51 protein-coding genes (2 of these 51 running past the window's edge) are annotated in these 56,583 nt (G+C 71.2%); 18 read left to right on the top strand and 33 right to left on the bottom strand.

What is annotated here, in order from left to right; all coding sequences use genetic code 11:
• Positions 1 to 248, bottom strand: partial view of a proline dehydrogenase family protein gene (locus ACWD3I_RS35730; protein ID WP_365396336.1) — the beginning only. The gene continues 679 nt to the left of window position 1, outside the view; only the first 248 of its 927 coding nucleotides appear in the window; the start codon lies at positions 246 to 248; the stop codon falls past the left edge of the window.
• Between the two features lie 127 nt (positions 249 to 375).
• Between ACWD3I_RS35730 and ACWD3I_RS35725 the strand changes: the two genes are divergently transcribed.
• The 3 genes from ACWD3I_RS35725 to ACWD3I_RS35715 all read left to right on the top strand — a co-directional run bounded on the left by ACWD3I_RS35725 (position 376) and on the right by ACWD3I_RS35715 (position 2,939).
• Positions 376 to 1,572, top strand: a complete 1,197-nt coding sequence (locus tag ACWD3I_RS35725) for a PucR family transcriptional regulator (protein ID WP_365396333.1) — start codon at positions 376 to 378, stop codon at positions 1,570 to 1,572.
• A 78-nt stretch (positions 1,573 to 1,650) separates the two neighbouring features.
• The gene (locus ACWD3I_RS35720; protein ID WP_365396330.1) at positions 1,651 to 2,292 is read left to right on the top strand and encodes a LysE family translocator; all 642 of its coding nucleotides are present in this window, start codon (positions 1,651 to 1,653) and stop codon (positions 2,290 to 2,292) included.
• The gene (locus ACWD3I_RS35715; RefSeq protein WP_365396327.1) at positions 2,289 to 2,939 is read left to right on the top strand and encodes an HAD family hydrolase; all 651 of its coding nucleotides are present in this window, start codon (positions 2,289 to 2,291) and stop codon (positions 2,937 to 2,939) included. The genes ACWD3I_RS35720 and ACWD3I_RS35715 overlap by 4 nt, the downstream gene beginning before the upstream one ends.
• A gap of 1 nt (position 2,940) precedes the next feature.
• On the opposite strand, the gene pdxR is transcribed toward ACWD3I_RS35715, so the two are convergent.
• Entirely contained in the window at positions 2,941 to 4,350 is a 1,410-nt protein-coding gene (gene pdxR, locus ACWD3I_RS35710; protein WP_365396324.1) for a MocR-like pyridoxine biosynthesis transcription factor PdxR, read from the bottom strand.
• A gap of 47 nt (positions 4,351 to 4,397) precedes the next feature.
• Between pdxR and ACWD3I_RS35705 the strand changes: the two genes are divergently transcribed.
• The 5 genes from ACWD3I_RS35705 to ACWD3I_RS35685 all read left to right on the top strand — a co-directional run bounded on the left by ACWD3I_RS35705 (position 4,398) and on the right by ACWD3I_RS35685 (position 10,512).
• A complete protein-coding gene (locus tag ACWD3I_RS35705; protein WP_365396321.1) occupies positions 4,398 to 5,576 on the top strand; it encodes an MFS transporter in 1,179 nt (392 codons plus the stop codon).
• A 66-nt stretch (positions 5,577 to 5,642) separates the two neighbouring features.
• Positions 5,643 to 7,136: an ABC transporter substrate-binding protein gene (locus ACWD3I_RS35700; RefSeq protein ID WP_365396318.1), complete on the top strand. Its 1,494-nt coding sequence runs from the start codon at positions 5,643 to 5,645 to the stop codon at positions 7,134 to 7,136.
• Positions 7,133 to 8,890 carry an ABC transporter permease subunit gene (locus ACWD3I_RS35695; RefSeq protein ID WP_365396315.1) on the top strand — a complete coding sequence of 586 codons (1,758 nt, stop codon included), beginning with the start codon at positions 7,133 to 7,135 and terminating at the stop codon, positions 8,888 to 8,890. The genes ACWD3I_RS35700 and ACWD3I_RS35695 overlap by 4 nt, the downstream gene beginning before the upstream one ends.
• Positions 8,880 to 9,851 (top strand): ABC transporter ATP-binding protein, encoded by a 972-nt coding sequence (locus ACWD3I_RS35690; protein WP_365396312.1) that lies wholly within the window; start codon positions 8,880 to 8,882, stop codon positions 9,849 to 9,851. Before ACWD3I_RS35695 ends, ACWD3I_RS35690 begins: the two co-directional genes overlap by 11 nt.
• Entirely contained in the window at positions 9,838 to 10,512 is a 675-nt protein-coding gene (locus ACWD3I_RS35685; protein ID WP_365396309.1) for a dipeptide/oligopeptide/nickel ABC transporter ATP-binding protein, read from the top strand. Before ACWD3I_RS35690 ends, ACWD3I_RS35685 begins: the two co-directional genes overlap by 14 nt.
• On the opposite strand, the gene ACWD3I_RS35680 is transcribed toward ACWD3I_RS35685, so the two are convergent.
• Complete coding sequence (locus ACWD3I_RS35680) at positions 10,499 to 11,080, bottom strand: TetR/AcrR family transcriptional regulator (protein ID WP_365396306.1); 582 nt, start codon at positions 11,078 to 11,080, stop codon at positions 10,499 to 10,501. The two genes, ACWD3I_RS35685 and ACWD3I_RS35680, sit on opposite strands and share 14 nt — an antisense overlap.
• A gap of 77 nt (positions 11,081 to 11,157) precedes the next feature.
• Between ACWD3I_RS35680 and ACWD3I_RS35675 the strand changes: the two genes are divergently transcribed.
• On the top strand, positions 11,158 to 12,687 hold the full coding sequence (locus ACWD3I_RS35675; RefSeq protein ID WP_365396304.1) for an MFS transporter: 1,530 nt from the start codon (positions 11,158 to 11,160) through the stop codon (positions 12,685 to 12,687).
• A 61-nt stretch (positions 12,688 to 12,748) separates the two neighbouring features.
• Here ACWD3I_RS35675 and serA read toward each other — a convergent pair whose 3' ends face one another.
• From serA to ACWD3I_RS35645, 6 genes are all read right to left on the bottom strand, one after another.
• Entirely contained in the window at positions 12,749 to 14,338 is a 1,590-nt protein-coding gene (gene serA / locus ACWD3I_RS35670; RefSeq protein WP_365396302.1) for a phosphoglycerate dehydrogenase, read from the bottom strand.
• 234 nt (positions 14,339 to 14,572) lie between these two features.
• A complete protein-coding gene (gene ilvC, locus ACWD3I_RS35665) occupies positions 14,573 to 15,571 on the bottom strand; it encodes a ketol-acid reductoisomerase (protein ID WP_365396300.1) in 999 nt (332 codons plus the stop codon).
• A 117-nt stretch (positions 15,572 to 15,688) separates the two neighbouring features.
• Entirely contained in the window at positions 15,689 to 16,213 is a 525-nt protein-coding gene (ilvN, locus tag ACWD3I_RS35660) for an acetolactate synthase small subunit (RefSeq protein WP_266887700.1), read from the bottom strand.
• A gap of 21 nt (positions 16,214 to 16,234) precedes the next feature.
• Positions 16,235 to 18,085 carry an acetolactate synthase large subunit gene (locus tag ACWD3I_RS35655; RefSeq protein WP_365396298.1) on the bottom strand — a complete coding sequence of 617 codons (1,851 nt, stop codon included), beginning with the start codon at positions 18,083 to 18,085 and terminating at the stop codon, positions 16,235 to 16,237.
• A 235-nt stretch (positions 18,086 to 18,320) separates the two neighbouring features.
• Positions 18,321 to 21,314 (bottom strand): putative bifunctional diguanylate cyclase/phosphodiesterase, encoded by a 2,994-nt coding sequence (locus ACWD3I_RS35650; protein ID WP_365396295.1) that lies wholly within the window; start codon positions 21,312 to 21,314, stop codon positions 18,321 to 18,323.
• 393 nt (positions 21,315 to 21,707) lie between these two features.
• Complete coding sequence (locus ACWD3I_RS35645) at positions 21,708 to 22,694, bottom strand: 2-hydroxyacid dehydrogenase (protein WP_365396292.1); 987 nt, start codon at positions 22,692 to 22,694, stop codon at positions 21,708 to 21,710.
• A 77-nt stretch (positions 22,695 to 22,771) separates the two neighbouring features.
• Between ACWD3I_RS35645 and ACWD3I_RS35640 the strand changes: the two genes are divergently transcribed.
• Positions 22,772 to 23,770 carry an aldo/keto reductase gene (locus tag ACWD3I_RS35640; protein WP_365396289.1) on the top strand — a complete coding sequence of 333 codons (999 nt, stop codon included), beginning with the start codon at positions 22,772 to 22,774 and terminating at the stop codon, positions 23,768 to 23,770.
• A gap of 113 nt (positions 23,771 to 23,883) precedes the next feature.
• Positions 23,884 to 25,050, top strand: a complete 1,167-nt coding sequence (locus tag ACWD3I_RS35635; RefSeq protein WP_365396286.1) for a PQQ-dependent sugar dehydrogenase — start codon at positions 23,884 to 23,886, stop codon at positions 25,048 to 25,050.
• An 8-nt stretch (positions 25,051 to 25,058) separates the two neighbouring features.
• Here ACWD3I_RS35635 and ACWD3I_RS35630 read toward each other — a convergent pair whose 3' ends face one another.
• The 7 genes from ACWD3I_RS35630 to ACWD3I_RS35600 all read right to left on the bottom strand — a co-directional run bounded on the left by ACWD3I_RS35630 (position 25,059) and on the right by ACWD3I_RS35600 (position 32,790).
• Positions 25,059 to 25,247, bottom strand: coding sequence for a DUF6191 domain-containing protein (locus ACWD3I_RS35630; protein WP_365396283.1), 189 nt, complete (start codon positions 25,245 to 25,247; stop codon positions 25,059 to 25,061).
• A gap of 89 nt (positions 25,248 to 25,336) precedes the next feature.
• Positions 25,337 to 28,375 carry a helix-turn-helix transcriptional regulator gene (locus tag ACWD3I_RS35625; protein ID WP_365396394.1) on the bottom strand — a complete coding sequence of 1,013 codons (3,039 nt, stop codon included), beginning with the start codon at positions 28,373 to 28,375 and terminating at the stop codon, positions 25,337 to 25,339.
• A gap of 137 nt (positions 28,376 to 28,512) precedes the next feature.
• Complete coding sequence (locus tag ACWD3I_RS35620) at positions 28,513 to 28,698, bottom strand: hypothetical protein (protein WP_365396280.1); 186 nt, start codon at positions 28,696 to 28,698, stop codon at positions 28,513 to 28,515.
• 196 nt (positions 28,699 to 28,894) lie between these two features.
• The gene (locus ACWD3I_RS35615) at positions 28,895 to 29,488 is read right to left on the bottom strand and encodes a hypothetical protein (protein WP_365396277.1); all 594 of its coding nucleotides are present in this window, start codon (positions 29,486 to 29,488) and stop codon (positions 28,895 to 28,897) included.
• Between the two features lie 35 nt (positions 29,489 to 29,523).
• Positions 29,524 to 30,096 (bottom strand): GNAT family N-acetyltransferase, encoded by a 573-nt coding sequence (locus ACWD3I_RS35610; protein ID WP_365396274.1) that lies wholly within the window; start codon positions 30,094 to 30,096, stop codon positions 29,524 to 29,526.
• On the bottom strand, positions 30,074 to 32,302 hold the full coding sequence (locus ACWD3I_RS35605; RefSeq protein WP_365396271.1) for an MMPL family transporter: 2,229 nt from the start codon (positions 32,300 to 32,302) through the stop codon (positions 30,074 to 30,076). Before ACWD3I_RS35605 ends, ACWD3I_RS35610 begins: the two co-directional genes overlap by 23 nt.
• 191 nt (positions 32,303 to 32,493) lie before the next feature.
• Positions 32,494 to 32,790 (bottom strand): hypothetical protein, encoded by a 297-nt coding sequence (locus ACWD3I_RS35600; protein WP_365396268.1) that lies wholly within the window; start codon positions 32,788 to 32,790, stop codon positions 32,494 to 32,496.
• Positions 32,791 to 32,976: 186 nt separating this feature from the next.
• Between ACWD3I_RS35600 and ACWD3I_RS35595 the strand changes: the two genes are divergently transcribed.
• Entirely contained in the window at positions 32,977 to 33,786 is an 810-nt protein-coding gene (locus tag ACWD3I_RS35595; protein ID WP_365396265.1) for a methyltransferase domain-containing protein, read from the top strand.
• Between the two features lie 48 nt (positions 33,787 to 33,834).
• Here ACWD3I_RS35595 and gatB read toward each other — a convergent pair whose 3' ends face one another.
• The 10 genes from gatB to ACWD3I_RS35545 form a co-directional block, all read right to left on the bottom strand.
• On the bottom strand, positions 33,835 to 35,349 hold the full coding sequence (gene gatB, locus ACWD3I_RS35590) for an Asp-tRNA(Asn)/Glu-tRNA(Gln) amidotransferase subunit GatB (protein WP_365396262.1): 1,515 nt from the start codon (positions 35,347 to 35,349) through the stop codon (positions 33,835 to 33,837).
• Between the two features lie 15 nt (positions 35,350 to 35,364).
• Positions 35,365 to 35,604 (bottom strand): hypothetical protein, encoded by a 240-nt coding sequence (locus tag ACWD3I_RS35585; RefSeq protein ID WP_030040520.1) that lies wholly within the window; start codon positions 35,602 to 35,604, stop codon positions 35,365 to 35,367.
• Positions 35,601 to 37,103, bottom strand: a complete 1,503-nt coding sequence (gene gatA / locus ACWD3I_RS35580) for an Asp-tRNA(Asn)/Glu-tRNA(Gln) amidotransferase subunit GatA (protein WP_365396258.1) — start codon at positions 37,101 to 37,103, stop codon at positions 35,601 to 35,603. The genes ACWD3I_RS35585 and gatA overlap by 4 nt, the downstream gene beginning before the upstream one ends.
• A 5-nt stretch (positions 37,104 to 37,108) precedes the next feature.
• Positions 37,109 to 37,405: an Asp-tRNA(Asn)/Glu-tRNA(Gln) amidotransferase subunit GatC gene (gatC, locus tag ACWD3I_RS35575; protein ID WP_007384860.1), complete on the bottom strand. Its 297-nt coding sequence runs from the start codon at positions 37,403 to 37,405 to the stop codon at positions 37,109 to 37,111.
• Positions 37,406 to 37,609: 204 nt separating this feature from the next.
• A complete protein-coding gene (locus ACWD3I_RS35570) occupies positions 37,610 to 39,850 on the bottom strand; it encodes a putative bifunctional diguanylate cyclase/phosphodiesterase (RefSeq protein ID WP_365396254.1) in 2,241 nt (746 codons plus the stop codon).
• A gap of 292 nt (positions 39,851 to 40,142) precedes the next feature.
• Entirely contained in the window at positions 40,143 to 42,335 is a 2,193-nt protein-coding gene (gene ligA, locus ACWD3I_RS35565) for an NAD-dependent DNA ligase LigA (protein WP_365396251.1), read from the bottom strand.
• Positions 42,336 to 42,350: 15 nt separating this feature from the next.
• The gene (locus ACWD3I_RS35560; RefSeq protein ID WP_365396248.1) at positions 42,351 to 43,349 is read right to left on the bottom strand and encodes a methionine synthase; all 999 of its coding nucleotides are present in this window, start codon (positions 43,347 to 43,349) and stop codon (positions 42,351 to 42,353) included.
• A complete protein-coding gene (locus ACWD3I_RS35555; RefSeq protein ID WP_365396245.1) occupies positions 43,346 to 44,035 on the bottom strand; it encodes an SDR family oxidoreductase in 690 nt (229 codons plus the stop codon). The genes ACWD3I_RS35560 and ACWD3I_RS35555 overlap by 4 nt, the downstream gene beginning before the upstream one ends.
• A gap of 26 nt (positions 44,036 to 44,061) precedes the next feature.
• Positions 44,062 to 44,601, bottom strand: coding sequence for an LOG family protein (locus ACWD3I_RS35550; protein ID WP_365396242.1), 540 nt, complete (start codon positions 44,599 to 44,601; stop codon positions 44,062 to 44,064).
• Positions 44,598 to 45,401, bottom strand: a complete 804-nt coding sequence (locus ACWD3I_RS35545) for a class I SAM-dependent methyltransferase (RefSeq protein ID WP_365396239.1) — start codon at positions 45,399 to 45,401, stop codon at positions 44,598 to 44,600. The genes ACWD3I_RS35550 and ACWD3I_RS35545 overlap by 4 nt, the downstream gene beginning before the upstream one ends.
• A gap of 77 nt (positions 45,402 to 45,478) precedes the next feature.
• Here ACWD3I_RS35545 and ACWD3I_RS35540 point away from each other — a divergent pair, with 77 nt between their 5' ends.
• Both ACWD3I_RS35540 and ACWD3I_RS35535 read left to right on the top strand, forming a co-directional pair.
• Positions 45,479 to 45,805, top strand: coding sequence for a DUF427 domain-containing protein (locus ACWD3I_RS35540; protein ID WP_365396236.1), 327 nt, complete (start codon positions 45,479 to 45,481; stop codon positions 45,803 to 45,805).
• Between the two features lie 28 nt (positions 45,806 to 45,833).
• On the top strand, positions 45,834 to 46,616 hold the full coding sequence (locus tag ACWD3I_RS35535; protein ID WP_365396233.1) for an alpha/beta fold hydrolase: 783 nt from the start codon (positions 45,834 to 45,836) through the stop codon (positions 46,614 to 46,616).
• On the opposite strand, the gene mnmA is transcribed toward ACWD3I_RS35535, so the two are convergent.
• On the bottom strand, positions 46,606 to 47,733 hold the full coding sequence (mnmA, locus tag ACWD3I_RS35530; protein ID WP_365396230.1) for a tRNA 2-thiouridine(34) synthase MnmA: 1,128 nt from the start codon (positions 47,731 to 47,733) through the stop codon (positions 46,606 to 46,608). The two genes, ACWD3I_RS35535 and mnmA, sit on opposite strands and share 11 nt — an antisense overlap.
• A gap of 60 nt (positions 47,734 to 47,793) precedes the next feature.
• Between mnmA and ACWD3I_RS35525 the strand changes: the two genes are divergently transcribed.
• The gene (locus tag ACWD3I_RS35525) at positions 47,794 to 48,456 is read left to right on the top strand and encodes an N-acetylmuramoyl-L-alanine amidase (protein ID WP_365396228.1); all 663 of its coding nucleotides are present in this window, start codon (positions 47,794 to 47,796) and stop codon (positions 48,454 to 48,456) included.
• 213 nt (positions 48,457 to 48,669) lie between these two features.
• Positions 48,670 to 50,217: a multicopper oxidase family protein gene (locus tag ACWD3I_RS35520; RefSeq protein ID WP_365396225.1), complete on the top strand. Its 1,548-nt coding sequence runs from the start codon at positions 48,670 to 48,672 to the stop codon at positions 50,215 to 50,217.
• A gap of 258 nt (positions 50,218 to 50,475) precedes the next feature.
• On the opposite strand, the gene ACWD3I_RS35515 is transcribed toward ACWD3I_RS35520, so the two are convergent.
• From ACWD3I_RS35515 to ACWD3I_RS35505, 3 genes are read right to left on the bottom strand one after another with little or no spacing between them, the layout of a single operon-like run.
• On the bottom strand, positions 50,476 to 51,645 hold the full coding sequence (locus tag ACWD3I_RS35515) for a cysteine desulfurase family protein (RefSeq protein WP_365396223.1): 1,170 nt from the start codon (positions 51,643 to 51,645) through the stop codon (positions 50,476 to 50,478).
• A gap of 52 nt (positions 51,646 to 51,697) precedes the next feature.
• Positions 51,698 to 51,976: a DUF4190 domain-containing protein gene (locus ACWD3I_RS35510; protein ID WP_365396220.1), complete on the bottom strand. Its 279-nt coding sequence runs from the start codon at positions 51,974 to 51,976 to the stop codon at positions 51,698 to 51,700.
• A 36-nt stretch (positions 51,977 to 52,012) separates the two neighbouring features.
• Positions 52,013 to 52,177, bottom strand: a complete 165-nt coding sequence (locus tag ACWD3I_RS35505) for a hypothetical protein (protein WP_046261658.1) — start codon at positions 52,175 to 52,177, stop codon at positions 52,013 to 52,015.
• A gap of 143 nt (positions 52,178 to 52,320) precedes the next feature.
• Between ACWD3I_RS35505 and ACWD3I_RS35500 the strand changes: the two genes are divergently transcribed.
• Complete coding sequence (locus ACWD3I_RS35500) at positions 52,321 to 52,947, top strand: TetR family transcriptional regulator (protein WP_365396217.1); 627 nt, start codon at positions 52,321 to 52,323, stop codon at positions 52,945 to 52,947.
• A gap of 76 nt (positions 52,948 to 53,023) precedes the next feature.
• On the opposite strand, the gene ACWD3I_RS35495 is transcribed toward ACWD3I_RS35500, so the two are convergent.
• From ACWD3I_RS35495 to ACWD3I_RS35485, 3 genes are all read right to left on the bottom strand, one after another.
• Positions 53,024 to 53,431 (bottom strand): hypothetical protein, encoded by a 408-nt coding sequence (locus ACWD3I_RS35495; RefSeq protein ID WP_365396214.1) that lies wholly within the window; start codon positions 53,429 to 53,431, stop codon positions 53,024 to 53,026.
• 114 nt (positions 53,432 to 53,545) lie between these two features.
• The gene (locus tag ACWD3I_RS35490; RefSeq protein WP_365396211.1) at positions 53,546 to 54,580 is read right to left on the bottom strand and encodes a helix-turn-helix transcriptional regulator; all 1,035 of its coding nucleotides are present in this window, start codon (positions 54,578 to 54,580) and stop codon (positions 53,546 to 53,548) included.
• A 62-nt stretch (positions 54,581 to 54,642) separates the two neighbouring features.
• Positions 54,643 to 55,497, bottom strand: coding sequence for a thioesterase family protein (locus ACWD3I_RS35485; protein WP_365396208.1), 855 nt, complete (start codon positions 55,495 to 55,497; stop codon positions 54,643 to 54,645).
• Positions 55,498 to 55,633: 136 nt separating this feature from the next.
• Here ACWD3I_RS35485 and ACWD3I_RS35480 point away from each other — a divergent pair, with 136 nt between their 5' ends.
• Positions 55,634 to 56,583, top strand: partial view of an alpha/beta hydrolase gene (locus ACWD3I_RS35480; RefSeq protein WP_365396205.1) — the 5' portion only. Its footprint extends 271 nt past the window's final position; 950 of the gene's 1,221 nt are visible here — the first part of the coding sequence; its start codon is at positions 55,634 to 55,636; the stop codon falls past the right edge of the window.

Genomic DNA, 56,583 nt, shown 5'->3' with positions numbered 1-56,583 from the left:
CGGTCGACGAGCCGGAGGTACGCGTCCCGGGCGGCTTCGGCCTGCTCGGGAGTGGTGATGTCCTCGCCGACGACGTCCATCGTCAGCTCCAGGCCCCGGTCCGTGAGGTCCCTGATGATCGGCACGATCTCGTCGACCGTCTCGCCGGGGATGAAGCGGTCGACGACCTGCTTGGTCACCGGCGCCGCCGAGATCAGGCGTCGCATCCGGTCGCTGCGCGACGCGGCAAGAATCACGGGACCCAGCACGGGGCACCTCCACAAACCAGCAGATAGAACCACCGTGAAACCTAAGGATCCCTCCGATCGTCGGCCATCGACAGCTGTCACGCATCCGTGCCGCAGATCTCAGACAGATGTATGAAGGGCCGGGGTTGTGCGGGAGAATGCCCGAGTGACAGCCGATGCCGCGTCGTCCAGCCGAGCCGGTGACTACCAGGAGCTGGTCGACGAGATCTCCGAGCTTCTCGGGGTGCCCGCGACCCTGGAGAGCCGCGACTTCGAGCTGATCGCCTTCGGGGCGTACGACAGTGAGGGCGACCTCGATCCGTCGGCGCTGGACCCGGTGCGCGCCCGCTCGATCCTGACCCGCCGCTCGACGGCCACGGTCCGGGCCTGGTTCGAGGGCTTCGGCATCACCCGCGCGACCGGTCCCGTCCGTATCCCGCCGACGCCCGAGGCGGGGGTGTACCGCGGGCGGATCTGTCTTCCGGTGCGCCATCGGGGTGTCGTCCTGGGATACGTCTGGCTGCTGGAGTCCGACCCCGGGCCCACCGAGCCCCAGCTGGCCGCCGCCATGGAGGTGACGGTCCGGATCGGCGCGCTGCTCGCGGACGAGGCGCAGCACGGGGCGGACCTCAGCCGGGAGCTGCGGGCGGTGCTGACCGCCGAGCGGGGCTGGCAGGGGGACATGGCGGTGGCGGCGCTGCGTACGGCGCTCGGCCCGCGCGGCGACGGCCCGCACGCGGTGGTGTGTGTCGCGCCGTGGCCGTCCGCCGACCCGGACGACGCGCCGTCCGCGCGTACGGTGCCGCACACGACGGCCCTGTGCACGGTTCCGTGGGGCACGACCGCGCAGAGCCTCGCGATCCTCGTCCGGCTGCGGTCGCCCGAGGTGCGGACGCCGGCGCTCGCGGCGGCGCAGAGGCTGCTGGGGGAAGGCGCCCGGGCGGCCGGCGTGGGCGAGCCCCGGACCGGTCTCGGCGACCTGGCGACGTCCTGGCAGGAGGCCTCGGCGGCGGCCCGGGCGGCCCTCGCGGAGCCGGCGCTCGGCCCGGTCGCGGAGTGGTCGCGCATCGGCCCGTACCGGCTGCTGACCTCGCTCCCCGCGGAGACGGCCCACGACCCCGTCGTACGGCCCCTGCTCTCCCCCGCCCACCGCGAACTCGCGCGCACCGCCGAGATCTACCTCGACTGCGCGGGCCAGGCAGGGCGCACGGCCGCCGAACTGGGCATTCATCGCCAGACCCTGTACTACCGCCTGTCCCGGGTGGAACAGCTGACGGGCCTGGACCTGGACGACGGCGAGGACCGGCTGCTGCTGCACATGGCACTGAAGGGCGCACGACTCTAGAGCTCTTTTGACTCCACCCTGCCCGAATCCGGGCAGAAAGCAGGGGAAGTCGACACCTTCCGCCTCTACAGTGCTCGCATGATCACTGCCTCCGCGCTGGGCTCCTTCGCACTGATCGTGGGCCTGCTGACCCTCACTCCGGGTATCGACACCGCCCTCATACTCCGCACCGCCGTCACGGGGCGCCGCACGCGCGCGTGGGGCGTCGTCCTCGGCATCCAGACCGGCACCCTCGTCTGGGGCGTGCTCGGCGCGCTCGGCGTCACCGCCGTCCTGACCGCGTCCCACCTCGCCTACACGGCCCTGCGCTGGGCGGGTGCCGCGTACCTGGTCTGGATGGGCGCCCGCATGGTGTGGGCGACGCTGCGGCGTCGGGGCGGGGACGCCGGGTCCGCGGAGGAGGCGGACACCGCGGGCGGCTTCTGGAGCGGCTGGCGCAAGGGCGCCCTGACGAACCTGCTCAACCCGAAGGTGGGCGCCTTCTACATGGCGGTCCTGCCGCAGTTCGTCCCGGAGGGCGGCGCGGCGGCGCACCTGGTGGCCGGCGCCCTGCTGGCGGGCGTGCACATCGCGCTCGGGGTGATCTGGTCGGGCGTCCTGATCCTCTTCGCCCGCACCCTGCGCGACACGCTCCGCCGCCCGTCCGCCCGCCGCGTCCTGGACCGCGTCACCGGCACGATCATCGCCGCCTTCGGTGCCCGCCTCGCCTTCGGGGAGTGACCTTGCCCCTGCTGCTGATCGACCTCGACAACACGCTGGTCCACCGCGACGCCGCGTTCCGTGAGGCGGCGTCGGGGTTCCTGGACGAGCACGCGCTGCCCGAGACCGAGCTCGACTGGCTGACGACCCTCGACGGCAGTGGCTACACACCACGGCAGGACGTGGCCCGGGCCATGATCGAGCGCTACGGCCTTCCCGAGGGCCCGGTCCGGCGGCTCCTGGACGACGGCGTCGCCGAACGTGTCACCCTGACCGACGCCACGCGCAGCGCCCTCGTCGAGGCCCGCGCGACCGGCTGGACGTGCGCGATCGTCACCAACGGCCGCGTGGCCCAGCAGGAGAGGAAGATCCGCGGCACCGGCCTGGACCGGCTGGTCCACGCATGGGTGATCTCCGAGGCGGTCGGCCACAAGAAGCCGGCACCGGAGATCTTCGAGGCGGCGGCCGCCGCGGCCGGAGCCTCGCTGGACGGCGCCTGGGTGATCGGCGACTCGCCGCACGCCGACGTCCGGGGCGCGATCGGCATCGACGCGCGCAGTGTGTGGGTGTCGGGAGGCCGGTCGTGGGGCGAGGCGGGGTACCGGCCCACCCGTGTCGCACCGGACGCCGCCGCCGCGATCCGAGTCGGCATCCGCAAGGAGCGGTGACTCAGCCACCGCCCAGAAGATCCGCCACCGCCGCCACCCCCTCCGCGATCGCACGCTCCGTCACATTGCCGAACCCCAGGACGAGTTGAGGTGGCTCCGCGTCCTCCGACGCGCGGCACGCGCTCATGCCGTACAGACCGACCCCGCGGGTGCGGGCCGCGCCGACGAGCGCGTGTTCGTCCGCGGTCGCGGGCAGATGGGCCACCGCGTGGAACCCCGCCGCCAGTCCGGACAGCCGCACCGCCGGGGCGTGCGCGGTCAGGGTGTCGACCAGGGCGGTACGGCGGGTGGCGTACGTCGTGCGCATGCGGCGCAGATGGCGGTCGTAGCGGCCGGACTCGATCAGGCGGGCGAGGGCGAGTTGGTCGAGGGTGGGTGAGCCGCGATCGGTGACGCGTTTGAGGCCGGTGACCAGGTCGACCAGGGCCGGCGGGCACAGCAGCCACCCCAGCCGCAGGGCGGGGGCCAGCGACTTGCTGACCGTGCCGATGGAGATCACCCGGTCCGCCGCCAACCCCTGGAGCGCACCGACCGGTTCGCGGTCGTAGCGGAACTCGGCGTCGTAGTCGTCCTCGATGACGTACCCGTCCTGGCGCACGGCCCAGTCGATCAGCGCATGGCGGCGGTCGGGCGCCAGCACGACTCCCGTCGGCCACTGGTGGGCCGGGGTGACGATCACGGCCCGGGCGCCGGTGGCCGCCAACTCCCGTACGTCCAGGCCCTCTTCGTCGACCGGTACCGGTACGGTCGTCAGCCCCGCCGCCTCGGCGGCCGCCCGCGCGGTGGCCGGGCCGCCCGGGTCCTCGTACGCCACGACCCGCACACCCCTGCGGGCGAGGGCGCCCAGGGCGAGGCTCAGCCCCTGCGCGTAGCCCGAGCAGACGACGGTCCGGGCGGGGTCGGCGGCGGCGCCGCGCACCCGGCGCAGATATCCGGCGACGACCTCGCGCAGGGCCGAACTCCCGCGCGGATCCCCGTAGTCGAGGTCGGCGGTGGGCATGTGCCGGGCCGCTTCCCTGGTGGCCCGGAGCCAGTCGGCGAGCGGGAAGGAGGTCAGGTCCGGCACCCCGTGGCGGAAGTCGGCGATCAGCCGGGGGCGGGGGTCGGGCGGGGGTGCCGGGGCGGGCTCCGACGGCTGGGCGCAGGCCGCCACGCGGGTGGCCGAGCCGACGCGGGTCACGAGGTAGCCCTCGGCCTGGAGTTGGGCGTAGCAGTCCTGGACGAGACCACGGGACAGACCGAGCTCGCGCGCGAGTTCCCGGGAGGACGGGAGGCGTTCGCCGGCCTGGAGCCGCCCGGTGCGGATCGCGTCCCGCAGCTGCCCCTCCACCTGCGCGGAAAGCCGCTGCGCGCTGTCCCGGTCGACGGTCAGAAGCAGCTCTGGCGACAGACCGGCCCACTGCACTGGCATGGAATTGGAGCTTAGCGGAGGGCCGGTGCGAACCTACCGTCGACGGTATGACGACTTCGGCCAAGCACCCTGCGCGGACCACCGGTTCGCGTCCGCCCCTGCTCACCCGGCCTCTGCTGCTCCGCTTCGTGAGCCTGATCGGGGCGACCGTCAGCTTCTTCCTGCTGCTGTCGGTCGTACCCGCCTACGCGGCCGAGTCGGGCGGCGGGGGTGCGGCGGGCCTCGCCACCGGTGCCCTGATGCTCTCCACGGTCCTCGGTGAACTGGTCACTCCCCGGCTGGTCGCACGTTTCGGATACCGGGTGGTCCTGATTGCCGGTCTGTTCCTGCTCGGCGCCCCGGCCCTGGTGCTGACGGCCTCCCGGGACATCGTGTGGATCGTGGCCGTGTGTCTGGTGCGCGGACTGGGCTTCGCGCTCACCATCGTCGCGGGCGGCGCCCTGACCGCGACGCTGATCCCTGCCGAGCGCCGGGGCGAGGGCCTCGCCGTGGTGGGCGTGGTGTCCGGTGTGCCGTCGCTGGTCGCGCTGCCGCTCGGGCTGTGGCTGGCGGAGCACGCGGGACACGGGACCGTCGCGGCCGTCGGCGGCGGTGCCGCACTCGCCGCGATCGTCTCGGTGTTCGGCCTGCCGGACCGTGGCGCGAGCGCCGAGCGGCCGGTCGGTGTGGTCCGCGGGCTGCGCACCGGCGCCCTGCTGCGCCCCGTCCTCGTCTTCGGCGCCACCGCGACGGCCGCCGGAATCCTGGTCACCTTCCTTCCGTTGGCGGCCGGTTCGGCGTCCTCCGCGGTGATCGCGGCGGCTCTGTTCGCCCAGCCCGCCGCCGCGACCGTCACCCGCTGGCTGGCGGGCCGGCACGGCGACCGGCACGGCAGCTCCGGGCTCGTCCTGCCCGGCCTGCTCCTGTCGGCGGCGGGCGTGCTGGTCACCGCCGCGACCGGCAGCCCGGTCGCCGTCGTCGCGGGCTCGGCGCTGTTCGGGGCCGGCTTCGGCATCGCCCAGAACGCCACCCTGACCCTCATGTACGCCCGGGTCTCCGCCTCTTCGTACGGCACGGTCAGCGCACTGTGGAATCTCGCCTACGACGGTGGCATGGGCGTCGGCGCGGCGTGCTTCGGTGTCCTCGCGGGGCTGACCGGCTATCCGTGGGCGTTCGCGGCGACGGCCGCACTGATGCTGGTCGCGCTGGTCCCGGCGCTGCGCGATCTCCGTCACATCGATTACTGAAAACGATTGTCATCGTGTTAGCGTCGGCGCACTCACCCTTGACCACCCCTTTACCCGGAGGGTTCCGTGCGCCTGCCCGCCCGTCACCTGTTCTCGGCCGCCGTGGCGTCCACCCTGCTCACCGGCTGTTTCTCCGGTGCCTCCGCCGAGGGTGAGGGCGACAGTGACAGCGACGGCAAGCGCGTCCGGGTCGCGATGATGCTGCCCCCGCGCTCGGCCCTCTCCCCGCTCTCCGACGACGCGTTCAAGCTGTCCCGCTGGTCGACGGCGGAGACCCTCGTGAAGCTCGACGCCGACGGGGACGCCGAGCCCGCGCTGGCCACCGAGTGGCAGCAGTCCGGAAGGACCTGGACGTTCGAGATACGCGACGGCGTCACCTTCCACGACGGCACGAAACTCGACGCCGAGACCGTCGTACGCTCGCTCACCACCGCGGCCACCGCCTCCCCCAAGCCCCGCATCCTGGACGGCGTGGAACTGACCGCGAAGGCGAAGGACTCGGACACCGTCACCGTCACCACGGCCGACGAGGACCCCCTGGTCCCGCAGCGGCTCAGCTCGCCCCAGCTGTCGATCCTCGCCGCGAAGGCCTACAGCGGCAAGACGGTGAACCCCGTCGGCGCCGGCACCGGCCCCTTCGAGCTCACCGAGGTCGACGGCACCTCCTCCGCCACCCTCGACCGCTACGACGCCTACTGGGGCGGCAAGGCCAAGGCCCCCGGTATCGACGTGAAGTTCGTGCCCGACGGCACCGCGCGGGCCGCCGCGCTGCGCAGCGGTGAGGCCGACATCGTCGAGGCGGTCCCCGTCTCCCAGGCCGCGCTCCTCGACGAGGACCTGATCACCGAGGTCCCGATGCCGCGCACCAACACCCTCTACCTCAACACCGAGAAGGGCGTCTTCAAGGACGCCGCCCTGCGTGCCGCCGCCCGCGAGGCGATCGACGCCGAGTCGATCGTCAAGGGCGTGTACGAGGGGCGGGCGGATGTCGCCGAGGGGCTGCTCGGACCGGCGCTGCCGTGGGCCGCCGAACTGCGGTCTGACGTCAAGCGCACCGCCGCCAAGAAGGCGAGCGGCCAGACCATCACCATCGGCACCTTCACCGACCGCGCCGAACTGCCCGAGGTCGCCGCCACCCTGCAACAGCAGCTCCAGAAGGCCGGGTTCAAGGTGAAGCTCGACGTCCGTGAGTACGCCAACATCGAATCCGACGCCCTCGCCGGTGAGTTCGACGCCTTCATCCTCTCCCGCGCGACCGTCCTCGACTCCGGCGACCCGGCCGCCTACCTCTACAGCGACTTCGCCTCCGACGGCTCCTTCAACATCTCCCAGCTCGCCGACGCCCGGGTGGACGCCGCGCTGAAGAAGGCCGGCGGGACCGAGACCGGCGAGGCCCGGCGCAAGGCCGTCATCGCGGCCGAGGCCGCCGTGCTCGGCACCGACGCGGCCGTCCCGATGCTGCACGAGCGCGTGATCCAGGGCGACGCCGCGAATGTCGTGGACGCCGCGCACGACCCGCGCGAGCGTGAGCTGGTCACGGCCGACACGTACGTCAAGTGAGGCTCACCCCACGGCGGTTGCTCACCACGGCCGGGGTGACCCGGGTCCTGTGCCTCCTCGGGGTCGTGACCGCCGTAGGTCTGCTCCCCTGGCTCTCCGGCAGGGACCCGGCGCTCACCGTCCTGCGCGCCCGTTCCGCCGAGCAGGAGCCGACGAAGGAGGCCCTGGACGCCGTACGGCAGGATCTCGGCCTGGACGCGGGTCCCCTTTCCCTGCTGGGGAGTTGGGCGTCCGATCTGCTGCACGGGGATCTCGGGACGTCGTGGGTGTCGGGTACCGACGTGCTGCCGTCCGTCGTGTCCGGGCTCCAGGTGTCGCTGGCGCTGATGGGCGCGGCCTTCGCCGTCGCGGTGCTGCTCGCGGGTGCGCTGGTCGCGCCCGTGCTGGTACGGGGGCGCAGGTCGGCCGGGGCCTTCGCGGCGATGCTCGCCGCCGTGCCCGAATTCCTGCTGGCCACCGTCGCGTTGCTGGTCTGCGGGGTGTGGCTGGGATGGCTGCCCACCTCCGGCTGGCAGGGTCCGGCGTACATGGTCCTGCCCGCCCTCGCCCTCGGTGTCCCCGCGGGCGGGCTGCTCGGGCGGCTGGTCGCGGACGCGCTGCCCGCCGTGCTCGACGAGCGGTGGGTGGAGCTGTGGCGCGGGGCCGGCGTCGGCAGGGCCCGGGTCTCCGCGGCCGCCCTCCGGCGCGTACTGCCGCCTCTCGTCCCGCAGTTCGGGATGGCCGCCGTCGGGCTCACCGGGGGCGCGGTCGCCGTGGAGACGGTGTTCGCGGTACCGGGGATCGGGCGTACGGCGCTGGGGGCAGCCAAGTCGCAGGACCTGCCGCTGCTCCAGGGTGCGGTGCTCGCCCTGTTGCTGCTCGGTCTGGCCGTGGGGGCGTTGTCCGCGCTCACCCGGCGCCGGCTGCTGGGTCCGGCCCTGCGGGACGCCTCGCTCACCCTGCCGCCGGCCCGGCCGGTCCGTACCCACCCGGCGATCCCTTCGGCCCTGTTCGCCGTCCTCGCCGTGACGATCGGCTGGGGTCTGCTGCGTGACCCGTTCGCGATCGACACCGCGAACCGGCTGGCCTCTCCCACCTGGTCGCACCCGCTGGGCACCGACGGCCTCGGCCGTGACGTCCTGGCCCGGCTCGGACACGGCGCCGCCTCCACCGTCGGTACGGCCGCCGCCGTCTGCCTGCTCAGCCTGCTGGTCGCGCTGGCGCTCGGTTTCCTGCCCGGCGTCGCGGCGGGCGCGGCGGACATCGCCAACGCCCTGCCCCCGGTGATCGTCGGCATCCTGGTCGCCGCGGCGGCCGGACCCGGCACGGGCGGCGCGGCCCTCGCGGTCGCCCTGATCTCGTGGCCGCCGCTGGCCGCGCATGCGGCGGCGCTGGTGCAGGAGGTACGGGCGTCCTCCTTCCTGATGGCCCAACGCGCCATCGGCGCACCACCCTTGTGGATCCTGACCCGGCACGTCCTGCCCTCGGTGGCCGCGCCCGTCGCCCGGCACGCCCTGCTGCGGCTGCCCGGCATCGCGCTCGCCCTGGCCTCGCTGGGCTTCCTGGGCCTGGGCGCCCAGCCACCCGCCCCGGAGTGGGGCCTGCTGCTCGACGAGTCCCGCGCCTACGTCGAACGCGCCCCCTGGGCGGCCCTCGCCCCGGCGGTGGCGCTGGCCCTGCTGGCGGGGCTGGCGGTGTCGGGGGCGTCGTACGCGCAGGGCCGGAACGTCACAAAAGGCCGGCAAGCCGTGAGAGAGGTCCCCGTTGGAGTCTGAGGCGCTGCTGTCGGTACGCGATCTGCGGGTCGCCTTCGACGGCGTCGAGGTCGTGCGCGGACTGTCCTTCGACATCCGGCCACGTGAAGTGCTGGCGATCGTCGGCGAGTCGGGCGCGGGCAAGTCCCTGACCGCCCGGGCGCTGCTGGGCATGCTGCCGAAGGACGCGACGGCGACGGGGACCGTCCGGCCGGACCTCTCGGCCGAGCGCGGGAGCCGTATCGCCCTGGTCCCCCAGGACGCCTTGTCCGCCCTCTCCCCCGTGCACCCGGTGGGCGACCAACTCGCCGCCGCCGTACGGTCGGTGGCCCGCGTCTCCCGCAAGGAGGCCCGGGCCCGTGCGATCGCGGCACTCGACCGGGTGGGCATCCCGGACGCCGCGCGCCGGGCACGGTCGTATCCGCACGAGTTCTCCGGCGGCATGCGCCAGCGTGCGGTCGTCGCGATGGCCACGATCAACGAACCCGACATCCTGGTCGCCGACGAACCCACCACCGCCCTCGACGAGGAACGCCGCGAGCAGGTGCTCCGGGTCCTCGCCGAGCAGCGGGAGGCGGTCGACGCGGCGCTCGTGCTGGTCACGCACGACATGGACGTCGTACGAGAGCACGCGGACCGGGTGCTGGTCATGTACGCCGGGCGCCTCACCGAACTCGGCCCGACGGACGCGGTGCTGGGCCGCCCGAGGGCCCCGTACACGGCAGGCCTGCTGGCCTCCCTCCCCCAGCACGCCCCCGCCGGCCGCCGACTGCCCTCCCTGCGCGGCACGCCACCGGCTCCGGGCGCGCTCCCGCCGGGCTGCGCGTTCGCCCCGCGCTGCCCGCTCGCCGAGGACGTGTGCCTCGGTGTGGAGCCGGAGCCGCAGGACGTGGACGGACGGCTGGTCGCCTGCCATCGCTGGGCCGAAGTGCCGCACCCCGCCGTCGAGTTGTTCCGGGAGCAGCCGTATGTCTCTTCTTGACGTCCGCGACCTCGTCGTCCGCTACGGCCCGGTGACCGCGGTGGACGGCGTGAGCTTCACCCTGGAGCCCGGCGAGACCCTCGCCCTCAACGGCTCCTCCGGCTGCGGCAAGTCCTCCACCGCACTGGCGGTGCTTCAGCTGCGCCGCCCGGACTCCGGCGAAGTGCGCTTCGAGGGACGGGAGTTGACGACCCTGACGGAACGCGAACTCCGCCCCCTCCGGCCGCGCATGCAGCCCGTCTTCCAGGACCCGTACGGCTCCCTCAGCCCCCGCCACCGCATCCGCGACGCGGTCGCGGAACCCCTGAAGGTCCAGGACCGCTGGAGCCCCGCGGACGGCCCCGCCCGGGTGGCCGAACTCCTCGGCCGAGTGGGCCTCGACCCGTCGTACGGAGACCGCTTCCCGCACGAACTCTCCGGCGGCCAGTGCCAACGCGTCGGTATCGCCCGGGCGTTGGCCTCCGAGCCGCGCCTGCTCGTGCTCGACGAGCCCGTTTCGGCGCTGGACCCGTCGGTGCGGGCCGGGGTGCTGAACCTGCTGGCCGGCCTCCAGGACGAGCTCGGGCTCGGCTATCTGTTCATCTGCCACGACCGGGCGGTCGTACGGCATTTCGCGGACCGTGCCCTGGAGATGCGGGACGGGCGGATCAGCTCTTCTTGACCCCGGCGATCACCTGGCGCAGCCCTTCGGTGAGCCGCTCCGCACTGGGCGCGTTCGCCGGGTCGAAGTTCCACTGCGCGATCAGGCCCGTCATCAGGGTCACGTAGAACATGCCGAGGGTGTCGGCGGTCTCGTCCGAGACGTCCTCCTCGCGCCCGCCCATGAGCATCGGCACGAACCCGCGCCCGGCCTCCCGCTGGGCCTGCGCCAGGTAGTCGCGCACCTCGGGCAGTTGGTCGCCCATCACCACGATCTCCATGCTGAGGCGCCACATCGAACCGGGCTCCTGCATGGTGCCGATGACGTTCGACCACACCTCCTGGAAGCGTTCGAGGGAACCGGGCTCGGCGCTCATGGCGGTCCCGTCCCCCTCGAAGGCATCGCCCATCCCCTCGGCCAGCGACACATACGCCTGCGCGAGCAGCGCGTCCTTCGAGCCGTAGTGGTAGCCGATCGAGGCGAGGTTGGTCCCCGACTCCTTGACGATGTCGCGCGCCGTCGTGCGCACGAAGCCCTTGGCCAGCAGGCACCGCTTGGCGCCTTCGAGCAGATCCTCACGGTGTCCCATGGGCTCAACTCTATCTAGACAAGCGATTTATACAAGCGTCATAGACAAGCGTTTAAGACGTACGTATAGTCGCCGCCATGACGAACCCGACGAGCACTCCCGCCGGCACCCTCGCCGGACGCCGTGAGTGGACCGCCCTCACCGTCCTGATGCTTCCGCTGCTCCTGGTCTCGATGGACGTCTCCGTCCTCTACTTCGCGATCCCGTCGATCAGCGCGGACCTGGAGCCGAGCGGCACCCAGCAGCTGTGGATCTTCGACATCTACGCGTTCGTGCTGGCCGGCCTGCTGATGACGATGGGCTCGCTCGGTGACCGCATCGGCCACCGCAGGCTCCTGGTGATCGGCGCCGCCGCCTTCGGCGCCTCCTCACTGGTGGCGGCGTACGCGAACAGCGCCGAGACCCTGATCGCGGCCCGCGCCGTCCTCGGCATCGGCGGCGCGACCCTGATGCCGTCGACGATGGCCCTGCTGCGCACGATGTTCACCGACCCCGGCCAGCGCGCGAAGGCGATCGGTCTGTGGTCCGGCGTGATGACGGCCGGGATCGCCCTCGGCTCGGTGATGAGCGGGGTGCTGGTCGAGCACTTCTGGTGGGGCTCGGTCTTCCTCGTCAACCTGCCCGCGATGGCCCTGCTGCTGCTCCTCGCCCCGATGCTGCTCCCGGAGTCGAGGAACCCCTCCCCGGGCCGCTTCGACTGGCTGAGCGTCCCGCTGTCGATGGCCGCCGTGCTCCCCGTGGTCTACGGCCTCAAGGAGATCCCCTCGGAGGGCTGGAACGTCCGCTACGTCGTCTCGATCACCGTCGGACTGCTCTTCGCGGCCCTCTTCGTCCACCGCCAGCGCACCACGGCCTCACCGATGATCGACCCGGCCCTGTTCCGCAGCCGCGGCTTCGCGCCGTCCGTCGCCCTGAACCTCGTCTCGACGTTCGGGATCATGGGATCGGCCTACTTCACCACGCAGTACCTCCAGTCGGTGCTCGGCAAGAGCGCGCTGGAGGCGGCCCTGTGGGCACTGCTGCCGTCGGTGCCGATCGGGGCCGCGGCGCCGGTCGCGACCGCCCTGGTCCAGAAGGGCGTGAACCGCGCCTACGTCGTCACCGCGGGCTTCGCGATCTCCGCGGGCGGCTTCGCGCTGCTGTCCCTCGCCGGGACGGACTCGATGTGGCTGGTGCTGGTCTCCTGCGGTGTCCTCGCGGTCGGCGGTGTCACCGTGATGTCCCAGATCATGGACCTCGCCATGGGCACCGCCCCGGTGGAGCGGGCGGGCACGGCGTCCTCGCTGATGGAGACCGGCGCGGAGTTCGGCGGGGCGCTGGGGATGGCGGTGCTCGGCTCGATCGGTACGGCGGTCTACCGCCACGAGATGCCCGCCTCGGCTCCTGATGTGGCCCGGGAGACGCTGGGCGGGGCGCTGTCGGTCGCCGATCAGGTGCCGGGCCTTGCGACCGTGGCCCGGGAGGCGTTCACCAGCGGGATGCAGGGGGCGGCGATCGCGGGGACGGTGCTGCTCGCGGGTGCGGCGGTGCTGGCGGCGGTGACCCTGCGCCGGGTCGAGCTGCGTGAGCCGGAGAAGGCGGCGGAGCCGGAGAAGGTGCTCGCGTAACGGAAAAAGCGCAGGGCGGGCCGAGGATCTCCTCGGCCCGCCCTGTTTTCGTCGTGAAGCGTCAGACCAGGTTCACCGCACGGGCGGACGTCGCCCCGATCTCCGCGGCCACCTCGGTCAGCACGTTCGCCGGCACGGTGTCATCCACCGTCAGCACGGCCAGCGCCTCGCCGCCTGCGACCGAACGGGACACCTGCATACCGGCGATGTTGATACCGGCCTCGCCGAAGACGCGGCCCACGGTGCCGACGACGCCCGGGCGGTCCTCGTACTTGAGGACGACCATGTGGTCGGCAAGGGCGAGGTCGACGTCGTACTCGCCGACGGCGACGATCTTCTGGAGGTGCTTCGGGCCGGCCAGCGTGCCGGAGACCGCGACCTCCTCGCCGTTGCTCAGCGTGCCGCGCACGGTGACGACGTTGCGGTGGTCGGCCGACTCCGAGCTGGTCGTCAGACGCACCTCGACGCCGCGCTCCTGCGCGAACAGCGGGGCGTTGACGTACGACACGGTCTCGTCGACGACGTCCTCGAAGACACCCTTGAGGGCGCTGAGCTCCAGCACCTTCACGTCGTGCTGGGTGATCTCGCCGTAGACCTCGACGTCGAGGCGGACCGCGACCTCACCGGCGAGCGCGGTGAAGATCCGGCCGAGGCGCTCGGCGAGCGGCAGGCCCGGCTTGACGTCCTCGGCGATGACGCCGCCCTGGACGTTGACCGCGTCCGGGACCAGCTCACCGGCGAGCGCGAGGCGCACGGAGCGGGCGACGGCGATGCCGGCCTTCTCCTGGGCCTCGTCGGTGGAGGCGCCGAGGTGCGGGGTGCAGACGACCTCGTCGAGCTCGAAGAGCGGGGAGTCCGTGCAGGGCTCCTTCGCGTACACGTCGAGGCCGGCGCCGGCGACCCGGCCCTCCTTGAGCGCCGAGAACAGCGCGGCCTCGTCGACGATCCCGCCACGCGCGGCGTTGACGATGCGCACGCTGGGCTTGACCTTGTGCAGGGCCTCGTCGCCGATGAGACCGAGGGTCTCGGGGGTCTTCGGCAGGTGCACGGTGATGAAGTCGGCGACCTCGAGCAGCTCGTCGAGGGACAGCACCTTGACGCCCATCTGCGCGGCCCGAGCGGGCTGCACGTAGGGGTCGTAGGCCACGACCTTCATGCCGAAGGCCGACATGCGCTGGGCGACGAGCGCGCCGATGCGGCCGAGGCCGACGACACCGAGGGTCTTCTCCGCCAGCTCGACGCCGGTGTACTTGCTGCGCTTCCACTCGCCGTTCTTCAGCGCGGTGTTGGCCTGCGGGATGTGGCGCGCGGTGGCCAGCAGCAGACCGCAGGCCAGCTCGGCGGCGGTGACGATGTTGGAGGTGGGGGCGTTGACGACCATCACGCCGGCCTTGGTGGCGGCGGAGACGTCGACGTTGTCCAGGCCGACGCCGGCTCGTGCGACGACCTTCAGCTTCTTCGCGGCGGCGATCGCCTCGGCGTCCACCTTGGTGGCGGAGCGGATCAGGATCGCGTCGACCTCGGCGATGGCCGGGAGCAGTTCGGCTCGGTCCGCTCCGTTGCAGTGCCGGATCTCGAAGTCCGGGCCAAGCGCGTCCACAGTCGCGGGCGACAGCTCTTCAGCGATGAGTACGACAGGTTTCGAGCTCACGTGAGTCCTCACAAGTCCAATGCGTGCGGACGGCCGTCCCGACGGCCGCAGGCGGTGGAGGGTGCTAGCCGCGTGGAAGACGCACGACGCTGTGGGCCTGACGCGTATGTAGTACGGCAGTGTAGTGGCGCGGCCAAGAGCGTCTTACGCCTCTACGGAAGGATCACCCGTCCGTGGCCGGACAGGTTGGACAACGGGGCCGGAGCTCTCCGCTCCGGCCCCGCCGTCTGAGGCTTACGCCTCCTCGTCCACCCAGCTCATCAGCTTGCGCAGCTGCTTGCCGGTGGTCTCCAGGAGGTGCTCGGAGTCCTGCTGCTTGTACTCGTTGTACTTCTTCAGACCGCCGTGGTACTCGGCCATCCACTCACGCGCGAAGGTGCCGTCCTGGATCTCGGCGAGGACCTTCTTCATCTCGGCCTTGGTGGCGTCCGTGATGATGCGGGGACCGGTGACGTAGTCGCCCCACTCGGCGGTCTCGGAGACGGACCAGCGCATCTTCTCCAGGCCGCCCTCGTACATGAGGTCGACGATCAGCTTCAGCTCGTGCAGGCACTCGAAGTACGCGATCTCGGGCTGGTAGCCCGCCTCGGTCAGCGTCTCGAAACCGGCCTTGACCAGCGCGGCCGTACCACCGCAGAGAACGGCCTGCTCGCCGAAGAGGTCGGTCTCGGTCTCCTCGGTGAAGGTCGTCTTGATGACGCCCGCGCGAGTGCCACCGATGCCCTTGGCGTACGACAGGGCCAGCGCGAAGGCGTTGCCCGTGGCGTCCTGCTCGACGGCCGCGATACACGGAACGCCGCGACCCTCCTCGTACTGGCGGCGGACGAGGTGGCCCGGGCCCTTCGGGGCGACCATGCAGACGTCGATGCCGGCCGGGGGCTTGATGAAGTCGAAGCGGATGTTCAGACCGTGGCCGAAGAACAGCGCGTCGCCCTCGTTGAGGTTGTCCTTGATGGACTCCTCGTAGACCTGGGCCTGGATCGGGTCCGGCACCAGGATCATGATGACGTCGGCCTCGGCGGCGGCCTCCGACGGCGTCACCACGCGCAGGCCCTGCTCCTCGGCCTTGGCCTTGGACTTGGAGCCCTCGTGGAGACCGACTCGGACGTCGACACCCGAGTCGCGCAGCGACAGCGCGTGGGCGTGGCCCTGGCTGCCGTAACCGATGACCGCGACCTTGCGGCCCTGGATGATGGACAGGTCGGCGTCGGCGTCGTAGAACAGCTCGGCCACTTTGGGTTCTCTCCTTGAGTGCAGGTGTTGCGTCCCACCGTATGACGGCGGGGTGACGTGAAGTTTCGGGGTCTCGCTATACGGGCGGCCGACGACCGCGACCGCCCGTGTCAAGCGTCACGCAGATCGGTCGAGGGCGCGCAGTGAGCGGTCCGTGATCGAACGGGCGCCGCGGCCGATCGCGATCGTGCCGGACTGGACGAGCTCCTTGATGCCGAACGGCTCCAGCATCTTGAGCATGGCCTCCAGCTTGTCGCTGCCGCCGGTGGCCTCGATGGTGACGGCCTCCGGGGAGACGTCGACGGTCTTGGCGCGGAACAGCTGGACGATCTCGACGATCTGCGAGCGCGTCTCGTTGTCGGCGCGCACCTTCACCAGAACGAGTTCACGCTGAACGGCGCTGGCCGGCTCGAGCTCGACGATCTTGAGCACCTCGACGAGCTTGTTGAGCTGCTTGGTGACCTGCTCGAGGGGCAGGGCCTCGACGCTCACCACGATCGTGATGCGGGAGATGTCGGCGTGCTCGGTGACACCGACGGCGAGCGAGTCGATGTTGAAGCCGCGGCGGGAGAAGAGCGCGGCGATGCGGGCGAGGATGCCCGGCTTGTTCTCCACCAGGACGGAGAGCGTGTGCTTGGACATGATCTTTTACGTCTCTCTCGCTCAGTCGTCTTCGTTGTCGCCGAAGTCGGGGCGGACGTCCCGGGCGGCCAGGATCTCGTCGTTGGAGGTGCCGGCGGCGACCATCGGCCACACCATCGCGTCCTCGTGGACGATGAAGTCGACGACGACCGGGCGGTCGTTGATGGAGTTCGCCTCTTCGATGACCTTGTCGAGGTCGGCCGGGGACTCGCAGCGGATCGCGTAGCAGCCCATGGCCTCCGACAGCTTCACGAAGTCGGGGACGCGGGTGCCCCTGGCCTCCGGGTTGACGTCGTCGGGGCCGGAGTGCAGCACGGTGTTGGAGTACCGCTGGTTGTAGAAGAGGGTCTGCCACTGGCGGACCATCCCGAGGGCACCGTTGTTGATGATGGCGACCTTGATCGGGATGTTGTTCAGGGCGCAGGTGGTGAGCTCCTGATTGGTCATCTGGAAGCAGCCGTCGCCGTCGATCGCCCAGACCGCCTGGTCCGGGGCTCCGGCCTTGGCGCCCATCGCGGCCGGGACCGCGTAGCCCATCGTTCCGGCGCCGCCGGAGTTCAGCCAGGTCGCGGGCTTCTCGTACTGGATGTAGTGCGCGGCCCACATCTGGTGCTGGCCGACGCCCGCGGCGAAGATCGTGCCCTCCGGCGCGAGTTGACCGATGCGCTCGATGACCTGCTGCGGAGACAGCGTGCCGTTGGTGGGCTGGTCGTAGCCGAGCGGGTAGGTGTCGCGCCAGCGGTTGAGGTCCTTCCACCAGGCGGTGTAGTCACCCTGGTGGCCCTCGCTGTGCTCCTTCTGCACCGCCTGGACCAGGTCGGCGATGACCTCGCGGGCATCCCCGACGATCGGCACGTCCGCGGCGCGGTTCTTGCCGATCTCGGCCGGGTCGATGTCGGCGTGGACGATCTTGGCGTACGGGGCGAAGCTGTCCAGCTTGCCGGTGACGCGGTCGTCGAAGCGGGCTCCGAGGGCGACGATCAGGTCGGCCTTCTGCAGCGCGGTGACGGCGGTGACCGCACCGTGCATGCCCGGCATTCCCACGTGCAGCGGGTGGCTGTCGGGGAATGCGCCGAGCGCCATCAGTGTGGTGGTGACGGGCGCTCCGGTGAGCTCGGCGAGAACCTTGAGCTCTGCGGTGGCGTGTGCCTTGATGACACCGCCGCCGACGTAGAGGACGGGCCGCTTGGCGTTGGTGATGAGCTTCGCGGCCTCGCGGATCTGCTTGGCGTGCGGCTTGGTGACGGGCCGGTAGCCGGGCAGGTCCATGGTGGGCGGCCAGGAGAACGTGGTCCGTGCCTGGAGGGCGTCCTTGGCGATGTCGACCAGGACCGGGCCGGGGCGGCCGGTGGAGGCGATGTGGAACGCCTGCGCGATCACCCGCGGGATGTCCTCGGCCTTGGTGACGAGGAAGTTGTGCTTGGTGATCGGCATCGTGATGCCGACGATGTCCGCCTCCTGGAAGGCGTCCGTGCCGATCGCCTTGGACGCGACCTGCCCGGTGATCGCCACGAGCGGCACCGAGTCCATGTGCGCGTCCGCGATCGGGGTCACCAGGTTGGTGGCACCGGGTCCGGAGGTCGCCATGCAGACACCGACCTTGCCGGTGGCCTGCGCGTAACCGGTGGCCGCGTGGCCCGCGCCCTGCTCGTGACGGACCAGGACGTGGCGCACCCGCCGGGAGTCCATCAGCGGGTCGTACGCGGGCAGGATCGCACCGCCGGGGATGCCGAATACCGTCTCGGCGCCGACCTCCTCGAGAGAGCGGATGAGGGACTGCGCGCCCGTGACGTGCTCGGGGGCGGACTGCTGTCCTCCGGATCGGGGCCGCGGCTGCGGATGGGCCCCGGTGGCCTGCTCGGTCATCGTCATTCTCTTCTCGATGCTGAGGGTTTTTGCGAGGTTTGTACGGTGTGACGCTTTTTACGCCTGGTGTCTGTGCAACAAAAAACCCCTCGTGCCAGGAGGCAAGCGAGGGGAGCGCGCCGGGTGTGGTCGCTGGGAGTTCCGGGTCGATCCGGACGTCACCAGCTCAGCCGACGCGCTTTCCAAGTACGAGAATTCGGGTGCGCATGGCACTGACCCTCCCCCCGGCGCACACCCAGTGTCAAGCGGGTGGGACGGGAGTCTCATTATGTGAGAGAAGGGCACTTCCGCCTCCGAGAACAGCGGGCACACCACTTGTGTACACCCCCGCGCCGCCCCCCGCGAACGCGGGCTCCGCCGGTCCGTGCGGTACCGGATAATGGCCGGAACCGAGCGCCCGGCGCAGCCGGTACTCGTCCAACGGACCGGAAAACGCCATTCCCTGTCCGTGTGTGCACCCCATCGCCCGCAGCGCCACGACCTGCTCGGGCAGATCCACGCCGTCGGCCACGGACTGCAGACCGAGATCCCCGGCGATCCTGAGCAGCCCACTGGTGATCTTGTGCAGCCGCGCGGACTCCACGACCCCCTCGACCAGACTGCGGTCGAGTTTGAGCACGTCGACGGGGAGTCTGCGCAGTGCCGTGATCGCCGCGTATCCGCTCCCGAAGCCGTCCAGGGCGATCCGGACACCGAGCCTGCGCAGGGCGCCGAGACGGCGTTCCAGCTCGTCGAGGGAGACCCGGGGGTCGGTTTCGGACAGCTCGATCACCAGGGATCCGGACGGCAGCCCGTGCCGGGTCAGCAGGGCCTCGATCGAGCCGAGCGGCAGGGAGCGGTCCAGCAGCCGGCGGGCGTTCATCCGCACGGCCACCGGCATGGTCAGCCCGGTCGCGGCGCGCTCGGCGGCCTGCTCGACGGCCTCCTCCAGCATCCAGCGGCCCAGCTCGGCGGTCTTGTCACTGTCCTCGGCGACCCTGAGGAACTCGGCCGGCGTGAAGAGCACCCCCTGCGAGGAGCGCCAGCGCGCCTGGGCGGCGACCGATGTGATCCGGCCGTCCTCCAGGCAGACCACGGGCTGGTGCAGCAGCGCGAACTCACCGTCGTGCAGCGCGGCGCGCAGGCGCGTGGCCAGCTCCGCCTTGCGTACGACGTCCTGCTGCATCTGGGGCGCGTACAGCTCGACGCGTCCCTTTCCGGCCGACTTGGCGCGGTACATGGCCAGGTCGGCGTTGCGCAGGATCTCGCCCGCGCCGAGGCCGGGCTCCGAGAACGCGACGCCGATGGAGGCGGCGACGCGGACATCGTTGCCGTCGATGAGGTAGGGCTGCGAGAGCGTGATCCTGAGGCGGTCGGCGAGCTCCAGGATGTGCCGTTCACGGGCGCTGCGGTCACGGGTGCCGTCCCCGACGATCAGGGCCGCGAACTCGTCGCCGCCGAGCCTGGACGCGGTGTCGCCGTGCCGGACCGCGTCCTGGAGTCTGCGGGCGGCCTGGACGAGCAGCTCGTCCCCGGCCTGGTGCCCGATCGTGTCGTTGACGGCCTTGAAGCCGTCGAGGTCGATGAAGAGGACGGCGGTGCCGCGGTCGGAGGCGCGGCGGCCGGAGAGCGCGTGCTGGACACGCTTGGTGAACAGGGCGCGGTTGGGCAGGTCGGTGAGCGGGTCGTGCTCGGCGTTGTGCTGGAGCTGCGCCTGCAGGCGCACTCTTTCGGTCACGTCCCGGCTGTTGAAGATGAGGCCGCCGTGGTGGCGGTTGACGGTGGACTCGACATTGAGCCAGCCTCCGTCGCCGGACCGGAAACGGCACTCGATGCGCGTAGTGGGTTCGTCGAGAGGGTTGGCGGCGAGGAATCGGCGCACTTCGTGCACCACGCAGCCCAGATCCTCCGGGTGGATGAGATTGGCCAGTTCGGTGCCCACGAGGTCCTCCGCGGGACAGCCGTAGACACCGGCGGCGGCCGGGGAGACGTATCGCAGGATCCCGTTGGGCGCGGCGATCATGATGACGTCGCTGGAGCCCTGCACCAGGGAGCGGAAGTGGTTCTCCTTCTGCGCCAGTTCCTGGGTGAGGGTGATGTTGTCGAGCAGCATGATGCCCTGGCGCACCACGAGGGCGAGCACGACGGTGCCGCCGGTGAGGAGCACCACGCGGTCGACGCTGTGGCCGTTGAGGACGTTGTAGAGGATGCCCAGCGTGCAGACGGCGGCGGCGAGATACGGCGTGAGCGCGGACAGGGAGCCGACGATGGGTCCCGCGGCCGGATACCGGCTGAGATCACCTCCCTGCGGGGGTGCGTGGTGGTGGATGCCGCCGCGCTGTCCCGGCAGATGCTCGTGGACCACGCGCGTGTGCCCCGCGCCGTCCTGCCCTTCGGTGCCCGGCTGCCCCTGGCGAGGTGCGGCCCAGGGAGCGTAGGCGAGCAGGAGCGAGCCCGCGAACCATCCCGCGTCCAGCAACTGGCCGGAGCGGTAGGCGTTCTGGACCAGCGGCGAGGTGAACAGGGCGTCGCACATGACGGTCAGGGCGAGTGCGCCGATCGCGGTGTTCACCGCCGTACGGTTCATCGCCGAGCGCCGGAAGTGCAGCGCGAGCACCATGCTGACCAGGGCGATGTCCAGCAGCGGGTAGGCGAGCGACAGCGCGGTCTGCGACACGCTCGACCCGTCGGACCGCGCCGCCTGGGCGAGGGCCAGGCTCCACGAGAGCGTGAGCAGCGAGCCGCCGATCAGCCAGGCGTCCAGACCGAGGCAGACCCAACCGGCCTTCGTCACCGGCCGCTTGGCGAGGACCAGCAGGCCCACGATGGCGGGCGGCGCGAAGCACAGGAAGAATCCGTCGGCGTAACTGGGCGTGGGTACGGGCCGTTGCAGAACGACCTCGTACCACCCCCAGACCAGGTTGCCCAGGGACGCCATGGCCGAGGAGAGGGCGAACAGTATCCAGGCGAGCCGAAAGCGGACGCGCCGGTTACGGGCGTAGAGGAAGCAGGAGACGGCGGCGATGCCCGCCGCGGCGCTCAGCCCGAAGTCGCCCATGATCAGCGCGACTTCCTGGGAGCCCCAGCCGAGCGCGGAACCGACGGCGTATCCCGCGCACACCAGGGCCAGTACGAGTTGGTGGACCAGGCTGGTCCGGCTGCCGGAGGCCGGCGGCCGGGGTGGCAGCACCCCTGGCGAAGGCTGTGCCCGCAGCGCTCCGTTGAGGGTGGTCGTGGGAGGCGGCGGCGAACTCACCGGGCCCTCCTGGTCTGCGCCGCTCCAGGGTCCCGGGAGTCCGGGGTCGCTGGATGCGCATGCCTCCTGCGGCTGTTGTGCCTGCGGTGGTGATGGCTGTGACGGCAGTTGTGGCTGCCGTGGTGACCGCGTCTGCGCGCGGCCGTGTGCCAGGGTCGCCGTCGGCGGCTTCGCCGCGTCGGATCGTTCGTCCATAGGCCGTGCATCGCCCGTCGCCCCCCTCACAGTCTGCAATGTCCATCCCCGGCGCCGAACGGTGCGCGGCGCAGCCCCTGTCGGGACGATACACCAGTCTCGTCACTCAGGGACATAGTTCCTCTACGCTCCGTGACGATCAGCGGGGATGCGAGCACGGACCGCGTCCGGAAGGTTGCGGAGGGTACCGGAAACGGATTACGCGCTTGTTGCTCCGCGGATCTCAGCGCTTGTGGGGCCCGTCGTAAGGATCACGTTGCGCAGCGGCTCCTGGTTCACGAAACGCCCCAACTGGTCCACCAACAGCCGCTTGGCGCGCGGCAGGAACGCGGACGTCGGTCCGCCCACATGGGGACTGATGAGCACGCCGGGCGCCTGCCACAACGGGTGCCCCACGGGCAGCGGTTCGGGGTCGACGACGTCCAGGGCCGCGGTGATCCGACCGCTCTCGAGTTCGGCGAGCAGGGCCTTGGTGTTGACGACGCCACCGCGCGCGACGTTCACCAGGAGGGCGCCGTCCTTCATCCGGGCCAGGAACTCGGAGTTCACCAGACCTCGGGTGGTGTCGTTCAGCGGCGTGGAGAGGATGACGACGTCCGCCTCCGGTAGCAGGGCGGGAAGTTCGGTGAGGGGGTGCACCGGTCCGCGCTCCGTGGTGCGCGCGGAGCGCGCGACGCGCGCCACCCGCGCGACCTCGAACGGTACGAGCCGGTCCTCGATGGCGGCGCCGATGGAGCCGTAGCCGACGATGAGCACCGACTTGTCGGCGAGCGCCGGGTGGAAGTCGCCCTGCCAGCGCTCCTGTTGCTGGGCGCGGACGAAGCCGGGGATGCCGCGCAGCGAGGCCAGTGTGAGGGTCAGGACGAGCTCGGCGGTGCTCGCCTCGTGCACACCGCGCGCGTTGCACAGATCCACACCGGGCACGATGTCGTCCAGTTGCGCCAGGACGTCGTCGACGCCTGCCGTGAGCGTCTGGACGAGCCGCAGGTTGCGCATCTCCTTCAGCGGGCGGACCTTCACGGACTGCCGCTTCATGTACGGCACGACGTACACGACGCAGTCGGCCGGGTCCCCGGGGAACTCCTGCCTGCCGTCCTCACCCCCGTCCCAGAAAAGGTAGTCGGGCCCTTGGGGGAGCCCCGCGATCTCTTCCGGCGGGATGGGGAGCCACACGTCAGCGGTCATGGTCAGAGGCTATGTCAGGTGCGTGAGGGCGCAGAGGTTAGGTTGTGGGGTGCCGGAAGAGGGAGGGTCACGAGCAGGTGGAGCGCAGGACGATCGGGGCGGCGGCGCTCGCGGTGGGGGATGTCGGACTCGGTTGCATGCCGATGAGCTGGGCCTACAGCGGGTCGCGACAGCGGGGCGAGGAGTCGTTCAGGGCCGTGCACCGGGCGCTGGACCTGGGCTCGACGCTGCTGGACACGGCCGACATGTACGGCCCGTTCACCAACGAGCTGTTGGTGGGGCGGGTGTTGAAGGAGCGGCGCGGGGACGCCTTCGTGTCGACGAAGGTGGGGCTGCTGGTCGGCGAGCAGCACATCGTGGCCAACGGCCGGCCCGGTTATGTGAAGCGGGCGTGCGACGCGTCGCTGCGGCGGCTGCAGACGGACGTGATCGACCTGTACCAGCTGCATCGGGCGGACCCCGAGGTCCCGGTCGAGGAGACCTGGGGCGCGATGGCGGAGCTGGTCCGGGCCGGGAAGGTGCGGTCGCTGGGGCTGTGCGCGGTGGGCGCGCGCGGCGGCCGTCGGTCCGGGGCCCGTCTCCACGACGCGACGATCCGCCAGCTGCACCGCGTCCAGCAGGTCTTCCCGGTGAGCGCGGTGGAGGCGGAGCTGTCGGTGTGGTCGCCGGAGGCCCTGGAGTCGCTGCTGCCGTGGTGCGAGGCCCGCGGGGTCGGCTTCCTGGCGGCGATGCCGCTGGGCAACGGCTTCCTCACCGGCACCCTGACCCCTGGCGAGGGCTTCGAACCGGACGACGTCCGCGCCCGCCACCCCCGCTTCACGGCGGAGATGATGGCCGCCAACCAGCCGATCGTCGTCGGCCTGCGCCGCATCGCCGCACGCCACGGCGACCACGTCACACCCGCCCAGGTGGCCTTGGCGTGGGTGCTGTCCCGGGGCCGCCACGTGGTGCCGGTCCCGGGCGCCAAGCAGGAGCGCTGGGTGACGGACAACGCGGCGGCGGCGGAGCTGCGGCTCTCCGCGCAGGACCTGGCGGAGGTGGCGGCACTGCCGGGGGCACGGGGATCCTGGGACTGACGGGATCCTGCGGCTGAGAGGCCCGTCGCGGTTCGGGTCCCGGAGATCGGGAACCTGTGAGGCCCGAGCGGTGTAAGAACAGTAGAAGCCACCGCGTCGAAGGGACCCAGATCGTGCAACGACGAGCAGTGTCGGCCGTGTTGGCCGCAACCGCGCTCCTGGTGACGGCCGGATGTTCCTCGGACGACGACGGCGGCGGGGCGGCGGGCGGTGGTACGACACCGGGCAGCAGTACGACGTCGGCGGCCTCCCCCACCCAGCAGGCCGCCGAGGAGACACCTCCCGCGAAGGGTTCGGTGAAGGTGCTCCGCACGGCCGCCACCGGGCTGGACACCCCCTGGGGCCTGGCCCCGCTGCCCGAGGGCGATCTGCTGGTCTCCTCCCGGGACAAGGCGACGATCACCCGGGTCGACGGGGAGACCGGCAAGAAGACCGAGCTGGGCGAGGTGCCGGGGGTCTCCCCCGCCGGTGAGGGCGGGCTCATGGGCCTCGCGCTGTCACCGGACTACGCCTCGGACCACATGGTCTACGCCTACTTCACCTCGGCCTCGGACAACCGCATCGTCCGCATGCTGTACGAGGAGGGGAAGCCGTCCGGCGAGCAGCTGGGCGCACCGGACACCGTCTTCAGGGGCATCCCCAAGGGCTATATCCACAATGGCGGCCGGATCGCCTTCGGCCCGGACAAGATGCTGTACGCGGGCACGGGCGAGAGTGGCAACACCGGTCTGTCCCAGGACAAGAGGTCCCTGGGCGGCAAGATCCTGCGGCTGACACCGGAGGGTGAGCCGGCCCCGGGCAACCCGTTCCCCGACTCCCCGGTGTACTCGTTCGGCCACCGCAATGTGCAGGGCCTGGCCTGGGACTCCAAGCAGCGTCTGTTCGCCTCGGAGTTCGGCCAGGACACCTGGGACGAGCTGAACGCGATCGAGCCGGGTGGCAACTACGGCTGGCCGGAGGCCGAGGGCAAGTCCGACGACGGCGACTTCCGCAACCCGATGGCCCAGTGGGCCACGGATGACGCCTCCCCCAGCGGTATCGCCTACGCCGAGGGCTCGATATGGATGGCGGGGCTGAAGGGCCAGCGCCTGTGGCGCGTCCCGCTGAAGGGCACGGATGCCTCGGCAGACCCGCAGGCGTTCCTGGAGAGTGAGTACGGCCGGCTGCGCACGGTGGTGTCGGCGGGCGGCGACAAGCTGTGGCTGGTCACCAGCAACACGGACGGGAGGGGCGACCCGAAGGAGGGGGACGACCGGATCCTCGAGGTACAGGTGAGCTGACCGGGCCGTCAGTCCTGGGGGGACCCGTCCTCGTCCGGCGTCGGCCGCCGTACGACGACCTTGCCGGACGCGAGGTCTATCGGCCCTCGTCCGGGGTCGTTGTCACCGATGTCCTCCCGCGTCAGTGCCAGCCGGTTCTCTTCGTCCTGGGTGTGTTTTCGACCGGGTGCGAACAGTTCCTCGAAGGCGTTGAACACGGGACCTCCCTGGGCCGACGTCCTTTACAGCGTAAGCCTGACGCCGTTCGTCCGAATGGTGAGCCTGTGTCCCCGCTTCCTCCGGGGCCTCATCCCGCCGTCCGGCCGGTGAGCGGTTCCGCCGGGAACAGCCCCAGCCGGTGTGCCACGGCCGCGGCCTCGCCCCGGCCCGAGACGCCGAGCTTGGCCAGGATGTTCGAGACATGGACGCTGGCCGTCTTCGGGGAGATGAACAGCTCCTCGGCTATCTGGCGGTTGCTGCGGCCGGCGGAGACCAGGCGCAGGACGTCGCGCTCCCGGCCGGTGAGGCCGAGGGAATCGGCCGAGGGGGCCTGGGACCGCTTCGGGGCGCGGGTCATGGGGAGGCGGGCGCGCTGGGCGAGCTGGGTGACGGCGTCGGTGAGGGGACGGGCACCGAGGTGGCGGGCGACGGCGTGGGCGAGTCGGAGCAGTTCCGTGGCGCGGTCGCGTTCGTCCTCGCCGCCGGTGGTCAGGAGTGCCTCGGCGAGGCGGTGGCGGACGCGAGCGAGGTCGTAGGGGCGGTCCAGGCGCTCGAAGGCGGTGGTCACCTCCGCCCAGTCGTCGGGGTCGCTCGTGCCCTCGGCGCGCAGGAGCTCCGCGCGGACCCAGCGTTCGTAGGCCTGCCAGACGGGGACGTTGGTGGCCAGGGGCCTGGCGGCCGTGCGGATGCGTTCGAGGAGTTCGGTGCGGCCGGGGTCGGCGGCGGGCAGGCCGAGGGCGTCGGCCTCCATGGCGGCGGCGGTCCGGAGGAGGGGCCAGGCATAGCGCTGGGTGTCGGGCGGGAAGCCCGTGTCCATGGCGCGTTCGAGTTCGGCGCGGGCGTCCAGGAGGCGGCCCTCGCCGGCGGCGACGCCGATGGTGATGCGGGCGAGGGGGATCTCGTTCTGGGGCGGCCGGTCGTGGCTGCCGAAGTGGCCTCGGGACGCGGCCAGTTGGTGGCCGGCCTCGGCCAGGTCTCCTCGGGCGAGGGCGAGTTCGGCGCGCAGGAGGGCATGGAAGCCGCGGGGCTTGGCGCTCTGGCCGACGCGCCCGGCATTGACGGAGGCCTCGGCGGCCTCGTCCCAGCGGCCCAGGCTGCAGAGGGATTCGGCGAGGTTGCCCCAGGCCCAGGCCTCGCTGTCCGGGAGGCCGAACCGCCGGGTGTAGGCGAGCCCTTCCTCCAGGATGGGCACGGCGTCGGCGGAGCGCCCGACGGCTTCGAGGGCGTCCGGCAGGTTCACATAGACGCGGGCCGCGATCGCGGAGAGACCGTGCTCGACCGTCTCCCGCTTGACCTCCAGCATCTCGCCGAGTCCCGTCTCGATGTCACCGGCGTGGACCTTGAGGCTGCCGAGGGTGAGCCGGGCGTTCATCTCGATCTCGCGGACGCCGAGCATGCGCGCGTACTCCACGGCGCGCTCGGCGGCGGAGAAGGCGTCGGGGCCGGGGACGTGCACCATGGACCAGTTGGCGACGCTGGCGAGGACCTCGGCGTGCACCTCGGAGGGCGGCAGGCCGCGTACCAGCTCCTGGGCGGTGGCCAGTTCCTGCCAGCCGTCGCCCCGGGACAGCGCCGAGATCAGCCGGGAGCGCTGTACCCAGAACCAGGCGCTGCGCAGCGGATCGCCCTCCTCCTCCAGGAGGTGCAGCGCTCGCTTGGTGATCTTCAGGGCGCGTTCCCGTTCCCCGCAGAGCCGGCCGGCCACGGCCGCCTCGGCCATCAGGTCGAGGTAGCGCAGCGGGGTGGTGGCCGGGTCGCAGCCGCAGGCGGGGTAGACCTCGGCGTAGTCGACGGGGCGCAGGGCGGCCCGTACGTCCTCGGGGGCGGTGTCCCAGAGCTCCATCGCGCGTTCCAGGAGCCGCAGTTGTTCGGAGTAGGCGTGCCTGCGGCGGGCGGTGACGGAGGCGTCCAGGACGGCGGGCAGGGCCTTGGCCGCGTCGTGGGCGTGGTACCAGTAGCTGGCCAGACGCATGACGCGGCCGTCGGCCGGCACGAGCGCCGGGTCGGCCTCCAGGGCCTCGGCGTAGCGGCGGTTGAGGCGGGAGCGCTCGCCGGGCAGCAGGTCGTCGCTGACGGCCTCGCGGACCAGGGAGTGGCGGAAGCGGTAGCCGTCGCCGTCGGGTGCGGCGCTGAGGATGTTGGCGTTCACGGCGGCCCGCAGCGCCTCGATGAGGTCGTCCTCGGCGAGGCCGGCAACGGCGGCGAGCAGCCGGTACTCGACGGTGGAGCCGCCCTCGGCGACGACCCGGGCGACCCGCTGGGTGCTCTCGGGCAGTCCCTCGACGCGGACCAGGAGCAGGTCGCGCAGTGAGTCGGTGAGGCCGGCACAGCAGCCCTCGTGGGCGGCTACGGCGAGTTCCTCGACGAAGAAGGCGTTGCCGTCGGAGCGTTCGAAGATGTCGTCGACGGTGGCCGGGTCGGGTTCGGAGGCGAGGATGCCGGCGATCTGGCGGCCGACCTCGGTGCGGTTGAAGCGGCCGAGTTCGAGGCGGCGGACGGTGCGCAGCCGGTCGAGTTCGGCGAGCAGGGGGCGCAGCGGGTGGCGGCGGTGGATGTCGTCGGCGCGGTAGGTGGCGAGGACGACGAGGCGGCCGGTGCGCAGGGTGCGGAAGAGGTAGGCGAGGAGGTGGCGGGTGGAGGCGTCGGCCCAGTGCAGGTCTTCGAGGGCGACGACGACCGTGCGGTCGGCGGCGACGCGCTCCAGTACGCGGGCGGTGAGTTCGAAGAGGCGGGCCATGCTCTGCTCGTCGTGGCGTCCCGAGGGCGCCTCGCCCAGTTCGGGCAGGAGCCGGGCCAGTTCGTCCTCCTGTCCCGCGGCCGCGACGGTCATCTCGTCGGGCAGTTCGCGGCGCAGGGCGCGCAGCGCGGTGGAGAACGGGGCGAAGGGCAGCCCGTCGGCGCCGATCTCGACGCAGCCGCCGAGCGCGACGACCGCGCCCTGTCCGCCGGCCGCGGTGGCGAACTCCTCGACGAGACGGGTCTTGCCGACGCCGGCCTCGCCGCCGATCAGCAACGCCTGCGGCTCGCCCGCGGCGGCACGGGCGAGCGCCTCGTTCAAGTTGGTCAGCTCATCGGCGCGACCTACGAACACGGGACTGACGGACCTGGTCTCCACGGGCCCGAGCATCGCACGGGGGTCCGACAGCGCGGCACCGGTTTTCGCGGGGAGCGTGCCCGCCTGCCCCGTCCCGGGATCCACTGCCACCCCCGCGTTCAGGGGGACGGCCGCCTCGGTCGGCGGGCGGCCGTCCCCCTCCCCCGTGGTCACGCGGCGCGCAGGAAGCGGAGCCGGCGGCTGCGCCCGGTATGCACCTCGCCCTCGGTGTCGTGGCCGGCTGCCTCGCGGCGGGCGGCGCGGCGGCTGCGGACCGCCTCGCGGGCCAGACGCTCCTGCTGGGCCTGACGGAGCAGGTCGGCGGAACGAAGCTGGGAGAGCTCGTACTCGTACATGGTGTCCCCTTGGGAGAGTCGGTTTCGTGCTTCGCTTTCTGCGATGCCTTTACCTTCGTCTCCAAGGCGGGTCCGCCACATCGGGAGAGTTCCGCATCTTCGGCCACCGTGGGGGCCTTAGACATGCCTAAGGGGCCTCAGGCGCCGCGTAAGGTGCTTACGGTCGGCCTAAGACCCCTTGGTGACCTGCGGTGATTCAGCTCGTGGACGGCAGTCCGAGCAGGACGTCGGTGTACTTGAGGACGGCCAGGAGCAGGCCGATGACCCCGAGCGAGACGCCCGCCCAGCCGACCGACTTGATCCACGGGGCCTGCGGCTTGCCGGGCGCCCCGAAGGCGGGCCGGGCCAGCACGAAGACGCCCACGATCAGCGCGGCCAGCGCGAAGAAGCCGGCCCACAGAGCGGAGGTCTGCCAGGCGTCGCCGTAGATCTCCTTGACCTGCGTGGCGACGGTCGCGGTCGACGCCGTCTCCAGCTGACCCACAAGGGTCTCGCGGGCGGCGGCGACCGTACCGATCCAGCCACCGGTGAGGGAGACAAGACCGAGCCCGGCGGACACGACGGCGGCCGCACCCTGGCCGACGCCGGACGGGCCCTCCTTCTCGTCCTCGCCGAGGCCCTCGAGGACCTCGGCCTCGTCGCCGTCCTCGGCGTCGTCGGCCTCGACCTCGGCCTCGGTCACCTCGTCGGCGCCCACGGCGTCGCTCTTCGTGACGTCCACCTTCTCCTCGTCGGTCCTGGCCTCGGGGCCCGTCTCGGCCCCGGTCTCGTCAACAGTCTTGGTTCCCATACCTCGCACCGTACGGACGCAGTCTGAGAGGTCTCTTAATGATCCCTGTGAGCGGCACGCGCGCGTGCCTCACGCCACTCGGGCGCCAGCACCGACCAAACCTCGAGATCGTGCCGCGTCCCACCATAGAGGTGTGCCTGACGGTGGACGCCGTCGCGGGTCATCCCCAGCCGCCGGGCGACGTTGAGGCTGTTGGTGTTGCCGGCGGCGGCGATCCATTCGACGCGGTGGATGCCGCGCTCCTCGATCACCCAGTCGATGAGCACCCGCATCGCCCGGGTGATCAGCCCGCGCCCGGTGGCGGCGGGCTCCAGCCAGCAGCCGACCTCGGCGTTGCCCTGAGCGGCATCGAAGTTGAGGGTGAGCACTCCGCCCACGAGCTTTCCGTCCAGCCAGATGCCGTGGTAGCCGCCGGTGTCGTCGGCGCGCATCCGGGCGTAGCGCTGGAGCGTCTCGCGCGCGGACTCCACGTCCACCGCCTTGGAGCCGAAGGGGATGAACTCCCCGATGAACTCCCTGCCGCGGTCCAGGTTCGCCAGGAACTCCTCCGCGTGCCACGGCTCCAGCGGACGCAGTTCGGCGCCGTCACCCAGCGATATCGCGTACATCGATGTCCCGCTCCTTCTCCAGCTCCGCCACAACGCGATCCACCCTCGCATGGGCGGCCCGGCACTCGGGCGCCTCGATGCTGATCCGCGGCATCCGGCGGTCCAGCCAGCCCGGCAGCCACCAGTTGGCGCCGCCGAGCAGGTGCATGAGGGCGGGGACGAGCAGCGTGCGCAGGACGAAGGCGTCGAGGGCGACGGCGGCGGCGAGGGCGATGCCGAACATGGCGATCACGCGGTCGCCGCTGAGGACGAAGGCGAGGAAGACCGAGATCATGATGACCGCGGCGGAGTTGATCACCCGGCTGGTCTCGGCGAGCCCGACGCGGACGGCCCGCCGGTTGTCGCCGGTCTCCAGCCACTCCTCGTACATCCGGCTGACCAGGAAGACCTGGTAGTCCATGGAGAGCCCGAAGAGCACGGACACCATGATCACCGGCAGGAAGGGCTCGATCGGTCCCGCCCGGCCGAGGCCCAGGAACTCGCTCCCCCAGCCCCACTGGAAGATCGCGACGACGATCCCGAAGGAGGCGGCGACCGCGGCGACGTTCATCGCGGCGGCCTTCAGCGGGATGCCGACGGACCGGAAGGCGAGCAGGAGCAGCAGACAGCCCAGGCCGATGACGACGCCGACGAACAGGGGCAGCTTGCCGACGATCACGTCGGCGAAGTCGTCGTACGAGGCCGTGACACCGCCGACCTGGATGTCGAGCGAGGTGCCGGTCTCTGCGCGCGGCAGCACCTCGGTGCGCAGCCGGTCGACGAGGTCGCTGGTCTTCTGGGACTGCGGGGACGACTCCGGGACGATCGTGAAGTACCCGGTGCCCCCGCCCGCGTCGTAGGTCACCGGCGTAGCCGAGGCGACGCCCTCGGTGGTGCGGATGGTGGCGTCGAGGTTGTCGAGGAGGAGCTTGTCCTCGGCGCCGTCGATGTGGGTCACCAGGGTCAGCGGGCCGTTGACGCCGGGGCCGAAGCCGGTGGCGAGCAGGTCGTAGGCCTGGCGGGTGGTGGACGCCTGCGGGTTGTTGCCCTGGTCGGAGGTGCCGAGGTGCAGCCCCAGCGTGGGCAGGGCCAGGACGGTCATGACGGCCAGCGCGATCGCGCCGAGCAGCTTGGGATGGCGTTCCACGAACGCCGACCAGCGCGCGGCGAGCCCGGTCGGCAGCTCGGGCTGGGGTCCGTGCTCGTCCAGGTGCCGTCGCTCGCGCCGGCTCAGGGCGCGCATGCCGATGAAGGAGAGCAGGGCGGGCAGCAGGGTGACGGAGGCCGCGACGGTGAGGACGACGGTGAGCGAGGCGGCTATCGCGACGCCGTTGAGGAAGCTCAGCCGGAGGATCAGCATGCCCAGCAGGGCGATGCAAACCGTGGCACCCGCGAAGACGACGGCCCGTCCGGTGGTGGCGACCGCGTTGGATATGGACTCGGCGACACCCAGCCCGCGTTTCAGTCCGCGCCGGTGCCGGGTCACGATGAACAGGGCGTAGTCGATGCCGACGCCGAGCCCGATCAGCATGCCGAGCATGGGCGCGAAGTCGGCGACGGTCATGGCGTGCCCGAGCAGCACGATCCCGGCGTACGCCGTGCCGACGCTCACCAGCGCGGTGGCGATGGGCAGCAGCGAGGCGGCGAGCGAGCCGAAGGCGAGGAACAGCACGACCGCGGCGACGAGTACGCCGACGGCCTCGGCGAGATGTCCGCCCGAGGACTCGGTGAGTGCGATGGCGCTGCCGCCCAGCTCCACCTGGAGCCCGTCGCCGCCGGCCTCCTTGGCGGTGTCGACGACGGCCTGCGCCTGGCCCTTGTCGATGTCCTCGGCCCGGTCGTCGAAGGTGACCGTGGCGTACGCGGTACGGCCGTTCTCGCTGATCTGGGCGGCGCCCTGCTCGTCGTACGGACTGACGACGGTGGCCACTCCGGGCAGCTCGGCGATCTCGTCGAGGGTCCGGGTCATGGTCTGCTCGACGGCGGAGGCACGGACCGTGCCGGACGTGGTGTGCCAGACGACGGTGTCGCTGTCACCGCCGAGCTCCGGGAAGCCTTCCCGCAGCAGCTGGGTGGCGCGGCCCGACTCGGTGCCGGGGACCTCGTAGTCGTTCGAGTACGCCGAGCCGGTGGCCACTGCGGCCGCGGTCACCCCGCCGAAGGCGAGGAGCCACAGCAGAACGGCGACGAGGCGGCGCTGGACACACCAGCGTGCGAGGGCTGCCACGAAACGTGCTCCCGGGTGGATTTATGGATCTTTGACCGGGAACAGTCGCCCAAAAGATGAACGGCCCGCAAAGAACGCATGAGCAATGCGGAGACCACTCTTGCAGTCAGAAATGATCGTTTACCGCATTCGTGCGTTTATTCACAGGAGTGGGAGACAGATCACAGGACAGTAACGTCCTCACTGTCACCTCAGTCGAACTGGTCGCCCAGCGCCATCACCATCACACCGACGATCAGTAGCCACAGCGCCCTGCGGGTGCGCCCCCGGGAGCCGAGCACCGACGCGAGTGCGCAGACCGCGGCCCCGCCGGCGTAGGCGGCCGGGACGAGCGTCGGGCCGGATCCCGTGAGGCGGAGCGCCGAGGCCGCCATGCCCGCGAGCGTCAGCACCGCCCCGGTGGCCAGGGCCGTCCAGCGGGCCCGCCGCGCGTCCTCGGCCGGGTCCGCGTACTCCTCCGGTATCTCGGAATCACCGCGTCCGTTCATGGCGGGCGAGCGTAGCGCGTCACCCTGGGAAACCAGGTGCCGGACAGCCTCGCCCCCTGCTACGGTCCCGCCGTCCGCCGTCTCCGGCTTCCCGCCGCCGACCGAAGCAGGTTGATTTTTTGAAGGTCCGACCGAGCTCCTACGCATCTCTCTTCCCTACGAAGGACTCAAGGAGCCCGTTCACCGATGTCAGACATCACCCCGAGTGCCTCGAGTGAGGACCTCGTCCGGCGGCTGACCCAGAGCCGCTACCCGCGCAGCAACGGCTACGACGTCCGCTGGGCCATCGAGAACCAGATGGGCCCGAACGCGCTGTGGCTGCTGGAGTGGCTGGCGCCCGCCCTGGGCCTCGACCGGCTGCGCCCCGGCGCCCGCGTCCTCGACCTGGGCTGCGGCCGCGCGATGACCTCCGTGTTCCTCGCCAAGGAGTACGACGTCCAGGTCACCGCCGCCGACCTGTGGGTCAAGGCCGACGAGAACGCCGTACGCATCGCCGAGGCGGGTGTCGGCGACCGTGTGCTGCCGGTGTACGCCGAGGCGCACGACCTGCCGTTCGGCGAGGGCACGTTCGACGCGATCGTCTCCGTCGACGCGTATCAGTACTTCGGCACGAACGACCTGTATCTGCCCACGCTGGCGCGGCTGTTGAAGCCGGGCGGGCGGATCGGGATCGTCGTACCGGCACTTCGGGAGGAACTGGAGGGCGACGACCCTCCGGCGCATCTGAAGGAGTACTGGGAGAAGGACCCCGGCTTCTGGTCGTTCCACTCCCCCGCCTGGTGGCGGCGGCTGTGGACGCGCAGCGGGGCCGTGACGGTCGAGACGGCCGACTGGCTGGAGGAAGGCTGGCGCGACTGGCTGCTGTGGAGCGAGGTGTGCGCCGCGGAGAGCCCGAGCGAGTTCATGGCGGACATGGCCCGCTGGTCGGTCGACCTGATGCACGCCGACGTCGAGCATGTACTCGGTTTCGCGCGGGTCGTGGGACGCCGTAAGTGACAGCGGGGCCCCGGAGGTCATCCCTCCGGGGCCCCGCCCACGACTGCCTCAGCCCTCGCTGACGCCCAGCTTCTCCAGGATCAGCTCCTTGACGCGGGCCGCGTCGGCCTGACCGCGGGTCGCCTTCATGACCGCGCCGACCAGGGCGCCGGCGGCGGCGACCTTGCCGCCGCGGATCTTGTCGGCGATGCCCGGGTTGCCGGCGATGGCCTCCTCGACGGCGGTGGTCAGCGCACCCTCGTCGGAGACGACCTTCAGACCGCGCTTGTCGACGACCTCGTCCGGGGTGCCTTCGCCCGCGAGGACGCCTTCGATGACCTGACGGGCCAGCTTGTCGTTGAGGTCACCCTTGGAGACGAGCTCGGTGACCCGGGCGACCTGCGCCGGGGTGATGGCCAGCTCGTCCAGCGACGTGCCCGACTCGTTGGCGCTGCGGGCGAGTTCGCCCATCCACCACTTGCGGGCGGAGGCCGCGTCGGCACCGGCGTCGATCGTGGCGACGATCGGGTCCAGCGCACCGGCGTTGAGGATCGCCTGCATGTCGAGTGCCGTGATGCCCCACTCCGCGACGAGGCGGTTGCGGCGGGCCAGCGGCAGCTCGGGCAGACTGGCGCGGATCTCCTCGACCCACTCGCGCGAGGGGGCCACCGGAACGAGGTCCGGCTCGGGGAAGTACCGGTAGTCCTCGGCCTCTTCCTTCACGCGGCCCGAGGTCGTCGACCCGGTGTCCTCGTGGAAGTGCCGGGTCTCCTGGATGATCGTCCCGCCGCTGTTGAGCACGGCGGCATGCCGCTGGATCTCGAAGCGGGCGGCGCGCTCCACGGAACGCAGCGAGTTGACGTTCTTGGTCTCGCTCCGGGTGCCGAACTTCTCGCGGCCGTGCGGGCGCAGCGACAGGTTCACGTCGCAGCGCATCTGGCCCTGCTCCATGCGGGCCTCGGAGACACCGAGCGCCTTGATGAGCTCGCGCAGCTCGGCGACGTACGCCTTCGCGACCTCGGGAGCACGCTCGCCGGCGCCCTCGATCGGCTTGGTGACGATCTCGATGAGGGGGATGCCGGCCCGGTTGTAGTCGAGCAGCGAGTGGGACGCGCCGTGGATCCGGCCGGTGGCACCACCGACGTGCAGCGACTTGCCGGTGTCCTCCTCCATGTGGGCGCGCTCGATCTCCACACGGAAGGTCTCGCCGTCCTCCAGCTGTACGTCGAGGTAGCCGTTGAAGGCGATCGGCTCGTCGTACTGGGAGGTCTGGAAGTTCTTCGGCATGTCCGGATAGAAGTAGTTCTTCCGGGCGAAGCGGCACCACTCGGCGATCTCGCAGTTCAGCGCGAGACCGATCCTGATCGCGGACTCGACTCCGGTCGCGTTGACGACCGGGAGCGCGCCGGGCAGGCCGAGGCAGACGGGACAGGTCTGCGTGTTGGCGTCCTGACCGAGTTCGGTCGAACAGCCGCAGAACATCTTGGTCTTGGTGCCGAGTTCGACATGGACCTCAAGGCCCATGACGGGGTCGTACGACGCCAGCGCGTCCTCGTACGACACCAGGTCGGTCGTGGTGGTCACGGTGAAACTTCCCTCTCAGCCCAGCAGGACGTCGTCGTCGCCCAGCCGCTTCAGCTCGCGGTAGAGGATGGCGAGGCCGGTGACGATGGCGACGGCGGACACGGTGGCGTCGATCAGGACCAGGGTGTCCTTGTCGGCGCGGGCCTTCTTGAGCCGCTTGGCGACGCCGAACGCGCCGAACGCGGTCCCGGCGATGGACAGGTACGTACCGGACTTGGACTTCTTGAAGCCCTTGGCCTTGGTCAGTGCGCTCACAGCGACGGTGCCTCCTCGAGAAGCGGGTGCCCCCACCTTTCCACGAAGGCGGCCTCGACGGCGGCGCCGACCTTGTAAAGGCGGTCGTCCTTCAGCGCCGGAGCGATGATCTGCAGACCGACCGGGAGGTTGTCCTCCGGGGCGAGACCGCAGGGCAGCGACATGGCCGCGTTGCCCGCCAGGTTGGTCGGGATGGTGCAGAGGTCCGCGAGGTACATCGCCATCGGGTCGTCGGCACGCTCGCCGATCGGGAAGGCGGTGGTGGGCGTCGTCGGCGAGACGATGACGTCGACCTGCTCGAAGGCCTTCTCGAAGTCACGCGTGATGAGCGTGCGGACCTTCTGGGCGCTGCCGTAGTACGCGTCGTAGTACCCGCTGGACAGCGCGTACGTGCCGAGCATGATGCGGCGCTTCACCTCGGGGCCGAAGCCCGCCTCACGGGTGAGGGAGGTGACCTCCTCGGCCGAGTGGGTGCCGTCGTCGCCCGTACGCAGGCCGTAGCGCAGACCGTCGAAGCGGGCGAGGTTGGACGAGCACTCGGACGGCGCGATCAGGTAGTACGCCGACAGGGCGAGGTCGAAGGACGGGCAGTCCAGCTCGACGATCTCGGCACCCAGGTCCTTCAGCAGCGCGACGGACTCGTCGAACCGCTGGATGACACCGGCCTGGTAGCCCTCCCCGCGGAACTGCTTGACGACGCCGACGCGCATGCCCTCGACGCTGCCGTTGCGGGCGGCCTCGACGACCGGCGGGACCGGGGCGTCGATGGAGGTGGAGTCGAGCGGGTCGTGCCCGGCGATGACCTCGTGCAGCAGCGCCGCGTCCAGGACCGTACGGGCGCAGGGCCCGCCCTGGTCGAGGGAGGAGGAGAACGCCACCATGCCGTAGCGGGACACGGCCCCGTACGTGGGCTTCACGCCGACCGTGCCGGTGACGGAGGCCGGCTGGCGGATGGAGCCGCCGGTGTCGGTGCCGATGGCGAGGGGCGCCTGGAAGGAGGCGAGGGCGGCGGAGGAGCCGCCACCGGAGCCGCCGGGGATCCTGGTGAGGTCCCAGGGGTTGCCGGTCGGGCCGTAGGCGCTGTTCTCGGTGGAGGACCCCATGGCGAACTCGTCCATGTTGGTCTTGCCGAGGATGACGACGTCGGCGGCCTTGAGCCGCTTGGTGAGGGTGGCGTCGTACGGCGGGATCCAGCCCTCGAGGATCTTCGAACCGACGGTCGTCGGAATGCCCTCGGTGGTGAAGATGTCCTTCAGCGCGAGCGGGACGCCGGCCAGCGGGCCGAGCTTCTCGCCCTTGGCGCGCTTCTCGTCGACGGCACGGGCCTGAGCCAGCGCGCCCTCGCGGTCGACGTACAGGAAGGCGTGCACCTTCTCGTCGACGGCCTCGATGCGGGCCAGGTGGGCCTCGGTCACCTCGACCGCGGTGAGCTCGCCGGAGGCGATCTTCGCGGCGGTCTCGGCGGCGGTGAGCTTGATGATGTTGACGTTGTCCGTCATGGCGGTTAGTCCTCCCCCAGGATCTGCGGCACCTTGAAACGCTGCTGCTCCTGGGCCGGGGCGCCGGAGAGCGCCTGCTCGGGGGTGAGCGACGGACGAACCTCGTCCGCCCGCATGACGTTCGTCAGCGGGAGCGGGTGCGAGGTCGGCGGTACGTCTTGGTCGGCGACCTCACTGACGCGTGCGACCGCGCCGATGATGTCGTCCAGCTGTCCCGCGAAGTGCTCGAGCTCTTCGGGCTTCAGCTCCAGACGCGCCAGCCGTGCGAGGTGGGCGACCTCCTCGCGCGTGATGCCAGGCATGCAGCGATCCTCTGGGTGAGAGTGTGTGGTTTGGGGCCAATCCTATGGGGCGGCGCCCTGTGCCCGTGAAACGGTTTCCTCGCCCCCGCCGCCCCTGCCCGTTCCCGTCCCTGGGGGCAGCCGCCCCCGGACCCCCGCTGTCGGCCCTCAACGGGCCTCGTCCGCAGACGCCGGACGGGCTGAAAGGGGGCGGAAACCGCCTGGCTACTCGTCGGCGGCAGCCGCCGGCAGAGCCGCCCGCGGGCGCTGCCATCCGCGTGAACCCCGGGCCAGCAGCCAGGCCGTGGCCTCCTCGGCCGGCATCGCCGCCGCCACCAGCCAGCCCTGTACGGCGTCGCAGCCCAGGTCCCGCAGCCGCTCCCAGGTCTCGTCGTCCTCCACGCCCTCCGCCACGACCAGCAGGCCGAGCGAGTGCGCGAGGTCGACCGTGCACCGCACGATCTCCGCGTCCTCGGTGTCGATCGCCAGCCGGGCCACGAAGGAGCGGTCGATCTTCAGCTCACTCACCGGCAGCCGACGCAGATGCACCAGCGACGAATAGCCGGTGCCGAAGTCGTCCAGCGACATCTTCACGCCGTGCCCGGTCAGCCCCGCGAGGGTGTCGGCGGCGCGCTGCGGGTCCTCGAGGAGCACGTGCTCGGTTATCTCCAGCTGGAGCGAGCCCGCGGGGACGCCGTGCCGGGCCAGCCGGGCGGCGACGGAGCCGGCGAAGCCGGGGGTGTGGACGTCGCGCGGGGAGACGTTGACCGCGACGGGCACGTACAGGCCCTGGGCGCGCCACCGGGCCACCTGGGCGAGCGCGGTGTCGAGGACGTACTCCGTGAGGTGCGGCATCAGCCCCGACGACTCGGCGATGGCGATGAACTCGTCCGGCGGCACCTTCCCGCGCTCCGGGTGCACCCACCGGACGAGGGCCTCCAGGCCCGCCACCTGTCCGTCGAAGCGGACCTTGGGCTGGTAGTGCAGCTGGACCTCGTGCGCGTCCAGCGCGCGCCGCAGGTCGCCCAGCAGACCGAGGCGGTCGGGGGTGTTGGAGTCCCGCTTGGACTCGTAGACCTCGACGCCCGTGCGGTCCCGCTTCGCCTGGTACATCGCCACGTCCGCCCGGCGCAGCAGCCCCTCGGCGTCCAGGGCGTGGTCGGGGAAGACGGCGACGCCGGCGCTGGCCTCCAGGACGAGGGTGAGCCCGTCGAGGTCGAGCGGGGAACTGAGGGCCGCCACGAGGTTGCGGGCGACCCGGGTCGCGGACGTCGTGGAGTCGGCGACGGGCAGTAAGACGGCGAACTCGTCACCGCCGAGCCGTGCGGCCTCCGCTCCGCGCGGCAGGGCCGCCTGAAGCCGGTCGGCTATCTGCAGGAGCAGCCGGTCACCGGCCAGGTGGCCCAGGGTGTCGTTGACCGACCGGAAGCGGTCGAGGTCGATGAGCATCAGGGCGGCCCGGGCGCCGATGCGTTCGGCGTCGTCCAGGGCGGTCCAGATCCGTTCGAGGAGCCATTGCCGGTTGGGGAGCCCGGTCAGCGGGTCGCGCAGCTGCTCCTCCGCCCGGGCCCGGGCTATCCACAGGGTGGAGTCGAGGGCGATGAGCGGGATCGAGAAGAGCGGCAGCAGCACCGGTTTGGCGACGGCGACGACGCAGACCAGCGGTGCGATGCCGAGCAGCGCGACCGCGACCAGGCCCTGTCTGACCAGGGCGGTGCGGGCCACGGTGGGCAGGCCGCCGGTGCGCGGGGCGTGCAGGTACCACAGCAGGGTGCGGGTGACCGCGAGGTAGGCGGCCGCCACGAGGAGCACCTCGGGGGCGGTGTAGAAGGTCCAGGTGTCGGGGTTCCAGGGGGCCTCGACGGACGGGATGCGTCCGAACACGGCCAGCACCAGGGCGCCGGCGCCGATGCCGAGGATGTCCACCGCGCCGTGCAGGACGCCCTGTCGCCAGCGGTTCCGCCTGGCTATGCCGACCAGGACGACGACGGTGAGGCTGACCATCCCGGCGGGCACCCAGCCGTACAGCAGCAGCACGGCGAGGGTGAGGGCGGCGCCCGAGCCGGTGCCGCCCCACCAGCGGGCGCGGCCGAGCGCGACCAGGTGGCCGACGATGATGCCGGTCAGCACGGCCAGGGACCAGCCGACGGTGCCGGACGGGAAGAGCGCGTGGCCTCCGGTGAACGCCCGGTAGAAGCCGGCGCCGAGCACGAACCCGGCCGCCGCGACGACCCCGGTGGGCAGTGCGGGCCAGGACAGATGCCGCTCGGACCCGGAGCCCGGCAGCCCGGGGGTGTGTTCGGCGAGCTGTACGGCGTTACGTCCGCCTGCCGCGGAGTAGGGTCCGAGGGCGCGCCCTTCCTCGCCCGGACGGTTCGCGGACCGCGCCGACCACCGGCTCCCCCGCCAGGCGCCCGTCAGCCGGCGCAGCCGTGAGTCCGGGGCGGCGCTCTCGGTCGGTTCCATTCCCGTCCCTCTCACAGCCGGCGGTGCCCACGCCACGCGGCCCATTGCCCGACAAACCCTCGACGGCGCCGCGTTGGAAAGCCCTTCCCCCTGCTCTGGAGGAGCAAGGGGATGCCCCGACCGCAGCTGGGCACGGCAGGCGCACATCTCAACAGTAGGCCGCAGAAGGCTTCCACGGGCAACGGTCGTCGACGGTTGCCCGAATGCGCCCCGGCCACCCGTATGCATCTGGTATGCGCCGATCGGGTGGCCTTCAACCGCTACTCCGCCCTACTCCTCGCCCACTTCGCGCCTACTCCTCGGTCGGAAGCGCGACTTCGGCGGCCGCCTCGGGGCCCTGTTCCAGCAGGACATCGAAGCCGTCCTCGTTCAGGACGGGCACCTTGAGCTGCATCGCCTTGTCGTACTTCGAACCTGGATTGTCCCCCACAACGACGAAAGACGTCTTCTTCGAAACAGAACCGGTCACTTTCGCACCCCGAGTTTGCAATGCCTCCTTGGCACCGTCACGGGTGAAGCGCTCCAGGGTGCCGGTCACGACGACGGTGAGGCCTTCGAGGGGGCGGGGGCCCTCGTCCTCGCCGGAGCCCTCCTCCTCCATGCTGACGCCGGCCGCCCGCCACTTGCGGAGGATCTCCTGGTGCCACTCCTCGGCGAACCACTCCTTGAGCGACTTCGCGATGATCCCGCCGACACCGTCGGTGCCGGCCAGCTCCTTTTCCGTCGCCTGCTCGATCCGCTCGATCGAGCGGAACTCACGGGCCAGCGCCTGGGCGGCGACCGGGCCGACGTGGCGGATCGAGAGGCCGTTGAGGAAGCGGGCGAACGGACGGCTCTTGGCCTCCTCGATGTTCTTGAGCAGGGCGAGCGTGTTCTTCTTCGGCTCGCCCTGCTGGTTGGCGAAGACCGTGACGACCTTCTCCTCGCCCGTCTCCGGATCACGCTTGGGCAGGCCGCTGTCCTGGTCGAGGACGTACGCCTTGATCGGGAGCAGCTTGTCCACAGTGAGGTCGAAGAGGTCGCCCTCGTCGACGAGCGGCGGGTCGGCCGGCTCCAGGGGGCGGGTGAGCGCGGCCGCCGCCACGGCACCGAAGTGCTCGATGTCCAGGCACTCGCGGCCGGCGAGGTAGGAGACGCGCTCCCTCAACTGCGCGGGGCAGGTGCGCGCGTTGGGGCACCGCAGGTCGATGTCCCCCTCCTTCATGGGCTTCAGAGGCGTCCCGCACTCCGGGCACTCGGCCGGCATCACGAACGCGCGCTCGCTGCCGTCGCGCAGGTCCACGACCGGGCCGAGGATCTCCGGGATGACGTCACCGGCCTTGCGGATCACGACGGTGTCACCGATGAGGACGCCCTTGGCCTTGACGACGTCCTGGTTGTGCAGGGTGGCGAACTCGACCTCGGAGCCCGCGACCGTGACGGGCTCGACCTGGGCGTAGGGCGTGACCCGACCGGTTCGACCGACGCCTACCTTGACGTCGATCAGCTTGGTGTTCACCTCTTCCGGCGCGTACTTGTAGGCGATCGCCCAGCGGGGCGCGCGAGCCGTGGAGCCGAGGCGCCCCTGGAGACGGATCTCGTCGAGCTTGACGACCGCGCCGTCGATCTCGTGCTCCACCGAGTGCCGGTTCTCGCCGAAGTACGCGATGAACTCCCGTACACCGTCGAGACCGTCGACCACCTTGTTGTACTGGGCGGTGGGCAGGCCCCAGGTCTTCAGCAGGTCGTAGGCCTGGGAGAGACGGGTCATGCCGTCGAAGCCCTCCAGGGCGCCGATGCCGTGGACGACCATGTGGAGGGGGCGGGTGGCGGTGACGCGCGGGTCCTTCTGGCGCAGCGAACCGGCCGCCGCGTTGCGCGGGTTGGCGAAGGGCTTGTCACCGGCCTTGTTCAGACGGGCGTTGAGCTCCTCGAACTTGTCCATCGGGAAGTAGACCTCGCCGCGGATCTCCACGAGGTCGGGGACCTTGTCGCCGGTGAGCCGGTCCGGGATCTCCGCGATGGTCCGGACGTTGGGCGTGATGTCCTCGCCGCTGCGGCCGTCGCCGCGGGTCGCCGCACGGATGAGACGGCCCTGCTCGTACGTCAGGTTGACGGCGAGACCGTCGACCTTCAGTTCGCACAGGAGGTGGTAGTCGGAGGTGCCGACGTCCTTGGCGACGCGCTCGGCCCAGGCCGCCAACTCCTCGTCGCTGAAGGCGTTGTCGAGGGAGAGCATGCGGGAGCGGTGCTCGACGGAGGTGAACTCCGTCTCGTAGGCCCCCGCGACCTTCTGCGTCGGCGAGTCCGGCGTCCGCAGCTCGCTGTACTCCTCCTCCAGCGCCTCGAGCGACCGCAGGAGCCTGTCGAACTCCGCGTCGCTGACGACCGGAGCGTCCTTCACGTAGTACCGGAAGCGGTGCTCCTCGATCTGCTCAGCGAGCTTCGCGTGCTGCTCCCGCGCCTCGGCGGGCACCGTCGTCTCCGCTTGCTTGTCGCCGGCCACCGTGTTGTCCTCCCGTTACTCTGGGTTGTCCGCGAGGGATCTCGCCGCCTGGGCGCAGTGGGCGAGAGCCGCGCGCGCGTAACTCGGGGAGGCCCCCGCGAGTCCGCACGCCGGAGTGACCGTGACCGCCTCCGCGAGAAGCCCCGGATGCAGCCCCAACCTGCGCCACAGCGTCCTGACACCCATGACGCTACCGGCCGGGTCCGACAATGCCGCGTCCGTGCCGGGCACGACACCGACGAAGAGCCGGGTGCCGTTCTCCACCGCCTCACCGATCGCGTCGTCGTCACGCTCGGTGAGAAGGCTGAAGTCGAAGGAGATCGCCGCCGCACCGGCCCGGCGCAGGAGGGCGAACGGGACGTCCGGTGCGCACGAGTGGACCACGACGGGGCCGCCCCCGTGAACCCCGACGACGTCGCGGAGGGTCGACTCGACGACCTGCCGGTCGACGGCGCGGTGGGTGCGGTAGCCGCTGGCGGTCTTGACGTGCCCGCGGAGCACGGCGATGAGGGAGGGCTCGTCGAGCTGGAGGACGAGTTGGGCGCCGGGGATGCGGCGCTGCACTTCGGCGAGGTGTTCGCGCAGTCCCTCGGCGAGCGATGCGGCCAGGTCCCGGCAGGCGCCGGGGTCGCCGAGGGCTGCCTCGCCGTTGCTCAGCTCCAGTGCGGCGGCGAGGGTCCAGGGGCCGACGGCCTGCACCTTGAGCGGGCCCTCGTAGCCCTGGGTGAACTCCTCCAGGGCGTCCAGGTCTTCACCGAGCCAGGACCGGGCGCGCTTGGTGTCCCGGCCGGGCCGGTCCCCGATCCGCCACCCGCTGGGCTCGACGCGCGCGTACACCTCGACGAGCATTCCGGCGGTCCGCCCGATCATGTCCGCGCCGGGTCCGCGCGCGGGGAGCTCGGGCAGGAACGGGAAGTCGTCGAAGGAACCGGTGGCCGTCCTGGCGGCCTCCCTGGCGTCGCCGCCGGGCAGGGAACCCACGCCGGTGGCGGGAGCGAAGACGAACCCGGTCACCGTCCCGGCCTCACTGTCAGGTCGTTGATCTCCGCGTCCCTGGGCAGGTCGATCGCCGTGAGGATGGTCGTGGCGACCGACTCGGGGTCGATCCACTTCGAGGGGTCGTACTCCTTGCCCTCCTGCTGGTGGACCTTCGCCTGCATGGGGCCGGCGGTGCGGCCGGGGTAGACCGAGGTGACGCGGACACCGTTCGCGTGCTCCTCGTGGCGCAGGGAGTCCGCGAGGGCCTTCAGACCGTGCTTGGAGGCGGCGTACGCGGACCAGGCGGCGTGGGCGTTCAGGCCCGCGCCCGAGTTCACGAACACCACATGGCCACGCGCGACCCGGAGTTGGGGCAGGAGGTGGCGGGTCAGTTCGGCGGGGGCGATCAGGTTCACGTTGAGCTGGTGGTGCCAGGCCTTCGGGGTCAGCTCGCCGACCGGGCCCAGGTCGACGACGCCCGCGATGTGCAGCAGGGAGTCGACCCGGTCGGGCAGCGACTGGTGGGAGAAGGCCCAGGACAGCCTGTCCGGGTCCGCCAGGTCACCGACGAGTGTCCGCGCCCCGGGGAACTCCGCCGCCAGCTCCTTGGCGCGGCCCGCGTCGCGCGCGTGGAGCACGAGTTCGTCTCCGCGCGCGTGCAGACGGCGGGCCACCGCCGCGCCGATGCCGGAGCCCGCCCCGGTGATCACATGTGTAGCCATGCCGCCATGCTCGCATCACCCGGGGGTCACCCGATGCCCTGGCTCTCCTCCAGGTACGCCAGCGCCCCCACCGGCTCCTCCGCGAAGAACACCAGGTCGGTCAGCGGACGCGGCAGGAAGCCCTCGTCGTCCATGCGCCGGAACTGCTCCTTGAGGCCGTCGTAGAAGCCCGCGGTGTTCAGCAGGACCACCGGCTTGTCGGTGTGGCCGTGCTTCTTCAGCTCCAGGATCTCCGTCGCCTCGTCGAGCGTGCCCGTGCCGCCCACCATGACCACCACCGCGTCGGCCTTCTCCAGGAGCAGCTTCTTGCGCTCGGCGAGGTCCTTCGCGATCACCATCTCGTCGACCCCCGGACGGACCTTGGCGGCCAGGAACTCGACGGAGACACCGACGAGCCGGCCGCCCGTCTCCTGCACCCCGTCCGCGACGACCTTCATCAGCCCGACGTCCGAGCCGCCCCACACCAGTGTGTGGCCGCCCTTGCCGAGCAGTTCCGCGAACTCCCGCGCGGGGCGGGTGTAGCGCTCGTCGAGGTCGGCGGCGGAGAGGAAGACGCAGATGTTCATGGGCCCACCGTACGGGCCCGGTCCGACATCGGGGTCACGCGGATCTTCGACTGCCGGTGCGGCAGCCGCTCCCAGTCGTCCATGAACCGGGCCTTCAGGCCGTGGCGTGCGGCGAGTCCGGCCAGGGTCCGTGTGCGGTAGTAGAAGTCCTCGTGCAGCACCTGGTGCTCGCGGCCCTCGGTGCGGTTGAAGGTGAAGTCGAAGAAGCCTCCGGGCGCCAGGACGCGCCCCACATGCGCGAGGCACTGCTCGACGACCTGCCGGGGCGAGTGCGAGAAGACACTGTGCGCGTGGACGACGTCGAAGTACCCCTCGGGCAGGAAACCGAAGGTCAGATCGCCGACGAGCATCAGGTGCGGCAGTTTGGACTGCAGACCCTCGCGTACGAGGGTGCCCTGGGCGGCGAGCAGGATGGCCGGTGAGATGTCGATGCCGTAGTAGTGGCCGGTGTCCAGGTGGTCGATGAGCAGGCGTCCCGCGCGGAGGTTCCCACAGCCGATCTCGAGCACATGGTGCTCCGGGCGCAGGCCGTGGGCCAGCAGGTAGTCGAACTGCATCCGGCCGATCTGTGCCCAGCGTTCGGGCGACGGGTTGTGCCCCACCGCCGCCTCGGGGCTGCGGGCCGTGTCGTCGGCCATCACCGCCCGGTAGTACGCGATGTGCCCGGGGTGTCTCATCCGCAGCCAGGCGTCCCGCGCGGCCCGCCGTGTGTGGGCGGGTACCCGCTCGGGGTGCCGCAGGGCGTAACGGACCCGGTGGACGACGTTCTGGCGGTCTCTGGACGGATCTGCGGCTCCCATGAGGACCTCCTCGGGAAGAACTCGGGGCCGGCGCGCGCTGCATCTTCAACATACGGCTACCCCAAGGAGGCCCGACCGTGACCCAAGGGCACCGCATCACCGTCGAGAAGAGCACCGCACACGTCCGCGTCGTCCACGGCGACCAGGTCCTCGCGGAGACCGACCGGCCCCTCGTCCTGCGCGAGACGGGCTCTCCCGTGCGCTACTACATCCCCGCCGAGGACGTACGCCTGGACCTGCTGACCCCGTCCGGCACCCGCACCGTCTGCCCCTTCAAGGGGACGGCCTCGTACTGGTCGCTGCCGGACGCGGCGGACCTGGTCTGGGCCTACCCCGACCCGAAGCCGGACGTGGCCGAGATCAAGAACCACCTCTGCTTCTACGCAGTGGAAGTCACCGATTAGTCCGGCGGCCGGTGGGAGTCTGCACGGCATGGACAAGAAGACTCTTTCCCGCGACGGCACGCCCATCGCCTACGAAAGCACCGGGCAGGGCCCTGCCGTGATCCTCGTGAGCGGGGCGATGTCGACGGGCGGCACGCTGGCTCCGCTGGCCGTGCCGCTGTCGGACCGGTTCAAGGTCCTCGTGTACGACCGCCGGGGCCGCGGCCAGAGCGGTGACACGGCGCCGTACGCGGTCGGGCGTGAGGTCGAGGACCTCGCAGCGCTGATCGACGCGGCGGGCGGAGAGGCGTGTCTGTACGGGATCTCGTCGGGCGGGGCGCTGGTGCTCCGGGCGGCGGCGAGCGGGCTGCCGGTGCGCCGGGCCGCCGTGTACGAGACGCCGTTCGCGGACTTCTCCGAGCACGGTGCGAAAGGGCGGGCCGAGTACACCGAGAACCTGACCGCCGCCCTCGCCCAGGGCCGGCGCGGGGACGCGGTCGAGCTGTTCCTCCGGCTCGTCGAGATGCCCGACGAGATGATCCAGGGCGCCCGCCGGTCCCCCATGTGGCCCGGCATGGAGGCCGTCGCACCGAGTCTGGCCTACGACAATGCCGTCCTGGGCGACGGCCTGGTGCCCCGGGACCGGCTGGCCTCGGTCACCGTCCCCGTCCTGGCGGTCGCGGGAGGTGCGAGCCCCGAGTGGCTCCAGGAAGCCACCCGGGCGGTCGCGGAGGCGGCGCCGAACGGGTCGTACCGGAGCCTGGAGGGCCAGACCCACATGGTGGATCCGAACGCCCTGGCTCCGGTACTGGCCGACTACTTCACGCCGTAGCGCCCGCCCTCGCGCGCGTGGTCGTCGCGATCGTCGCCGAGCCGACCACGCGCGTGTCGTCGTACAGCACGATCGCCTGGCCGGGTGCCACGCCGCGGACGGGCTCGGTGAAGGACACCCGCAGTTCGCCGTCCACCAGCTCCGCGGTGACCTGCGTCTCGCCGCCATGGGCACGGAGCTGGGCGGTGTAGGTGCCGGAGCCGGTCGGGGCGGTGCCGCACCAGCGGGGCTTGACGGCCGTCAGCGCGTCGACGTCCAGTGCGGCGGCCGGACCGACCGTCACGGTGTTGTTCACCGGGGAGATGTCCAGGACGTAGCGCGGCTTGCCGTCGGCGGCCGGGTGGCCGATACGCAGGCCCTTGCGCTGGCCGATGGTGAAGCCGTACGCGCCCTCGTGGGTGCCGATCTTCGCGCCCGACTCGTCGACGATGTCGCCCTCCGCCTTGCCGAGGCGGTTCGCCAGGAAGCCCTGGGTGTCGCCGTCGGCGATGAAGCAGATGTCGTGGGAGTCGGGCTTCTTGGCGACCGCGAGGCCGCGGCGCTCGGCCTCCGCGCGGATCTCGTCCTTGGTGGTGACCGTGTCGCCGAGCGGGAAGAGCGCGTGGGCGAGCTGCTTCTCGTCGAGGACGCCGAGGACGTACGACTGGTCCTTGGCCATGTCGGAGGCGCGGTGCAGCTCGCGCGAGCCGTCCTGACGGACGATCACCTGGGCGTAGTGGCCCGTGCAGACCGCGTCGAAGCCCAGCGCGAGCGCCTTGTCGAGCAGGGCGGCGAACTTGATCTTCTCGTTGCAGCGCAGGCACGGGTTCGGGGTGCGCCCCGCCTCGTACTCGGCGACGAAGTCCTCGACCACGTCCTCGCGGAAGCGGTCGGCGAGGTCCCAGACGTAGAACGGGATGCCGATGACGTCCGCGGCACGGCGGGCGTCGCGGGAGTCCTCGATGGTGCAACAGCCGCGCGCGCCCGTGCGGAACGATTGGGGATTGGCCGAGAGGGCGAGGTGGACACCGGTCACGTCGTGGCCGGCTTCCGCGGCACGGGCGGCGGCGACGGCGGAGTCCACACCGCCGGACATGGCGGCGAGGACGCGGAGGGGGCGCTGCGTGGAGTGAGTCATAACTCTTCAAGGGTACGGGGGCGCGGGAACCGGAGCCCACGAGTATCCGTTGACGATCACATGGGGGCGAGAGAGGCATCCAAGGACGGCGACCGGCGCATCGGGCGCCGCGCCCTGCTGATCGGCGGGGCGGCGGCCGCGGTGGGCACCGGCGTGCTGGCCCGGGACGAGCTGGCGCGCCTGTGGTGGCGTACGCCCGGCGTGGAGAAGCCGCGCAAGGAGGGTGAGGTCGACTACACCGGCGCACGCTGGGTCGCGGCCTCGGACGCCAACTGGCGGCGCGCGGACCGGCCCGACGACTACGGCATAGACATGGTGGTCGTCCATGTCACCCAGGGCAGCTTCGACAGCGCGGTGAAGGCCTTCCAGGACCCGGGGCACCAGGCGGCCGCGCACTACATAGTCGGCAAGAACGGCCGGGTCACACAGATGATCCGCGAGCTGGACGTGGCGTACCACGCGGGCAACCGCGACTACAACGAGCGCAGTGTCGGCATCGAGCACGAGGGCTTCGTGGACCGGCCCGAGGACTTCACGGACGCGATGTACGAGGCCTCGGCCCGGCTGACGGCCCGGATCTGCGCGCGCTACGACATACCCGTGGACCGCGAGCACATCATCGGGCACGTGGAGGTGCCGGGGACGGACCACACCGACCCGGGTGAGCACTGGGACTGGGACCGCTACATGAAGCTCGTACGCGCGGCCGCGGTGAAGGTGTGACGCAGGTCACGTGTTCGCGTTATCGTGAACAATTCGTAAAGGGGCCCCGTCCGATGTGTCCCGCACTCCGACGCTGACCTGCGGTGCGCCGACTTGGCTCTTCTTCAAGGGAGTTGGGGCGCGAAAGGCCTTTCTCACGATCCACAGGATTCCCGGCTCCCACCCAACTTCGCCTCAGTCCTCCCACAGCCCTCGGCCCAAAGCTCCACGGCCATGACACACACCGCAGAGCCCGACAAGGGCGCGCACACAAGAGACGGCCGGGAAGCCAGGGGTGAGCACTCCAAGGAGAGCAGGGGCCGCAAGAAGGCCCTGCACCGGCGGAAGTTCCTCGGCGGGATGGCCGGGGTCGGCCTGGCCGCGGTCGGCGCGGCCGGAGCCGCCTTCTCCCTGCTGACCGAGGGCGCCCGCAACAAGGCGGCCGCGGCGGACGGCACCCTGGTCATCCCCGACCTCCTGGAGGGCACCGCGTCCGACGGCATCACCACCTTCACGCTGGCGACGCAGACCGGCACGAGCGAGGTGCTCAGCGGGGTCACCAGCACCACGTCCGGCTACAACCAGTCATTCCTCGCCCCGACCATGAAATGGACCAAGGGCGACACCGTCCTGCTGAACATCACCAACAACCTCGACGAGGACACCACCGTCCACTTCCACGGCGCGCACGTCCCGCCCGAGATGGACGGCGGCCCGCAGAACTCCTTCTCCGCCGGTGCGACCTGGGCCCCCACCTTCGAGGTCCTGGACGAGGCCAAGACCCTCTGGTACCACCCGCACGCCCTGGGCACCACGGCCAAGCAGGCCGTCCACGGTCTGGCCGGGATGATCATCGTCGAGGACGACTCCGACACCTCCGCCGCCCTGCCCGGCGACTACGGCGTCGACGACATCCCGCTCGTCTTCCAGTGCCTGGCCGTCGACAGCGCCGGCGACATCAAGTACGACCAGACCGGCTACCTCTCCAGCGGCCTCAGCTTCCCCGTGCTGGTGAACGGCACCAACGTCGACGACACCACCCTCGGCTTCACCGCCACCAAGACCCGCAACCGCTTCCGGGCGCTCAACGCCTCGCCCGCGGACATCATCACCATCCAGCGCAGCGACGGCGGCACACTGACCCAGATCGCCACCGAACAGGGCTATCTGACGGAAGCGGCCGAGGTGACCACCATCCGGCTGGTGGCCGGTGCTCGCGCCGAGTTCGTCATGGACGTCACCGAGGACGTCACCCTCCAGGTGGTCATCACGACCGGCTGGATCCGCGGCGGCTCCGGCACCTTCGACTTCCTCACCGTCAGCGCGGGCGGCACCGACACCCCCGACGACCTGCCGAGCACGCTCAACACCATCGACCGGTACGACACGGGCGACTTCACGGCCCGCACGATCACGCTCAGCAACACGGGCGCGACCATGAAGATCAACGGTTCGGCCGGTCTCACCATGTCCAGCATGGCCATGATCAGCACCACGCTGGGCGCCAAGGAGGTCTGGACGATCACCAACGCCAGCCAGCTGGAACACTCGTTCCATCTGCACGACGTGCCCTACCAGCTGATCTCGATCAACGGGGAGGCTCCCACGGGGGTCGACCTCGGCTGGCGCGACACCTATGAAGTCGTCGGTGGCGGCACGATCGTGATCGCCATGGAGTTCACCGACTTCGCCGACGACACGTACATGTACATGCTCCACTGCCATCTGCTGCAACACGAGGACGAGGGAATGATGGCCTCCCTCATGGTCACGGAGAGCTAGCCGGCATCCGCTCACCGCCTCTCGGGACGGCTGCCGCCGGCAGTGGAAGTGTTGGCGGCAGCCTGCTGAAGGGCTCGACGGGCAGGGGACGGCCTTCTGTCGACAGCAGGGCGGCGGCACCCATCGAAGGTAGACCGACACTCACTCAACCGTCGACAGCTAGGCACGATACTGGCGAGCCACTCCTCGATTTTCCGGTGAGTGTCGACACTAGAGGCGGCCGTTGACCGCCACATCGCCGAGAGCCGCTCCGGCTCCCTACGTCAGCCCCGCCGCGCGAGCACGTTCCACCGCCGGGCCGATCGCCTTGGCGACCGCCTCCACATCGGCCTCGGTGGAGGTGTGGCCGAGGGAGAAGCGGAGGGTGCCGCGGGCGAGGTCCGGGTCGGTGCCGGTGGCGAGGAGGACATGGCTGGGCTGGGCGACGCCGGCGGTGCAGGCGGAGCCGGTGGAGCACTCGATGCCCTGGGCGTCCAGGAGCAGCAGCAGGGAGTCGCCCTCGCACCCGGGGAAGGTGAAGTGGGCGTTGGCCGGGAGCCGGCCCTCCGCGGAAGGGTCGCCGCCGAGGATCGCGTCCGGGACCGCCGTACGGACCGCTTCGACCAGGGCGTCACGCAGGGCGCCGATCTCCCGGGCGAACCACTCGCGCTGCTCGGCGGCGAGCCGGCCCGCGACCGCGAAGGAGGCGACGGCGGGGACGTCGAGGGTGCCGGAGCGGACGTGGCGCTCCTGGCCGCCGCCGTGCAGGACGGGTACGGGGGTGTACTCACGGCCGAGGAGGAGCGCTCCGATGCCGTACGGACCGCCGACCTTGTGGCCGGAGACGGTCATCGCGGCAAGTCCTGAAGCGGCGAAGTCGACGGGGACCTGACCGAACGCCTGGACGGCGTCGGCGTGCAGCGGGACGCCGAACTCCTTGGCCACGTCGGCGAGTTCACGGACCGGCATCACGGTGCCGATCTCGTTGTTCGCCCACATCACGGTGGCGAGGGCGACGTCGTCGGGGTTGCGCGCGACGGCCTCGCGCAGGGCGTCGGGGTGGACGCGGCCGTACGCGTCGACCGGGAGGTACTCGACCGTGGCGCCCTCGTGTTCGCCGAGCCAGTGCACGGCGTCGAGGACGGCGTGGTGCTCGACCGGGCTGGCCAGGACTCGGGTGCGGGCCGGGTCGGCGTCGCGGCGGGACCAGTACAGGCCCTTGACCGCGAGGTTGTCGGCTTCGGTGCCGCCGGAGGTGAGGACCACCTCACTGGGGCGGGCGCCCAGTGATTCGGCGAGGGTCTCGCGGGCCTCCTCGACGGTGCGCCTCGCGCGGCGGCCGGATGCGTGGAGGGAGGAGGCGTTGCCGGTGACGGCCAGCTGTGCGCTGAGTGCCTCGACTGCCTCGGGAAGCATCGGAGTCGTCGCGGCGTGGTCGAGGTAAGCCATGGTGACCCGATTCTACGGGCCCTGTTGAGAGGACTCGGCGCAAGGGTTGGTGCTAGAAGCTCCAGGACACCGTGCTGTCCATCTGCATGAACGCCACCAGCACCAGGAGGTCGGCGACGCCCAGGCCCAGACCGAGGAAGGCGCGGCCGCGGCGGGCGGTGCCGCGCCACAGGGCGACCGAGGCCAGGGCGATGGCGATCGGGCCGAGGAAGACGTTCAGGACGAGGAGGCCGACGAGGCCGAGGATGAAGGCGGCCACGGCCATGCCGTCGGCGTCGCGGACCGCGGTGCGGTGGGTGGTCGGTGCGTTGGTCGGTGCGGTGAGCTGCATGGTGATCAGTCCCCTGGGTGCGTGATGTCGGGTGGGTCAGCGTGTCGAGGCGTGGCGGCGGCCGTGCCGCTCGCGGAGCGCGAAAATGCCGAGCCAGGCGGCGATCACGGCGGCGGCGACGGCGGTGAAGGCGAACGGTGCGTGGGCGACGGTGCCCAGGACGGCACCGAAGAGCAGAAGTGCGGCGACGAGGAACAGCATGGGATGGATCCCCCTCCGAGATGCTTGCGTGGTGCTTCTCGTTACATGTCGGTGAACAGTTGTAGTAACAGTTGTTCACTGACTCCAGAGTCTAGCGCGCCCGGCGACTTCTCAATTCCAGAGAACAGTTGTTTACTGATGACATGAGTCACACCCTCGGCATCCGGCAGGCCCAGAAGCAGAAAACCCGACAGGCGCTCCTCGACGCCGCGTTGGGACTGCTGGAGGAACAGAGCCTGAGCAGCCTGGGCCTGCGCGAGGTCACACGCGCCGTCGGCGTCGCGCCGACCGCGTTCTACCGGCACTTCCGCTCCACCGCCGACCTCGGTATCGCCCTCGTCGAGGAGGCGCTGGGCAGCCTGCATCCGTTGATCCGCACGACGGTCACCTCGGCCGACAACGCCGAGGAACGCATAGTCCGCGCCGTGGAGTTGATCGCCCACCACGTGGAGACGCACCCCGCCCACGTCCGCTTCATCGCCCGGGAGCGGCACGGCGGGGTCCAGCCCGTGCGGGAGGCCATCCGGGGCCAACTGGCCCGGTTCGCCGAGGAGGTGAAGGAGGAGCTCGCCAAGGACGTGGAGTCCGAGGACTGGAGCGACGACGACCTTCTGATGCTGGCGAACCTCTACGTCGACCAGATGCTCATCACCGCCTCACTGTTCCTGGAAGCACTGGAGGGCTCGGAGCAGGAGCGGGAGCGGGTCCGGCAGGTCGCCACCAGCCAGATGCGGCTCATCAGCATCGGCCGGGACCACTGGCGCGGCTGAGCCGCACCGACCGCAACGCCCAGGGGCGGCACCCCCGTTCACCGGGAGTGCCGCCCCTGTCGTACGACGTGGCAGGTCAGCTCTTCGTGGCCGACGCCGTCGCCTGCTGGGTCGGGGCACCGCTGGGCGCCGCGCCCCCACCACCACCGGGACCACCGCAGCCGCCGCCCTGGCCGCCGCCGGGACCGCCACCCTGACCGCCTCCACCCTGACCGCCGCCACCGGGGCCGCCGCTGGGCGCACCGCTGGGCATGCCCGAGGGCGCACCGGACGGCTGGGCCGTGCCGTTGGCGGTGGGTGCGCCCGACGGGGCGCCGCTGGGCATGCCCGACGGGTTGCCACTCGGTGCACCGGACTGACACGACTGCTGCCCGGAGTTGCCGCTGTTCGAGGAGGACGAAGAGTCGCCCGAGCCGCAGGCCACCAGGGCGAGGGGCGAGAGCGCCAGCAGGGCCACTGCGGGGATGAGACGCACACGCTTCATGAGAAACAACTCCAAGAAGGATGAGGGAGTCCTGAGGGCTGGAACTCAATCAACGCGGCTTAGGGCTTCCTTGAGTGATCGCTGTCCCCGGCCTGTGCGCAAGGCAAAGCCCCTCTAAAGGATCACGCCTGACCTGCGGTCTTCTCCGTGGCCGTTTTCTACTCGCTGGTACAAGCCCGTGACAGAAGCGGCCGCCCGGAACAGTTCTTCGCGCACTTCGGGCGGGGAGAGCACCTCAACCCGGTCGGAGAACTGCAGCAGTTGGCGGACCTCGCCGAGCACGCCGTACGACAGCCGGACCGTCACCCACTCACCCGCACCGTCGTCCTCGCCGTCGTCCTCGCCGTCGCCCTCGCCCTCGGGGAGTTCGGCCAGCCAGGGGCCGTTGAGCCGCAGGAACAGGTCGAGGCGGTCGCGCCGGACCCGGACGACGACATCGATGCCGCCGGGGCGCTTCTCGACCTCGCGGCGCAACACCTCCCACACGTCGGCGAGTTCGACGCCCGGGCGGCGTTCCACCGTGTCGTCGAGCACGGTCGCCGCCCGCACCCGGTCGGCGCGGAACAGCCGCGGACTCCCCCGCCGGTCGGCGACGAGGTACCAGACGCCGGCCTTGGAGACGAGGCCGTACGGGTCGACGGTGTACGTCCTCGGATCCCGCCGCCCGCTGTGCCGGTAGCGCAGCCTGAGCCGGCGGTCGGCGAAGACGGCGTCCTGGAGCACGTCCAGGTCGACGGCGGCCTGCGGTCCGCCCTTCCAGCGGGTGGCGTCGACGAGGATGCGCTGGGCGGTCGCCTCGGCGGCGGGCCGATGGGGTGCGGGCAGCGCCGCCATCACCTTGCGCAGCGCCGAGCCGAGCGCCACGTCCAGGCCGAGCGCGGCATGCGCGCCCTGGGCCGCCAGGATGAACAGGGCGCGGGACTCGTCGGCGGTCAGCCCGGTGACGTCCGTACGGAATCCCGCGAGCAGTTCGATGCCCCCGTGCCGCCCGCGTTCGGCGTAGACGGGGACGCCCGAGGCGGACAGGGCCTCGATGTCCCGGTAGATCGTGCGTACGGACACCTCGAGGCGTTCCGCGAGTTCGTGCGCGGGGACGCGGCCGCGGGTCTGCAGGAGCAGCAGGATCGACAGGAGGCGGTCGGATTTCACCCCACCAGGATCCCTCCCGTGGGGAAGGCACCCACCAGGAGCATGCCTGGACCGGCGCCGGATCAGCCGAGCCTGACGCGGGCGAGCTGGCGGGACTGGGCGACCAGGCGGTCCGCGCTGTCCCAGACCTCGGCGTCCTCCTCCAGGAAACCGCCTGCGAGGTTGCGGGTGGTGATCGAGACGCGGAGGGGGCCCGGGGCCGGGCGGCAGCGGACGTGGACCGTCAGTTCGACCGTCGGGACCCAGCCCTTGAGGCCGATCTCGAAGGCGGTGGGCGGCAGCGCGTCCACCGCGAGGAGCAGCGAGAAGGGGTCGGCGGCGCGGCCGTCGGCGAGGCCGAACCAGGCCCGCATCTCGCCCTTGCCGGACGGCGCGCCGAGGGCCCATCCCAGGGTCGACGGGTCCAGCTTGAGCATCAGCCGGTCGGTGATGGCGGAGCTGCCGTCGACCGGGGCCGGCCCGTCCTCGGGGCCGAAGCACTGGTCCATGGGCGGGAACGCGGGCGGCTTCGCCGTCGTACGGACGTCGTCGGGCAGGGAGCCCAGGTCGCCGTAGGAGGCGAGGACGCGGATGCGCTCGATCTCGTTGCCCTGCTCGTCGAACTGGAGGAGCGAGGCCTGGCCGGTGGAGAGGGTGCGGCCGGTGCGGACGACGTCCGTGCGGACGACCGCGGGGCCGGGCTGGGAGGCGGTCAGGTAGTGCGCGGAGATCGTGAACGGGTCGGCGTGCGGCAGGGCGTCCGCGAGGGCGCGGCCCAGGACGGCCAGAAGGTAGCCGCCGTTGACAGCGCTGATGATCGTCCAGCCGGCGGAGAGGTCGATGTCGTAGACGCCGGGTTCGCGGAGGGTGAGCGCGGTGTCCCGGTCGAACTCGCTGTCGCCGATCGTGGCCTGCGTGGCGGTAGCTGCTTCTGGCATGGCTGAACGGTACAACAAGTAATTACTAAGCGGTAGCTTTTCATGTGGTCCAGCGAGGGTGAGAGCGGGGCAATTTCCTGGTAAGTGTCCGCACTCGTCCGTAAACCCGATGCCCCGCCTCCCCCTCTGTAGGGGCATGAGCCTCACCGGGACCACGTTCCTCCTCACACTGATCGTGCTGTCCGTCGTCGCCGTCGTCCTTCCGCTCGTCCTGTGGTCGCGGCTGCGGGGACCCCGCGCCCTGCGCACCGCGGCCCGACTGCTGATGGTGGTGTTCGCCCAGGGGACCGCCGTCGCCCTCGTCTTCGTCCTGGTCAACAACCAGAACAACCTGTACGACGACTGGGCCGACCTGCTCGGCACCGGCGACCACGTCCAGCAGGCCGCGAACCTGGGCGCCGACGGCACCGGCGGTATCGCGCTGAAACGGCTGCCGAAGGTCAGGCAGCACTTCACCGCCGCCTCCGGACCCGGGATGCAGGGGGTCCGGGAGACCCAGCTCGAGGGCCGGGTGTCGGGCGTGAACGCCGAGGTCTACGTCTGGCTGCCGCCGCAGTACGGCCGCCCCGCCTACCGGCACCACAGGTTCCCCGTGGTCGAGCTGCTGTCGGGCTACCCGGGCTCGGCGAAGGCCTGGTTCGGATCGCTGCACGCGGTGGACCAGCTGCGGCCGCTGATGCGTGACGGCCGGGTGGCGCCGTTCATCATGGTCGCCCCGCGCATGAACCTGCTCGCGGGCGTGGACACCGGGTGCGCCAACATCACGGGCACCGTGAACGCCGACACCTGGCTCAGCATCGACGTGCCGAAAATGGTCACGGACAACTTCCGCGCCCAGGCCGGTCCGGCGGGCTGGGCGGTGGCCGGATACTCGGCGGGCGGGCACTGCGCGACGAAGCTCGCCGTCGCACACCCCGACCGCTACCGGGCCGCGGTGAGCATGTCCGGCTACGACGACCCGATCGGCGAACGCAACTCGCTGGCCGCCGAGACCCCCGCGCTGCGCCGCGCCAACAACCCCTACGTGCTGCTGCGCGACGCCCGCACCCCGCCCGCGATCGCGCTCTACCAGTCCGGCCAGCCCGG

The organism is Streptomyces sp. NPDC002817, from assembly GCF_053592055.1.
The sequence above is the reverse complement of the archived record's forward strand: the minus strand, read 5'-3'. Positions and strand labels throughout refer to the sequence as shown.

Excerpts from the sequence above, each read along its gene's own strand:
- ACWD3I_RS35720 (WP_365396330.1), top strand. The coding sequence starts at position 1,651 with ATGATCACTGCCTCCGCGCTGGGCTCCTTCGCACTGATCGTGGGCCTG.
- pdxR (WP_365396324.1), bottom strand. The coding sequence starts at position 4,350 with ATGCCAGTGCAGTGGGCCGGTCTGTCGCCAGAGCTGCTTCTGACCGTC.
- ACWD3I_RS35705 (WP_365396321.1), top strand. The coding sequence starts at position 4,398 with ATGACGACTTCGGCCAAGCACCCTGCGCGGACCACCGGTTCGCGTCCG.
- ACWD3I_RS35685 (WP_365396309.1), top strand. The coding sequence starts at position 9,838 with ATGTCTCTTCTTGACGTCCGCGACCTCGTCGTCCGCTACGGCCCGGTG.
- ACWD3I_RS35680 (WP_365396306.1), bottom strand. The coding sequence starts at position 11,080 with ATGGGACACCGTGAGGATCTGCTCGAAGGCGCCAAGCGGTGCCTGCTG.
- ACWD3I_RS35675 (WP_365396304.1), top strand. The coding sequence starts at position 11,158 with ATGACGAACCCGACGAGCACTCCCGCCGGCACCCTCGCCGGACGCCGT.
- ilvN (WP_266887700.1), bottom strand. The coding sequence starts at position 16,213 with ATGTCCAAGCACACGCTCTCCGTCCTGGTGGAGAACAAGCCGGGCATC.
- ACWD3I_RS35655 (WP_365396298.1), bottom strand. The coding sequence starts at position 18,085 with ATGACGATGACCGAGCAGGCCACCGGGGCCCATCCGCAGCCGCGGCCC.
- ACWD3I_RS35645 (WP_365396292.1), bottom strand. The coding sequence starts at position 22,694 with ATGACCGCTGACGTGTGGCTCCCCATCCCGCCGGAAGAGATCGCGGGG.
- ACWD3I_RS35625 (WP_365396394.1), bottom strand. The coding sequence starts at position 28,375 with ATGCTCGGGCCCGTGGAGACCAGGTCCGTCAGTCCCGTGTTCGTAGGT.
- ACWD3I_RS35620 (WP_365396280.1), bottom strand. The coding sequence starts at position 28,698 with ATGTACGAGTACGAGCTCTCCCAGCTTCGTTCCGCCGACCTGCTCCGT.
- ACWD3I_RS35615 (WP_365396277.1), bottom strand. The coding sequence starts at position 29,488 with ATGGGAACCAAGACTGTTGACGAGACCGGGGCCGAGACGGGCCCCGAG.
- ACWD3I_RS35610 (WP_365396274.1), bottom strand. The coding sequence starts at position 30,096 with ATGTACGCGATATCGCTGGGTGACGGCGCCGAACTGCGTCCGCTGGAG.
- ACWD3I_RS35600 (WP_365396268.1), bottom strand. The coding sequence starts at position 32,790 with ATGAACGGACGCGGTGATTCCGAGATACCGGAGGAGTACGCGGACCCG.
- ACWD3I_RS35595 (WP_365396265.1), top strand. The coding sequence starts at position 32,977 with ATGTCAGACATCACCCCGAGTGCCTCGAGTGAGGACCTCGTCCGGCGG.
- gatA (WP_365396258.1), bottom strand. The coding sequence starts at position 37,103 with ATGACGGACAACGTCAACATCATCAAGCTCACCGCCGCCGAGACCGCC.
- gatC (WP_007384860.1), bottom strand. The coding sequence starts at position 37,405 with ATGCCTGGCATCACGCGCGAGGAGGTCGCCCACCTCGCACGGCTGGCG.
- ACWD3I_RS35570 (WP_365396254.1), bottom strand. The coding sequence starts at position 39,850 with ATGGAACCGACCGAGAGCGCCGCCCCGGACTCACGGCTGCGCCGGCTG.
- ACWD3I_RS35555 (WP_365396245.1), bottom strand. The coding sequence starts at position 44,035 with ATGGCTACACATGTGATCACCGGGGCGGGCTCCGGCATCGGCGCGGCG.
- ACWD3I_RS35550 (WP_365396242.1), bottom strand. The coding sequence starts at position 44,601 with ATGAACATCTGCGTCTTCCTCTCCGCCGCCGACCTCGACGAGCGCTAC.
- ACWD3I_RS35545 (WP_365396239.1), bottom strand. The coding sequence starts at position 45,401 with ATGGGAGCCGCAGATCCGTCCAGAGACCGCCAGAACGTCGTCCACCGG.
- ACWD3I_RS35535 (WP_365396233.1), top strand. The coding sequence starts at position 45,834 with ATGGACAAGAAGACTCTTTCCCGCGACGGCACGCCCATCGCCTACGAA.
- mnmA (WP_365396230.1), bottom strand. The coding sequence starts at position 47,733 with ATGACTCACTCCACGCAGCGCCCCCTCCGCGTCCTCGCCGCCATGTCC.
- ACWD3I_RS35525 (WP_365396228.1), top strand. The coding sequence starts at position 47,794 with ATGGGGGCGAGAGAGGCATCCAAGGACGGCGACCGGCGCATCGGGCGC.
- ACWD3I_RS35520 (WP_365396225.1), top strand. The coding sequence starts at position 48,670 with ATGACACACACCGCAGAGCCCGACAAGGGCGCGCACACAAGAGACGGC.
- ACWD3I_RS35515 (WP_365396223.1), bottom strand. The coding sequence starts at position 51,645 with ATGGCTTACCTCGACCACGCCGCGACGACTCCGATGCTTCCCGAGGCA.
- ACWD3I_RS35510 (WP_365396220.1), bottom strand. The coding sequence starts at position 51,976 with ATGCAGCTCACCGCACCGACCAACGCACCGACCACCCACCGCACCGCG.
- ACWD3I_RS35505 (WP_046261658.1), bottom strand. The coding sequence starts at position 52,177 with ATGCTGTTCCTCGTCGCCGCACTTCTGCTCTTCGGTGCCGTCCTGGGC.
- ACWD3I_RS35500 (WP_365396217.1), top strand. The coding sequence starts at position 52,321 with ATGAGTCACACCCTCGGCATCCGGCAGGCCCAGAAGCAGAAAACCCGA.
- ACWD3I_RS35495 (WP_365396214.1), bottom strand. The coding sequence starts at position 53,431 with ATGAAGCGTGTGCGTCTCATCCCCGCAGTGGCCCTGCTGGCGCTCTCG.
- ACWD3I_RS35485 (WP_365396208.1), bottom strand. The coding sequence starts at position 55,497 with ATGCCAGAAGCAGCTACCGCCACGCAGGCCACGATCGGCGACAGCGAG.